This is a genomic window from Halobacillus sp. HZG1 (genome assembly GCF_035818575.1).
In the GTDB taxonomy this organism is placed as follows: domain Bacteria; phylum Bacillota; class Bacilli; order Bacillales; family Halobacillaceae; genus Halobacillus; species Halobacillus litoralis.
The window spans coordinates 287,410-330,572 of sequence record NZ_JAYLVQ010000061.1; the positions used below are offsets into that span (position 1 = coordinate 287,410).

Annotated in this window: 47 protein-coding genes (1 of these 47 running past the window's edge); 5 read left to right on the top strand and 42 right to left on the bottom strand. The window is 44.9% G+C overall.

Annotated elements, in window-relative coordinates; all coding sequences use genetic code 11:
• On the bottom strand, positions 1–87 hold the beginning of the coding sequence (locus tag VKA52_RS10515) for a helix-turn-helix domain-containing protein (protein WP_160910964.1). Its footprint begins 243 nt before the window's first position; the window shows 87 of its 330 coding nt (coding positions 1–87); its start codon is at positions 85–87; its stop codon lies off the left edge, out of view.
• Positions 88–1,059: 972 nt separating this feature from the next.
• Here VKA52_RS10515 and VKA52_RS10520 point away from each other — a divergent pair.
• The 3 genes from VKA52_RS10520 to VKA52_RS10530 all read left to right on the top strand — a co-directional run bounded on the left by VKA52_RS10520 (position 1,060) and on the right by VKA52_RS10530 (position 2,555).
• A complete protein-coding gene (locus tag VKA52_RS10520; protein ID WP_326315628.1) occupies positions 1,060–1,287 on the top strand; it encodes a hypothetical protein in 228 nt (75 codons plus the stop codon).
• Positions 1,288–1,368: 81 nt separating this feature from the next.
• A complete protein-coding gene (locus VKA52_RS10525; protein ID WP_326315629.1) occupies positions 1,369–2,091 on the top strand; it encodes a CBS domain-containing protein in 723 nt (240 codons plus the stop codon).
• Positions 2,092–2,183: 92 nt separating this feature from the next.
• The gene (locus VKA52_RS10530) at positions 2,184–2,555 is read left to right on the top strand and encodes a PilZ domain-containing protein (protein WP_326315630.1); all 372 of its coding nucleotides are present in this window, start codon (positions 2,184–2,186) and stop codon (positions 2,553–2,555) included.
• A 136-nt stretch (positions 2,556–2,691) separates the two neighbouring features.
• Here VKA52_RS10530 and VKA52_RS10535 read toward each other — a convergent pair whose 3' ends face one another.
• From VKA52_RS10535 to VKA52_RS10545, 3 genes are all read right to left on the bottom strand, one after another.
• Positions 2,692–5,769, bottom strand: a complete 3,078-nt coding sequence (locus tag VKA52_RS10535; protein WP_326315631.1) for an efflux RND transporter permease subunit — start codon at positions 5,767–5,769, stop codon at positions 2,692–2,694.
• Entirely contained in the window at positions 5,769–7,103 is a 1,335-nt protein-coding gene (locus tag VKA52_RS10540; protein WP_326315632.1) for an efflux RND transporter periplasmic adaptor subunit, read from the bottom strand. The genes VKA52_RS10535 and VKA52_RS10540 overlap by 1 nt, the downstream gene beginning before the upstream one ends.
• A 316-nt stretch (positions 7,104–7,419) precedes the next feature.
• The gene (locus VKA52_RS10545) at positions 7,420–8,040 is read right to left on the bottom strand and encodes a hypothetical protein (RefSeq protein ID WP_160910955.1); all 621 of its coding nucleotides are present in this window, start codon (positions 8,038–8,040) and stop codon (positions 7,420–7,422) included.
• Positions 8,041–8,249: 209 nt separating this feature from the next.
• Here VKA52_RS10545 and VKA52_RS10550 point away from each other — a divergent pair, with 209 nt between their 5' ends.
• Positions 8,250–8,429, top strand: coding sequence for a YjfB family protein (locus tag VKA52_RS10550; RefSeq protein ID WP_326315633.1), 180 nt, complete (start codon positions 8,250–8,252; stop codon positions 8,427–8,429).
• A 234-nt stretch (positions 8,430–8,663) separates the two neighbouring features.
• Here VKA52_RS10550 and VKA52_RS10555 read toward each other — a convergent pair whose 3' ends face one another.
• Together VKA52_RS10555 and fabZ are read right to left on the bottom strand one after the other, a co-directional pair.
• Complete coding sequence (locus tag VKA52_RS10555; RefSeq protein ID WP_326315634.1) at positions 8,664–8,984, bottom strand: hypothetical protein; 321 nt, start codon at positions 8,982–8,984, stop codon at positions 8,664–8,666.
• Between the two features lie 502 nt (positions 8,985–9,486).
• Positions 9,487–9,909: a 3-hydroxyacyl-ACP dehydratase FabZ gene (gene fabZ, locus VKA52_RS10560; RefSeq protein WP_160910949.1), complete on the bottom strand. Its 423-nt coding sequence runs from the start codon at positions 9,907–9,909 to the stop codon at positions 9,487–9,489.
• Positions 9,910–10,052: 143 nt separating this feature from the next.
• On the opposite strand from fabZ, the gene VKA52_RS10565 reads away from it, so the two are divergent.
• The gene (locus tag VKA52_RS10565) at positions 10,053–10,199 is read left to right on the top strand and encodes a lmo0937 family membrane protein (protein ID WP_115823967.1); all 147 of its coding nucleotides are present in this window, start codon (positions 10,053–10,055) and stop codon (positions 10,197–10,199) included.
• 44 nt (positions 10,200–10,243) lie between these two features.
• Here the strand turns inward: VKA52_RS10565 and VKA52_RS10570 are convergent, their stop codons facing one another.
• From VKA52_RS10570 to VKA52_RS10745, 36 genes are all read right to left on the bottom strand, one after another.
• Entirely contained in the window at positions 10,244–11,338 is a 1,095-nt protein-coding gene (locus VKA52_RS10570; protein WP_326315635.1) for a class I SAM-dependent methyltransferase, read from the bottom strand.
• Complete coding sequence (locus VKA52_RS10575) at positions 11,335–12,666, bottom strand: FAD-dependent oxidoreductase (RefSeq protein ID WP_326315636.1); 1,332 nt, start codon at positions 12,664–12,666, stop codon at positions 11,335–11,337. The genes VKA52_RS10570 and VKA52_RS10575 overlap by 4 nt, the downstream gene beginning before the upstream one ends.
• A gap of 284 nt (positions 12,667–12,950) precedes the next feature.
• On the bottom strand, positions 12,951–13,286 hold the full coding sequence (locus VKA52_RS10580; RefSeq protein WP_326315637.1) for a DNA-directed RNA polymerase subunit beta: 336 nt from the start codon (positions 13,284–13,286) through the stop codon (positions 12,951–12,953).
• Between the two features lie 21 nt (positions 13,287–13,307).
• Positions 13,308–14,141: a flagellar hook-basal body protein gene (locus tag VKA52_RS10585; RefSeq protein ID WP_326315638.1), complete on the bottom strand. Its 834-nt coding sequence runs from the start codon at positions 14,139–14,141 to the stop codon at positions 13,308–13,310.
• 5 nt (positions 14,142–14,146) lie between these two features.
• Entirely contained in the window at positions 14,147–14,971 is an 825-nt protein-coding gene (locus VKA52_RS10590) for a flagellar hook-basal body protein (RefSeq protein ID WP_326315639.1), read from the bottom strand.
• 30 nt (positions 14,972–15,001) lie between these two features.
• Positions 15,002–16,000, bottom strand: coding sequence for a rod shape-determining protein (locus tag VKA52_RS10595; RefSeq protein WP_089652050.1), 999 nt, complete (start codon positions 15,998–16,000; stop codon positions 15,002–15,004).
• Between the two features lie 255 nt (positions 16,001–16,255).
• Positions 16,256–16,537 (bottom strand): sporulation transcriptional regulator SpoIIID, encoded by a 282-nt coding sequence (spoIIID, locus tag VKA52_RS10600; protein WP_160910936.1) that lies wholly within the window; start codon positions 16,535–16,537, stop codon positions 16,256–16,258.
• A 350-nt stretch (positions 16,538–16,887) separates the two neighbouring features.
• Positions 16,888–17,784, bottom strand: a complete 897-nt coding sequence (locus VKA52_RS10605) for a peptidoglycan DD-metalloendopeptidase family protein (protein ID WP_326315640.1) — start codon at positions 17,782–17,784, stop codon at positions 16,888–16,890.
• 181 nt (positions 17,785–17,965) lie between these two features.
• A complete protein-coding gene (gene spoIID, locus VKA52_RS10610) occupies positions 17,966–18,991 on the bottom strand; it encodes a stage II sporulation protein D (RefSeq protein ID WP_326315641.1) in 1,026 nt (341 codons plus the stop codon).
• A gap of 127 nt (positions 18,992–19,118) precedes the next feature.
• Entirely contained in the window at positions 19,119–20,429 is a 1,311-nt protein-coding gene (gene murA / locus VKA52_RS10615; RefSeq protein ID WP_326315642.1) for a UDP-N-acetylglucosamine 1-carboxyvinyltransferase, read from the bottom strand.
• Positions 20,430–20,463: 34 nt separating this feature from the next.
• Complete coding sequence (locus tag VKA52_RS10620) at positions 20,464–21,171, bottom strand: YwmB family TATA-box binding protein (RefSeq protein WP_326315643.1); 708 nt, start codon at positions 21,169–21,171, stop codon at positions 20,464–20,466.
• Positions 21,172–21,273: 102 nt separating this feature from the next.
• Positions 21,274–21,507, bottom strand: coding sequence for a DUF1146 family protein (locus tag VKA52_RS10625; RefSeq protein ID WP_326315644.1), 234 nt, complete (start codon positions 21,505–21,507; stop codon positions 21,274–21,276).
• A gap of 205 nt (positions 21,508–21,712) precedes the next feature.
• Entirely contained in the window at positions 21,713–22,117 is a 405-nt protein-coding gene (locus VKA52_RS10630; RefSeq protein ID WP_089652057.1) for a F0F1 ATP synthase subunit epsilon, read from the bottom strand.
• Positions 22,118–22,189: 72 nt separating this feature from the next.
• Positions 22,190–23,599 carry a F0F1 ATP synthase subunit beta gene (gene atpD, locus VKA52_RS10635; protein WP_206947524.1) on the bottom strand — a complete coding sequence of 470 codons (1,410 nt, stop codon included), beginning with the start codon at positions 23,597–23,599 and terminating at the stop codon, positions 22,190–22,192.
• Between the two features lie 41 nt (positions 23,600–23,640).
• Positions 23,641–24,504, bottom strand: coding sequence for a F0F1 ATP synthase subunit gamma (locus VKA52_RS10640; protein ID WP_206947523.1), 864 nt, complete (start codon positions 24,502–24,504; stop codon positions 23,641–23,643).
• A gap of 33 nt (positions 24,505–24,537) precedes the next feature.
• Positions 24,538–26,046, bottom strand: coding sequence for a F0F1 ATP synthase subunit alpha (atpA, locus tag VKA52_RS10645; RefSeq protein ID WP_160910923.1), 1,509 nt, complete (start codon positions 26,044–26,046; stop codon positions 24,538–24,540).
• A 15-nt stretch (positions 26,047–26,061) separates the two neighbouring features.
• Positions 26,062–26,610 (bottom strand): F0F1 ATP synthase subunit delta, encoded by a 549-nt coding sequence (locus VKA52_RS10650; RefSeq protein WP_206947522.1) that lies wholly within the window; start codon positions 26,608–26,610, stop codon positions 26,062–26,064.
• Positions 26,607–27,128 carry a F0F1 ATP synthase subunit B gene (atpF, locus tag VKA52_RS10655; RefSeq protein WP_160910919.1) on the bottom strand — a complete coding sequence of 174 codons (522 nt, stop codon included), beginning with the start codon at positions 27,126–27,128 and terminating at the stop codon, positions 26,607–26,609. The genes VKA52_RS10650 and atpF overlap by 4 nt, the downstream gene beginning before the upstream one ends.
• Positions 27,129–27,361: 233 nt before the next feature.
• Positions 27,362–27,574: a F0F1 ATP synthase subunit C gene (gene atpE / locus VKA52_RS10660; protein WP_014644824.1), complete on the bottom strand. Its 213-nt coding sequence runs from the start codon at positions 27,572–27,574 to the stop codon at positions 27,362–27,364.
• A gap of 50 nt (positions 27,575–27,624) precedes the next feature.
• Complete coding sequence (gene atpB, locus VKA52_RS10665; RefSeq protein ID WP_160910918.1) at positions 27,625–28,347, bottom strand: F0F1 ATP synthase subunit A; 723 nt, start codon at positions 28,345–28,347, stop codon at positions 27,625–27,627.
• A 24-nt stretch (positions 28,348–28,371) separates the two neighbouring features.
• Positions 28,372–28,740, bottom strand: a complete 369-nt coding sequence (locus tag VKA52_RS10670; RefSeq protein ID WP_160910917.1) for an ATP synthase subunit I — start codon at positions 28,738–28,740, stop codon at positions 28,372–28,374.
• Position 28,741: 1 nt separating this feature from the next.
• Positions 28,742–28,960 carry an AtpZ/AtpI family protein gene (locus VKA52_RS10675; RefSeq protein WP_160910916.1) on the bottom strand — a complete coding sequence of 73 codons (219 nt, stop codon included), beginning with the start codon at positions 28,958–28,960 and terminating at the stop codon, positions 28,742–28,744.
• Positions 28,961–29,253: 293 nt separating this feature from the next.
• A complete protein-coding gene (locus tag VKA52_RS10680) occupies positions 29,254–31,413 on the bottom strand; it encodes a S8 family serine peptidase (protein ID WP_326315645.1) in 2,160 nt (719 codons plus the stop codon).
• Between the two features lie 368 nt (positions 31,414–31,781).
• On the bottom strand, positions 31,782–32,930 hold the full coding sequence (wecB, locus tag VKA52_RS10685; RefSeq protein WP_326315646.1) for a non-hydrolyzing UDP-N-acetylglucosamine 2-epimerase: 1,149 nt from the start codon (positions 32,928–32,930) through the stop codon (positions 31,782–31,784).
• A gap of 30 nt (positions 32,931–32,960) precedes the next feature.
• Entirely contained in the window at positions 32,961–33,593 is a 633-nt protein-coding gene (upp, locus tag VKA52_RS10690; RefSeq protein ID WP_160910913.1) for a uracil phosphoribosyltransferase, read from the bottom strand.
• A 340-nt stretch (positions 33,594–33,933) separates the two neighbouring features.
• The gene (glyA, locus tag VKA52_RS10695; RefSeq protein ID WP_160910912.1) at positions 33,934–35,190 is read right to left on the bottom strand and encodes a serine hydroxymethyltransferase; all 1,257 of its coding nucleotides are present in this window, start codon (positions 35,188–35,190) and stop codon (positions 33,934–33,936) included.
• A gap of 23 nt (positions 35,191–35,213) precedes the next feature.
• A complete protein-coding gene (locus VKA52_RS10700; RefSeq protein ID WP_326315657.1) occupies positions 35,214–35,777 on the bottom strand; it encodes a TIGR01440 family protein in 564 nt (187 codons plus the stop codon).
• Between the two features lie 157 nt (positions 35,778–35,934).
• Positions 35,935–36,375: a ribose 5-phosphate isomerase B gene (gene rpiB / locus VKA52_RS10705; RefSeq protein WP_206947519.1), complete on the bottom strand. Its 441-nt coding sequence runs from the start codon at positions 36,373–36,375 to the stop codon at positions 35,935–35,937.
• A 428-nt stretch (positions 36,376–36,803) separates the two neighbouring features.
• The gene (locus tag VKA52_RS10710; protein ID WP_160910909.1) at positions 36,804–37,412 is read right to left on the bottom strand and encodes a low molecular weight protein arginine phosphatase; all 609 of its coding nucleotides are present in this window, start codon (positions 37,410–37,412) and stop codon (positions 36,804–36,806) included.
• 71 nt (positions 37,413–37,483) lie between these two features.
• A complete protein-coding gene (locus tag VKA52_RS10715) occupies positions 37,484–38,011 on the bottom strand; it encodes a manganese efflux pump MntP (RefSeq protein ID WP_237417425.1) in 528 nt (175 codons plus the stop codon).
• A 69-nt stretch (positions 38,012–38,080) separates the two neighbouring features.
• Positions 38,081–39,115, bottom strand: a complete 1,035-nt coding sequence (locus VKA52_RS10720) for an L-threonylcarbamoyladenylate synthase (protein WP_442788842.1) — start codon at positions 39,113–39,115, stop codon at positions 38,081–38,083.
• A gap of 228 nt (positions 39,116–39,343) precedes the next feature.
• Positions 39,344–39,655, bottom strand: a complete 312-nt coding sequence (locus VKA52_RS10725; RefSeq protein WP_206947515.1) for a hypothetical protein — start codon at positions 39,653–39,655, stop codon at positions 39,344–39,346.
• A 54-nt stretch (positions 39,656–39,709) separates the two neighbouring features.
• Positions 39,710–40,306: a stage II sporulation protein R gene (spoIIR, locus tag VKA52_RS10730; RefSeq protein ID WP_160910901.1), complete on the bottom strand. Its 597-nt coding sequence runs from the start codon at positions 40,304–40,306 to the stop codon at positions 39,710–39,712.
• An 88-nt stretch (positions 40,307–40,394) separates the two neighbouring features.
• Complete coding sequence (prmC, locus tag VKA52_RS10735; protein ID WP_326315648.1) at positions 40,395–41,255, bottom strand: peptide chain release factor N(5)-glutamine methyltransferase; 861 nt, start codon at positions 41,253–41,255, stop codon at positions 40,395–40,397.
• A 1-nt stretch (position 41,256) separates the two neighbouring features.
• A complete protein-coding gene (prfA, locus tag VKA52_RS10740; RefSeq protein WP_160910899.1) occupies positions 41,257–42,327 on the bottom strand; it encodes a peptide chain release factor 1 in 1,071 nt (356 codons plus the stop codon).
• 217 nt (positions 42,328–42,544) lie between these two features.
• Positions 42,545–42,946 (bottom strand): hypothetical protein, encoded by a 402-nt coding sequence (locus tag VKA52_RS10745; RefSeq protein ID WP_160910898.1) that lies wholly within the window; start codon positions 42,944–42,946, stop codon positions 42,545–42,547.
• Positions 42,947–43,163: the final 217 nt, after the last annotated feature.

Here is a 43,163-nt window from a genome sequence, read left to right on the forward strand (position 1 = left end):
AGATTTTGCGACTCCTGCCCTTTCGGCCAATTCAGATAGCGACATATGTCGGTCTTTACGAATTTTTTGAATGCGCTCACCGATCATGATCTCACCTTCTTTCTTGTTGATATGAGTATAGCACAGATTGAACAACCGTTCTATTTAAAGCACGAAAAATCAGTACGGAGTCCTATGTATGCTTTCTTTTCTCTTCTGTGTATACTTCGTATTCCCCATCTTTTATATCGTACAATCATACAAATTATTTAGTGAAAAATATTACTTTAACGAACGTTTTTTAGCTATTGTTCAAGTATATGACAGGATTGTGGAAGACTCAGTTTCGAGACTTTTGTGTGTTTCTAGGATCTCCGGGAAAAAGGTTCGCTTTCCATGGGGCGGGCGGTGAGCCTCCTCAGGCTAAGCCTTCCGGGGTCTCACCTGTCCCACACGTCCCATAGGAGTCTCACCGTTTCCCTCCGCCCCTTTTCCATGGATAGATTCTCAAAACCAACACTAAAAGGGCAGCTCTTATGATTTTGATAGGTGGATTATAGAACCCCTGCACTTATAAGTAAGGTTCTAATCCTTCTCACATAGGCAGGCGTAATGGGCTTTGTATCAAGTATTTACGTTTTCCAAACGACCATTGGGTAGAGTTTAGGTCATCCACTTCCCCTAACCATACGAACTGATTTTTTAAGTAGTGGTTTCGAGATACTTATATGGCAAAGGGGCGTAGGGGAATGGCGAGACTCCTATTTTAAGTGTGGAGGCGCCTCGATCAGCGGCCTATGGACTGGACTGAGCTGGCGGAGATAAAGGAAACACGGAGAACGAAGTGATTCGATGTTGACTTATCGTACAGAAGCGAGGGAAGTCTCACTAGCCGCTAGGCGCCGGAACCGGATATCTAAGAGAAAAAAAGTGCTTGGTGAGACCCCACAGGACGCAGTCCGAGTTATCATGAACGAAACTAGCCCCTGACTCGTAAAATCGTAGGTTGACTTGGGTAGACTGTTTACTGTTAAAAACACTACCTAAATCAGAGCTACATTACGGAAGGAGCTAATTACTATGAAGGATACCATTAAATACGTAGGTTTAGACGTATCAAAAGAAAAAATTGCTGTTGCTATTGCGGAAGAAGGTCGAGAGAACCCAAGGAGGCTCACCGCGCTCCCGCGGAAAGCGAGTCATCCCCCGCAGCCCCAACCCACTGCACAAACGTCGAAACTGTGTCTTCAAGAAAAGGGAGCTATTCTTAAATATAAACCTTCTTCATTAAATTCCATATCGAATTGAGGTTAAGATGAATCACTTTTGTGCAGGATTCACACACTAACTGTAAAAACGAGTGAGAATGCTTAGGAAAAGGTGAATAAGATGAATGACATTGTGGAGCAGTTTGAAGTTACATTCAACCAGATCCATCAACATTTGAAAGAACTGAATGGTTTCCCGAAAAATGATAATTTTGTGGAGCTTCTTCAGCGTTCCAAACTGAAACATAGCGTCATCCGTATCCACTTCGAACAGCTGAAGCAGTATGCGAAACTCAGAAATGCCATCGTCCACGAAAGAATCAGTGGAGACTATTTCATCGCCACTCCTCATGAAGACGTTGTAATGGCCTTGAAACGAATTAAACGAACGCTTGACCAACCACCGGAAGCCCTGGAATTCGCCACTCGTCCCGTCCTCTATTTTAAAGAAGATACAGCGCTCAGCCATGTGATGGAGGCTTTCGACCAACACGGGATTTCACAATTCCCTATTTATACTAAGGACCGTGCTTTCTCCGGTTTACTTACGAATGACGGGATCGTCCGCTGGTTATCACAAAATCATCCAAATGGAAGAATCGTTCTCGAAAATATTTGCGCTTCTGACGTCCTCCCCGTTGAAAAGGATCGTAGTGTAGAATTTTTAAAAGCGGGTGCGACTGTATTTGACTTGGAAGAGCGGTTCGAGAGAAGTTTAAATGAAAATCGTAAACTGAAAGCCGTTGTTTTGACCGAAACGGGAAGCCCAGATGATATGCCGATGGGAATTGTAACAACATGGGATTTAATTAAAGTTGACAGACGTGAAACGGACGATGATTGAATTTTTTCGAAATGAAAAAGCTAATATTATTGAACGTTCCCCTTTGAGAGGATATGATTAAACTATCCTAGTTAAGGAAGAGGGATGTAAGCATGAATGAACGCAGACATGAACCCTTCCGATATCCATTCCAAACACCTCTCCCGGGTTTTTACAACAAGAAATTCACCAGCCATGTTTCAGGGCCTATGGAAGTGAAAGACATCAGTATGCACGGATTACGCTTTTCCTGTGATTCTCAACCTGGATTGTCTATGAAAGATGAGTTGATTCTCACCTTCATTTTTGAAAATAAGACCTTCACAGCTGAAGGCCGGCTCATTTGGATGAAAACGGAAGAGCAGCAAATGACGTGTGGTGTACACGTATTTGAATTTCCAGATCAACTAAAAGAGATCATTGAGAAGCTAGGGGATTCCCTTGAAGCTGTTCAAAATGATCCCATGGAAACAAAGTCTCCGTAAAGGAGGCTTTTTTATTTTGCCTCGAGTTGTACGTATTTTTCAATTTCACCGATGGATAAATTAAAGATTAGATGTAAAAAAATGGTGTACCAGGTCATCCAATATCTGGATGACCTGGTACACCAAAAAATGTAAGTTATTCTTTTTGGGCTCTTTTTTGGAAGAAGCCTGTGATTTTGTTTGATAGATCGTCAAAGTAGGTGTAGACGACAGGAATGAGTACAAGCGTGAAAAAGCTCGATACGGTCAGGCCGAAAATGATGGTGACCGCCAGCGGCTGTTGCGCTTCAGCACCTCTGCCTATTCCAATCGCTAATGGGACCATTCCGAGCACTGTCGTCAAGGTCGTCATCAGGATGGGACGAAGACGGTTAGGTCCTGCCTCTAAAATGGCTTCGTAACGATCATACGATTTCCGTCTCAGGATGTTGATGTAGTCGACCAGTACGATGGCGTTGTTTACAACAATCCCTGCGAGCATAATGATTCCTACAAAGGCCGGCAAGCTGAATGGCAAACCGGTCACAAATAGCCCCCCTGAAATTCCGATGATGGTTGCCGGTAAGGAGAACATGATGATAAATGGGAACAAAAAGTTCTCAAATTGTATCGCCATGACGGCGTAGACAAGGAAGATCGAGAAAATCAAAGCAAGAGACAAGTCGCCGAAAGCTTCCTGCATATCCTGCGCCTGTCCTCCAATGGTATAAGAGTAGCCATCAGGAAAGTTCAGACGCTCAAGCTCTGCCCGCACTTCTTCTGTTGCCGTACCCAGATCAATATTCGAAATTTCTGCTTCCACATTCACTTGCGGCTGTTGATTTTGACGGAGCAGAGATACAGGCCCCTGAACTTGGTTCAACTCTGCAATGGTGGCGAGTGGAATCAGTGTGCCATTCGGTGCCTGGACCGACATCCCCTCTAAATCTGCAATCGTCTGCCGCTCATCTTCGGGAAGGATAAAACGGACATCAATTTCATCTGTTCCATTTCGATACCGGGTCGCAACTTGACCACTGAAACCGATCTGCACCTGACTGATCACTTGTTGCTCTGTCAGGCCGTATTGAGACGCTTTGTCCTGGTCCACTTCAATCTGCATTTCAGGACGTCCTTCATCCGTCGATGACGTCGCATTCTGCACCCCGTCGATTTCATTCATCAAATAAGCGACTTGGCCAGCCAGTTCATCCAATACTTCATATTCTCCACCATTGATTTGCACTTGCAGTGGTGCTCCCGTTCCAAGACCTGCATCCAACTCACTTACTTCGATTTCAGCACCTGGAATGCCCGAGAGGGAATCACTTAATTCCTCCATGACGGTCTGGGTCGTTTTTTCCCGCTTCGAAGGTTCGACAAGCTGAATCGTATAGGAAGCAAAGTCAGACGAGCCGTTTCCGATGCTCCCCATCGAACCTCCGCCAATAGAAAGATAGCTGACATCTATAATTTCACTATAGTCTTCAATCTTGACATCAATCTCTTCAGTGAGGGCTTCCGTTTCTTCAAGTGATGTCCCTTCAGGCATGTTCACTCGAACTTCCACCTGTCCTTGATCGGAAGGGGGAATGAACTCTGTTCCAATCAAAGGAATGAGGGCTACACTTCCTGCGATGAGAGCGAATGTTATGGCGATGGTCGTTTTTCTGAATTTCAATACCCATCTCAATATTGAGCGGTAGCCATCATTCACTTTTTCTAAAAAGCGGTTAAACCAGTACCGGCGTCCCTCTTCTTTCAAGGATTTCGTTAACAGTTTCGAAGAAAGCATAGGAATTAAAGTCACAGACACTGCTAAGGAAGCAATGAGCGCGAACATGATCGTCAACGCAAGCGGCGTGAACAATTCAGATGCGATACCTTCTACGAATATGATTGGTAGAAAGACGACGAGTGTCGTTGTTGCAGAGGCTACAACAGCTGGCGCCAGCTCTGACGCCCCCTGTTTAGCCGCTTCGACCATCGAATATCCCCGTTGTCGGTAGCTGACGATGTTTTCCAGAATGACGATAGAGCTGTCCACCATCATTCCAATCCCGAGAGCAAGTCCTCCCATCGTCAGGACGTTCAATGTTTCACCGGTGAAGTACATGAGAGTAAATGTCGATATGATGGCAATCGGTATCGACAACCCGATCACGAGCGTCGCACGAATGCTTTTCAAAAACAGCAATAGGATCAAGACGGAAAAAATACCGCCGAGGATGATGTTCAAAACGACACTGTTTATCGAGATTTTGATAAATTCTGATGTATCCAGAACAATGCTTGTGCCGACACCTTCCGGGAGGTCGGCGTCCAGCTCATCCATCGCTTCCCGTACGTTATCGGCGGTTTCAACGGTATTCGCATCCGTCTTCTTCAAGATGGAAAGTACCACGGAAGATGAACCGTTCACCTTGCTGATGGTATTGGAATTGGCAAGCGTTTCGTTCACCTCAGCAATTTGACCAAGCGTCACCTGGGCACCTGTAGGAGATTGAATTCTTGTCTCTCTCACATCTTCCACAGAATTGAATTCTCCATCAATCCGGATTTGAAGATCCTTCTGTCCTTTCTCGATGGTTCCTGCTGAGGCTGACTGATTGGCTGCATTCAGCGCCTGAATCAACGTTTGAGAATCCAAGCCGTATGTAGCCATCTGTGCCCGATCCACCAGGACTTGAACTTCTTTTGTCTGACCGCCTTCTATGCTGACAGAGGCGACTCCTTCCTGCCGTTCAAGAAAAGGAACCAGCCGGTTTTCTGCTACTTTTTGGAGTTCATCCGGTGTATCTCCTGACAAGCCTACCGTCATGATAGGCAGCTGCTGCGGATCAAAACGGAGAACACTAGGATCAGAGGCGCCTTCTGGTAAAAGTCCGGTCACCTGATCGACATTTTCCCTGACCTGTAAAAGCGTACTGTCAAGGTTTACCCCTGTATTGAACTGCATAAGAACGAGCGAGGCCCCAGCCTGTGATTGAGACTGGAGCACTTCGAGCCCTTCAATACTGCTGACGGAAGACTCCACGGGCCGGCTGACGAGTTTTTCGACCTCCTGCGGGGCTGCTCCTTCATAGGACGTCGAGACCACCGCGATCGGCAGGTCAATTTCCGGATACAAATCAATGGTCAAACTGCGGAGGGATACAAACCCGAGACCAAGAATGGCAGCAACAATCATAATGACTCCCACAGGTCGTTTGACGGAAAGATTAACAAGCTTCATCAGGAATCCTCCTCCATGATGGTCACTTGACCCCCGTCTTCCAAGGTGAGCTGCCCTGTCGTAATGACCGTCGCATCTTCAGGAAGGTTTCCAGACACTGCTGTGAAATCCGACTGAGACTCTAAAACGGAAACGAGAACCTGGACGGCTTTTTCGTCCACTACTTGATAAACGAATGTTTCATCATTTTGTTCGATGAGGCTGTCTGTCGGGACAATGAGCGTATCTTCTACAACGTTTTCAGGAAGTAAGAACGTCGCCATCATCCCTGGTTTAATCTTTTCATCCCCATTACTAACGGTCGCTTCAACGGGATAGAGTCCTGTATCATCCGGAACGGAAGAAACGTAACTTACGGTTGAGTCGACCTGTTCTTCCAGATAAGGAAGATCGACGGTCAGCTCCGCTCCTTTTTCAAAAAGGGAAAGTTGATCGGCCGTGACGGAAGCGGTAATCGTCATGGGATCAAGACTGACGATCGTGGCAAGTGGTTGTTGATTACTGACCATGTCCCCTTCACTTGCATTCACTGTCGACACTTCGCCGGATGTAGGTGCAGTAATTGCTTCATTTTCGGCTTGTTCCTGAGCCTGGTTCAATTGAACATTGGCTTGTTCTACCTGAAGCTCTGCCTGCTCCACCGCTACACGGGCCTGCTCCAATTGTTGTTCTGCCTGATCGACTTGCGCTTCTGCTTGTGCTACTGCAGATGAAGACTGAGGCTGCTGCCCATTTAACTGCTGGTATTGCGCATACGCTTGATCTGCACGATTCTTCGCTTGCTGATAGAGCGCATCGGGAATCGTGCCTTCATCGGCTAATTTTTTCGTTTCATCCGCCAGTTGCTTGGCTTGTTCATACTGTTGCTTCGCTGCTTCCGCTGCCTGAGCCGTTTGACTTGCCTGCGATTGTGAGGCTTGTTTAGCCAGGTCAACCTGCTCCTTCGCATTTTCAACACCTTCAGACGCCTGCTCTTTGGATACTTGCGCATTTTCAAGCTGCGTTTGAGCTTGGCGAACGGCGATTTGCTGCAATTCCACCTGATTATCTACATTGCCTCCCGGTCGAACGACGGCTACGGTTTCACCTTTTTCTACTCTGTCCCCTTTAGCAACATTCAAGGTCGCCAATTCTCCAGGGGTTTCAGGTAAAACAGGTGAAGTATCAGCAGCCGTTGCACGGGCCACCAGTTTACGTTCCACGACAAAATCCTCTTTTTTCACAGACTCCACTTTGACCGGTGTGATCCGCTCCTCTATTTCTTCATTGGCTTCTTCCTGATTACAAGCGGTTACAAAGAAGAGCACCATGAACATGAAAATCAAACGTTTCATCTAAGACTTCCTCTCCATATCAGACTCTCGTAAATCTCCCGGACTTTTATCTACTTCTATTATTTTTCCCCTTAGCGATCAAGAGGATACCTATAAAAAACGCACTGACCATGTAGTCATAATTACGATTAATGTTACTAAATCGCGATTTGTAATGCAACTTGTAGTATTCCTACGAAATTGACAAAATTGTGACTAATTTTGGTAATGAAATCATTTCATACTTGCCCCGTCCTTGCTTTATCACAATAAACGAATGCATAAAAAAGTTCACAAAAAAAGCTGAACCTATGCAAGAGGTTCAGCTTTCTATTTTTCACTGCAGGTTATTACCAAGCTGGGCAACAATCAAATCCAGCTTTTTGACTTTCGGAAGCTCATAGCCTGGAAAACGTTCATCAAAGTGAGCAAAAACAGGCTCCAGTGCTTCATCTTCAAGCAGTTCTTCATAAGTCCGGAATGTATGTTGATACTGTCCGATATAACGCTTCATCTTTTTATCGAAGCCTGATAAATGGTATGTGGATGAGTAATCAAAGGCTTTCACGATATCACTATCATAGGTTGGGAAACTTGGATTAATGGTATGCAGCATAGAAGCAGCTAATGGAAACTGCATCGTTGGGTTCCCCTTGTGATTCTTCACCTCGTAAAGGCTTTTCGTAATGTGGACGATGTTCGGGCGTTCATATCCACGTTGTTCTTCCATCAGTTTGAAATAGTACGTCTCAAACTCCTTCGTCAGACTTGGGTTGTCCAGCCGGAAGAAATGCCGGAAGATGAATTGATATAGCGTGTCGTCAGGTACATAAGTATCCTGAAAGACGGAGTGCAGGTAAAGATACACATCCAGTTTTTCCAGTGGAATCCGGTTCACCACTTTTTCATAGTCTTCCAAGATCAAATCTTTCAGGTCGCTTGCCGTTCTGTATTTCATCAATAATCACCTCTATTCGCTTATTCCACACATGAGAAACCTGAAAACTCCTGATTGTAAAGTTTTTATGAATATTTCTACTTCTATTCTACATAAGATTTTAACGTTTTCCAAAGGTTTTCAAAGATCCGGACTAAGATCCAGTTCGTCCGTAATCTTGCTTGAGTTTATGAAGAACCGACCGATGGTATAAGAAAAGGAGGGATAAGATGGACATCGCCGCAATATCCATGTCTATGAGTACAGCAAGCCTTAAGCAACAATCCAGTCTGGCTTTGATGGATAAAGTAAAAGGGGATACCGAAGAGAAAGGGAACCAAATGGTCGAAATGCTTAAACAATCCGTTCCCCACCCTGACCTAGGCAGACAGATTGATTTGAAAGGATAAAAAGTGGAGAGAGTAAGGGAATTCTACTATCTTCACTTTAAGGAGTGGTTTACATCGAGCAACGCCTGGCTTTAAGCGGATTCACCTTATTTATGATTGGAGTAGGTCTCTACCTTCTCCAACCCATAGCCATTTTAAGGTTTCTCATCCCTACTTTTACCATTGGAGGAGTATGTATTATAGCCATTTCCACCTTTCTTTCCATGAAAAAAAGCCGCTGAATGCGGCTTTCTTTTATTCGTTATTATTTTCTTCGTCTGTTGTTGCTCCATCATCAGTCATGCCGTCTTCCCCATTTTCACCATCTGTCATATCATCTTGTTCTTTTTCTTTTTCTTCTTCATTCATGTCGCCTTCTTCATCCATACCGTCATCCATGTTGTCTTCTTCATCCATGTCGCCCTCTTCATCCATACCGTCATCCATATTGTCCTCTTCGTTGTTGTTTTCTTCTTCCATGTTGTTGTCTTCTTGAGGCTCTTCTTCAGAAGCACAAGCTCCTAATAGGGATACAGCAAAAAACGCGACCAAAAGTTTCATAAGTAATGCTTTCATCGGTGTTTCCTCCTTTTAATGATTTCCCAAACTAGTATGTCCATATTCTGTAAGTTCATCCATATAACTAATTTTTTTCTATCTTCTTATTCCAGTAAAGCTCCATTTAGTTGAAAACTCAGTTTCGAGACTTTTGTTGGGTGGATGGGGGCTGCGGGGAATAGCTCGAAACTACCTTCCAGCAAGAGGAGCTTTTATGGTTGAGAATCCTATATCAATGCGGTTTAAACAGGATTTATAACATTTTAGGCAAGGTAATATAAGAGGGGCTTCGAGAACCTCGTATGGCAAAGGGGCGGAGGGAAACGGTGAGACTCCTGTGGGAAGTGCGTGGTAGATGAGACCCCGCAGAGCGTTAGCTCGAGGAGGCTCATCACTCGCCCACGGAAAGCGAGCTATTCCCGGAGCCCCTAAACTCCAACGAAAGTCTCGAAATCAAGTCTTCCACAATCCTGCCATATACTAAAAAAGAACGCAGCCGGCGCTGCGTTCTTTTTTATGATTATTTTAAAGCAAACATGATTTCCGCTTCACATGCAATTTCTCCATCGACAGAAGCTGTTGCTTTTCCTTTTCCTACAGGACCTTTCAAACGGACGATTTCTACTTCCAATTTCAAACGGTCACCAGGCTTGACTTGACGTTTGAAGCGGCATTTATCAATTCCTGTGAAAAATGCGAGTTTCCCCTGGTTTTCTTCTTTTTTCAGCATGGCCACAGCCCCCATTTGGGCCATCGCTTCTGTGATCAACACACCCGGCATGACAGGGTAGTCGGGGAAGTGCCCCTGGAAGAAGGGTTCGTTCATTGTGACATTCTTGTATCCGACCGCACGCTCACCTTCTACAATCTCTTCTACTTGGTCAATTAGTAGAAAGGGATAACGGTGTGGGATGATTTCTTTGATTTGTTGTATGTCTAGCATAATCAGGCTCCTTTCCTATCCATGCTTTTATTATAAAAGAAGCACAAGCCAGGAACAAAGTTTTTCTGAGTGCTCGTTTTAAATCAACCATTTAGGGAAAATATACAACTAAGTTCACCTATTACAAAGAGGAGGCCGATACAATGCTTTGGACGATATTAATTATCATCCTCGTTCTATGGCTATTGGGCTTACTCGGGGGTATCGCTGGAAATTTGATTCATATTTTACTTGTGGTCGCCCTCGTTGTACTCATCGTCCGTCTTGTGCAAGGCCGTGGGCGATTATAGCCAAATGAAAGAAACCGCTATGGACGTATCCATAGCGGTTTTATTTATGAGCTCCGTGTCAGTTCATTTGTTGAGGAAGAGTTGGTAGAAAGAGTTTGTTCGCTGCTTCCCGCCATTTGCGTATGTTTCATTTCCCTTACTGGGCTCGTCGGGCTCAACCAAAAGGTGTACCACGAACCTTCTTTAATTATCGGATCAAGATCGAACAGTTCATATTCACAGCTTTGAGTAATCTCTTTCAATTCTCCTTTGTTAGGCAAGGCAAAAAGGTTGGAGTGAGCGACAAAGAAGCTGTTAAAGGCTGAAGAAAATGCTTCTCCATGCTCCGTTTCATTGATTGGTGTAATAACTGAGATCAGCCCTTGATTACTCACGTAAGTGTGGAGGTGATTCAATAGACGCCTGCGATCTTCCGGATGAATATAGTGGAAGATGTTATGCAGGAGGACGACATCCACATTTTCCTCCTCACGAGGTTTCCACTCATTAATATCACCTACTTCAAAGGTGATGTTCGGATAACCTTCAGATAAGGTACGCGCTTTTTCAATGACCTTCTGATTGATGTCTACTCCGATCATTTCCAAATGTGGATATTCCATAGCCAGTTTTCTTAGATATCCTCCATGTCCACAGCCTAAATCTACGACAGAAGTTACTTTTTTATCTTTGATCATCCGCTTAATCTTCTTAATAGCGAAATGCTCAAGCAGAGCAGACGTTTCTGCGACTACTTCTCCATGTCGCTCATGGTTGAATTCTGCCCTTTCGTGGGATTTCATGATGTCTGGGTACTTTAATAGTGTCGGCAGGTGCAATTCCATCATTTCTTTCAGTAAGGCTTTAACTCCAGGTGACTGGTCATCTCCCATCAAGCTGGCACATTTTCTTTTTGATGTTCGAAAGCGGTTGTTTGGGCGTTTTTTCATATGCTTAACCGCTACTCCCACATTCACCCAGGAAGCGAGCAGGTCATAGGGATAACCCGTTTTCTCACTGATTGCTTCAACTGTCCTCGCTGTCCTGAATTCATCAAAAAGACCGAGTTCTGATCCCACATAAGCGTGCCAGCTAGGCAGGAACGATTCGTTCTTTTTCATCCATTTCCTTGCCTGCATCGCCGTTACCCATTCATTCATGATATCCTTCCTTTCTCGTTTCTTTTCCAAGGATAATCTTCTTCTTCAGAAAAGAGATACTGACGCTGTTTTTGATCTGATACCCTTTTTTGTCTTGATGGAAGCATACTGCCTTGGACGGCTCTGTCCACCAAACTGAAATCCCATTTTCCAAGTCCTGATATATTCAGCATTTGTTTGACGTGAAGCTGATCATCATCATAGATTCTCTGGACGGCTTTCAAACGGAATTTCCTCCACCATTCGTATTGGAACGAATAAACAAGAGCCGACAAATGACTTAAGTTGAGTAAGAATTCTACACGAGGTCTGCGCACATCCTCATAATAATGAAGATAGTCCGTGTAGGTTTTCCCCTCTTCCTTACACCAGGCCAGAAGCTCACCTAATACATCAGCATCCTGGATGGCGAGATTCATCCCCTCCCCGGCCATGGGGTGAACGGTGTGCGCGGCGTCCCCCAGGATTGCTATATTTCCGGAATAATAACGGTCGACATGATACGTAAATGGAATCATCAATTGAACCGTTTTCCAATCCTCGATGGTCCGAACCCCCTCCGCAAGCTCTGGTTCCAGTTCACTGTAAGCTTGATAGAGGGACTCCAGCCCTTTTTCCTGAATGCGTTTATACTCTCCGGCTTTGATTAAAAACACAGTCCGTACTTCGTTATCCGGAAGGGGGAATAATCCTAGAAAACAGCTGGATGTCGTAATGATTTTTCCTTTTGTAAATGATGCCGGGCGGGGAATGGTCACCGTCAGAAAATGATGATTGTAGTCTTTCCTTTTCACATGGACGTTCATGGCATCACGCGTAGGTGAGCTTCGTCCTTCTGCTCCTATGTACACTTGAGCCTGGACGTAGAATATCTCCTTCTTGTGCTTCACCTTTGCCATCCCTTTTTCAAAACCCATGAATCTTGCCCCTGGAAGGTAATGAAAAAATTCATCATATTCCTTCCCCTTATTCCTTAGGATTTCTTTTGTTTTTTCATGCGGAACCATTAAAGCATGATCGTAAATGCTGGCGACTCGACTGTAACTCAACTCTGTCAGATTGATCTCTTCTGGAGTACTGCCACGGTTACGTTGAACTTCCTGAAAACGCAGTTGGTCGATAACATGACCGTTCTCTTCCACTTCATCCAATACGCCCAGCCTTTCGAGAATAGCCAGTGTCTTGGGTTGCAGAAGTTCACCTTTATATACAGGAGATTCTCTTTTGAGCTGCTCCGCTATGACCACATGAACACCACGGCTGGCAAGTTTCGCCGCAAGAGCAAGTCCTCCTACACCGCCGCCGGCAATAAATACATCTGTCTTCAAGATTATGATCCCTCCCCGCTTCTTTGTCCTCTGTACGGTTGTAATTCCCTATTCCATAGCTTGAAAACATCTGATGCGCCGCTTCATTGGTACGGAAAAGGAAGAGAGCCCTATCAGCCGTGAGCGGTGCCTCATGAGCAGTGCCAGGCACCCTCAGCCATATACGTGGTGCCAGGCTTTGTGTTCAAAAAATCACAAATGGAACAAAAAGAACACGAGTCGTACCGACTCGTGTTCTGCATATTGAATAAGCTTACCTCATAGAATGAAGTACAAGCTAACGATTATTCTGTTTTTGTCACGATATCCCAAATATGACGCCATGTATCCATTTCAAGTGCGTCTGTCGGGTTACCATCACCAATAACTCCATATCCGACCATTAATCCAATCAGTAAGGCCGCCGCACTGAAAAGAAGGACAAGGATGATCCGCAGCCATATCGGCAGGACTCGCCGCCGCCCTTTTTTCGGAGCTTTCTCTTCGGCTTCCGACTTCTGTTTGTTGGACGATGCTTTCGCCGGCTTCTGCTTCGTGGCTTCATCTAAAGCTTGACGCTTTTTTTCTTTTTCCTGATCTTTATTTAGCTTTTTGCCTGTTGATTTAGGATCTGTTGCCATGGTCCGTCAAACTCCTTACGTTTATGATCTCAGTTGACTCACAAGCCCCATCATTTGATCACCTGTGGATATGGATTTGGCGTTGAATTGATAGGCACGTTGAGCCATCAGCATTTCTGTCATCTGCCTGGCTACATCCACATTCGATGTTTCAAGCGTCTGGGACTGCATTTTTACATCTCCAGAAAGCACATCTCCCATAATTCCATCCTCTTCTACATTGTCTGGAATACGGAAACGATTCGCCCCAACCGATTCTAACATACGTGGCCGGACAGCTTCACTAACATCCAACGTGCCTTCCACCACTTGGTTTTGATTTCTTGTGACTAGAATTCTTCCATTCGGATCGATATTGATGGCTTGAAAATTGTCTTCAAGGATAATATTTTCACCGTCCGCACCGATGACTGGGTGGCCATCCGCATCTGTCAGAAGCAATTGACCATCATCGATCGGATTCAAATAGAAGTTCCCTGCGCGGGTATAGTGAATTTCCTGGCCTTGTTCCGTCGTAACTCGGAGGCCGAACATATGGTGGTCTTCCAATAAAGCCACATCCAGTTCTCTGCCCGTATTTTTCAGGCTTCCCTGAGTCAGATCAAGGTTCGTGTGACCAAGCTTTGCACCTGAACCAACACGGATGCCTTCCGGTGTCAGCCGGCCGACCTCTGCTTCAGAGTGAGACTGGTTGTCGATCTGTTGATACAGTAATGAAGAAAAATCGGCGTTGCGGCTTTTGTACCCTGTCGTTTCACTGTTAGACAAGTTGTTTCCGACAAGATCCAGCTTTTTCTGCAGCTGCCCCATCGTTACAGCCGATTGGATCATAGAACGATTCATGAACGTTGCCACACTCCTTAACTAATTCTTCCGATTTCTGTCACTGCTTTCTGCATGCTCTGATCATAAGCTTTTAAGACACGCTGGTTCATTTCGAATGAACGGTATGTATTCATCATTTCTGTCATAGTCCTGTTCGGATCGACATTTGATTGCTCTAGGTGGTGTTGACGAATGGAGAAACCGACTCCTTCTTCCGCTCCGGGGTTCAACAAAATGGTCCCCTCCTCAGAAAGACGATAGAGATCGTTTCCTTCTTTAACCATTTGAGAAGCATCCGGTGTATAAGACACTCCGAGTGTGAGGGCCTGTCCATTTACGGTAAGCTCTCCATTTTGTGAAACATCAAATTCCATGCCGCCCGTATTGATTGGCTCTCCGTTTTCATCCAAAACATAATACCCGAGATTTGTCGTCAAGAAACCTTTCCCATCCACAGTGAAGTTCCCATTACGTGTGTACCGCTCTTCCCCATCTTCATTTTGAACACGAAAGAAAAGAGAACCGGACTCCTCCGGCACCTCATTTTGTATAAGGGCAAGGTCTGTCCCTACCCCTGTTTCTTTCAGGTCTCCTTGAGCAAAAGAAGGAATCGCTTCCTGCATATAAACACCTGTGTTAAGGGATCCTACATGTCTGCCATCAGGTATTTTGAATCCATTCTTCGTCGGGATCGTTTTGCTTCCCATCCGCTCGATTAATAGCTCTGGAAAAGCACGCATCGTTCCCTGATCTGCTTTGTACCCGGGTGTGTACGCGTTCGCCATGTTATTCGACAACGTTTCCTGCATCCTCTGGTTGGCCATCATACCTGCTGCTGCTGTGTAAAATCCCCTTAACAAGGTGTCCTCACTCCTTCCGTCCCAACTAAACTATAGTTTCGTGGAAATACGCTTATCGATATTTTCAAGCATAATGCCTGTACCTGTAGCGACACAATCCATCGGAGATTCAGCTACAAGAACAGGAACCTTCAGCTCTTCGGCGAGCAGTTGGTCAATGCCATGCAGAAGTGCTCCGCCGCCTGTCATGATCACTCCACGATCAATGATATCAGCAGATAATTCAGGTGGTGTACGTTCCAGCACTTGTTTCGCCGCTTGAACGATGACCTGGACCGACTCACGCAAAGATCTTTCAATTTCTTCTGAATTGACGGAGATCGTTCGTGGTAATCCGGACACCATGTCTCGCCCGCGAATTTCGATTTCCTCGTTTCTTGAACCTGGGAACACCGTAGCCACACTGATCTTAATATCTTCAGCTGTGCGTTCACCAATCAACAGTTTATATTCTTTTTTAATGTATTGTAGAATCTCATGGTCAAACTTGTCACCGGCCATTTTAATGGAAGAAGCCGTGACAATATCACCCATGGATAAAACAGCGACATCCGTTGTGCCGCCTCCGATATCGACCACCATGTTTCCGCTTGGCTGGAAGATATCCATACCGGCACCAATCGCTGCTACCTTAGGCTCTTCTTCTAAATAAACTTTTTTACCACCGGATTTCTCAGCCGCTTCTTTGATCGCTTTCTGCTCCACTTTCGTAATGTTCGTCGGGCAACAGATCAACATGCGCGGTTTTGATAAGAATCCTCTCACGTTTGTTTTTTGGATAAAGTGCTTCAGCATCGCCTCAGTAACGTCAAAATCTGCAATGACACCGTCCTTAAGCGGCCGGATAGCTTCAATGTTGCCTGGCGTACGTCCGACCATCCGGCGGGCCTCTTCACCTACCTCAAGCACTTTCCCAGTGTTACGGTCCATGGCAACCACAGACGGTTCGTTCAATACAATTCCTTTACCTTTTACGTGGATGAGTACGTTCGCTGTACCCAGGTCAATTCCTATATCTCTCGCAAACATGTTCTGTAGATCCTCCCTATTGTAAAAAACATAATCCAAGTAACGTGCAGGACCCTCGTAATCCGTTACGTTACACCGGCAATGGAGATCAATCTCCTTCAACTTATATTTCCCTATTGTTTCAAGTTCTATTTTCGATTTAAATCATGCACATCTAGTTCTTTATTCTATCACAAAATTACGACATCCGTCTCTTGAGAGATGAAAAAAGTTACCAAATATCGAGGAAATATGACAAAGGGAGGAGAACAGCGTTCAGGCGAGAGGTTGAACAGGTTGATCATCCACGAATTGAGACTTGTATTTTCTGCGGGTCGCTTCTCCACCTCTGAGATGGCGGATTTCTTTATGGTGATCAAGTATCTTCTTCACTTCCTTGGCAAGTTCAGGATTCACTTCCGGAAGCCTTTCGGTCAAGTCTTTGTGGACCGTACTTTTAGAAACTCCAAACTCTTTGGCAATCACTCTTACCGTTTTTTTCGTTTCAATAATGTGCTCACCGATCTTGATAGTCCTCTCTTTGATGTAATCATGCACTCCACTCGCCTCCTGTGATTGACTATCCAAGGGGGTGGGATTCTTAGGAAAGCGGTTCAATTGTTTTGTTAAGGGTGTTTACTCTGGAAGTTAAATCATGCTGGATCACCCTGGATGTTACCGAGTGCTCGGTTATCCTCATTGTATTAATAAAAGTTCTAAGATATGCCAGATGATGCATGGGGTGATGTGATTTCTTGTAATTTCATGCTTAATCTCAACCATTGAACATCCGTGTCTTCATCTTATGTAACACAAAAGGCTTCATACTTGCTTAAACGCACTGCAGAAACAAATAGATATCAGCTTAGAGATAAACACAAAAAAAATGAGGGCAGAACCCTCATTTTTTAAGCTTGTGTGGCGGAGATGGAAGAGGCACTATCTTCATCTGGTGTTTGCTCTTCATCTTCAGAACCAGCTGGATCTTCATCCGTATTCAATTCTTCATCCGTAGACTGCTCGGCATCATCAGAAGATTGCTCTGTACCTTCAGAAGGCTCTTCGCCGTCTCCTTGTGGCTCTTCAGCAGGAGCTTCATCTTCTTTTTGAGCTTCTTCTCCTGCATTTTCAATGATTTTACTCATTGGCTGACCGAAAAACTCTTCAGGATTAACAGGCTGCCCATCACTGCGCACTTCAAAGTGTACATGGACACCACTTGCTTGACCGAAGGAGTTCTTACCTGCAGAACCAAGAACATCACCTTGTGCTACATCTGATCCTGCTAAAACATCGACATCTTCTAAACTAGCATACACAGTAGAAATGTTTTCATCATGTGTGATTTCAATTACATTGCCGTATAGCGGATCCTCTTTAACTTCTGTGACTGTTCCTGACAAAGCTGCTGTAACTTCGAAAGCTTCTCCATCTTCTCTAGTAATGTCTACGCCTTCGCTTTGGTAATACTTATTGTTGTATAGGACCAGTGCACTTTCTTGATCTTGCTCGGAAGCGTCGTAATCATAGAATTTAGTGACAATGGATGCTGCCTTTTCATCTGCTACAGGCATTTCCAAGTTTTCCTGGTGTTCCATGACTGGCACAGTATCTTTCTCATTATCTGCTGTCAAAAATTCGTCCTGGACTTTGGAATCCGGCTGCTCCGCGATTTGGTCTTCCAAATCACTAGCCCCCTGCTGATACCAAAACACTCCGACAAGTACTAATGCAGCCACTGACAAATACAATGCTGGATACAACCACTTCTTGCGCATCAAGCGTTTGAACTTTAATTTAGTCACGCTTTTTTTACCTTCCTCTTTCATGTTCATCACCTCAAAAACCATTCTGAACACTTATTTGAGATTATATACATTTACCAGAAAAAATTTATATTTCATAGAGTACTTATACAAGATTGGCGCCCCATTCTTAAAGACAATAAGTCTGAACAACGAAAAAAGAGCTGCACAGGGCAGCTCTTTAGTTTACTGTATCTTCTTTTTCAATGGTCAAAGAAGCCGTTTGGGTACTGAGAGGAGCAATTTCTGTATCCTGGTAATAGTGGTGAATGATTTCTTTATAATCCTTGCCTGATTTGGCCATGCCATTGGCCCCGTACTGACTCATTCCTACGCCGTGGCCATAGCCTTTCGTTGTGAAGATGACATGATCCCCTTTTTGTTTGATCGTAAAGTCACTGGATGGCAGGCCGATTTTTTCACGGATTTCTCTTCCAGAAAACGATTGATCCCCGAAATGAACTTCGTCTACCCTGTTTCCTTCTGTCTTTGTCATCGTAGTCTGCTGGATTCCAGTCCCTATGCTAACTCCTAAGGCTTGCTCAAGCTCTGCAACGGTAATGATTTTTTGGTCCACGAATTTCGGTGATTCCTGATCCCATGGACTTTCTACACTTTGAAGGTATGGAATGTCATGCTCCCAATAATCTCCTGCGTTTTCTGTGTAGCCGTTACTCGTTGAGAAGAAAGCGGCCGTAATGGGCTGTTGGTCATACGTAATAATTTCACCCTTCGTAGCGTGGACAGCCTCTGTGATTTTCTTCATGTTCGCTTCATAATTATCTTTCCATTGACTCCGTAGTTGGTCTTCATCCTTATACACTTGGTGACTGACTGTATCGGTAACATCTGCTTCTGAAGAAACTTTCTCCCCTTGGACCAGGTGGCGCGTAATATAAGTCCTGGCTGCTAGGGCCTGCGCTTTCAAAGCTTCCATTTCGAAATTCACGGGCATTTCAGAAGCGACGACTCGAGCAACATAACTTTCTAACGGAACCTCTTCCACCTCTTTTGTCGTGCTGCGTAATACTTTGACTGCAAAAGGGGAGTCCTCTACGCTCGCTACTTCTTCTGTTTGCGGAGTTTCCTTCACTTCTTCCGTCCCCCCGGAATTCGTAAATGGAACGACAATCATCGTTGGTAAGATGAGTATTATTGTGAATAAACCACATACAGCAAGTATTCCAATTCCGTTGTTTTTTTTCATCCGCATCCTCCTGGTTACATAGTAAATCCCTCTACTAAAAATGTATCCAGAAATAGAAGATGATAGAACTAAAAAAGCTTACCTATTTCAAAAATATTGAAACAGGCAAGCTATAAAGATGTATATATTATAATGTCGATACTGATTCGCTTGGTTCGTGATCTTCTGAATAAACTTCTTCTTCTCTGACACGCTCAATATCAGCGCCGAGTGTAGCTAATTTCTCAGCAAAATCCACATATCCGCGATCCAAGTGCTTAAGCTCCGTTACCCGTGTATATCCATCGGCAACTAAGCCTGCCAGGATCAACGCCGCTCCCGCTCTAAGATCGGTTGCTGCAACTTCTGCCCCTTGTAAGGATGATGGTCCTTCTACAATGACACTGCGACCCTCAATTTTCAAATTCGCATTCATACGACGGAATTCTTCGACGTGCATGAAACGATTTTCAAAAACGGTTTCTGTAATGACGCTTGTGCCTGCTGCATTCAGCATCAGAGCCATCATTTGAGATTGCATATCTGTCGGGAAACCAGGGTGTGGCATCGTTTTAATGTCGGTGGCTTGAAGAATATCCGGTCCAATTACACGTAGACCACTTTCTTCTTCTTTAATGGTGACGCCCATCTCCTCCATCTTGGAAACAAGAGGACGCAAATGTTCGTGCATGGCACCTTGTACGAGAACATTCCCTCCAGTAATTGCTGCAGCTACCATAAATGTACCTGCCTCAATACGGTCGGGGATGATGGTATGAGTCGTACCAACAAGCTTCTCTACACCTTCGATGCGAATGGTTTCTGTTCCTGCACCGACGATGTGAGCGCCCATTTTATTCAAATAGTTTGCCAGGTCGACAATTTCTGGTTCTTTTGCACAATTTTCAAGAACCGTCTTTCCTTCTGCAAGAGCTGCAGCCATCATGACGTTTTCTGTCGCACCAACACTTGGTACATCGAAGTAAATTTTCGCACCTTTCAGGCGGCCGTTAACTTCAGCTTCTACATAGCCATTACCAACGGTTACTTCAGCTCCCATTGCTTCAAAGCCTTTTAAGTGCTGATCAATCGGGCGTGAACCAATAGCACATCCTCCGGGCATAGCAACCTTAGCATGGCCATACCGGGCCAAAAGTGGTCCCAATACAAGAACAGAGGCGCGCATTTTTCTTACATATTCAATTGGTGCTTCCGTTTCCAGTTCACTAGAAGCATCTACCGTGACTGTGTTACCCACCATATTTACATCTGCATTCATATGTCGAATCACTTCATTGATCGTATATACATCAGCTAGTGCGGGTACTTCATGCAGTACGCTTTTTCCTTCACTTGCAATAATACTTGCTGCGATGACAGGCAGTACGGCATTCTTGGCACCTTCTGCTTTAACGGTACCATTCAGCTGCCTCCCACCACGGACGATGATTTTTTCCAAGGTTCATTCTCCTCCGCGTCCATATTCATTATTATTAATATTCAGCAGTTATTATGGGTGTGCCAATCGTGATGTTTGTCTCCCCGCCCAAAGTTCGGGTCGCGAATTGAACGTTCATCATTCGATCCCCAGCATCAATGGCCTGATCCCACTTTTGGGTGTATCCGGTCCTGCTCGTCCAACCGTTTTCGTCGATTTCATCTATTGTTGTTATGTCGAAAGCTTGTTTGAATTTTTTATACACTAAAACATCATCAATAATACCACTAAATTTGGTCTTAATACAAGAGAAATTAGTGACATTTTTTGAGAAAAATCGACGAGATATTTCATTCATGCTTGTTTGATTAATGTTTGTTAATGAAGGTGTTCCCTGTCCTTCTGTGGTATAAACCACTTCCACGTCGCTCCACGCATTTTTTGGAACAATCATGCTAAAACTTTCGATGATTTCTTCGTTTTTATGACTGTTTTTGACGTTATACTTCACGGCGTTCATCGTAATCTCTTCTGTTACGACAGAATCAGACCAGAACTCCAGGAGATCCACTTTCAAACGATCTGCCTTTTTTCTAGATACTTTTTCTTTCATCGTGATCGTCCAGCCATTCACTTCAAGCTGCTTATCCGCAGCAAATGACGAAAACTCCATGAGGGTTTCTTGAGCTCCTGTCACTTCCTGTGGATAAGCACCTGTTCCTATAATAAATAGAGCAATGATTCCAGCCAAAACACTTTTCATTTTGAATGCCTCCCCAAGCATTTTCTTACTATAAGTTTGACCTGAGAAGAGGACATTCATACGAAACATTTCCTAACAACTTTAGACATTTGTCCAACATCTTTAAAATAAATAAATCAGGCTGTTTGACCACTTAATAAAATCAAGAAAGAAGTTGCTGACCGTTGTTCCTAGGGCGATGGTTACTAAAATAAGCAAAGCCCTTGCTTCAAAGACTTTGTTTTTCCTGAAGAATGCATCAAAATTGATCGACTGCAAGACCCTCCAGGCAATGATGATGAAAATCAAGTGCGAAGTCATGCTGAGAATCGCTTCTTCTGCAAAGTATTGTTCCATAGGTGCTGCTCCTTCCCTGAGGAATGTCGAGATCCCTCATCTCTCCATCAATGGTTCAAGATAAACTGACAAAAGAGGGAATATTCCACTCCATTTCCCGGGCAATAATAGACATTTTACATCTTTTTGACGGGACTATCCAAAATTCGCTGACGAAAAAAAGCTGTATAACTCACAAAAAAACTGCTCTCGTAAAGAAAGCAGTTTAGAAGTTGTTCTCATAAACATTCAAGCGATTCAAGGCACGCTTGAGTGCCATTTCAGCCCGTTGGAAATCAATGTCGGCTTGTTTGTCCTGAAGGCGACGTTCGGCACGTTCTTTGGCCATACGGGCACGATCGATATCAATATCTGCTGGTTTTTCAGCAGATTGAGCAAGAATCGTGACTTTATCTGGACGAACTTCCAAGAAACCGCCACTTACCGCGATACGATCTGATTTGCCTTCCCCTTTAAGACGAACAGCGCTGATCGTCAAAGGCGCGACCATCGGAATGTGACCTGGAAGGATTCCAAGTTCACCGCTTTCCGCCTTACAGCTGACCATTTCAAATGCATCTTCCAACACCGGGCCATCAGGAGTGACTACACTCACCGTCAGTGTGCTCATTCGTATTCCTCCTTGGCTGATCATGAAGAGGAAGAGGAACTTTACTCAAGCCCCTCTATCCACCAGACCTGTTTATTGCATTTGTTTTGATTTTTCAACGACTTCTTCGATTCGTCCAACGAGACGGAACGCATCTTCCGGAATATCGTCGTATTTGCCGTCAAGGATTTCCTTGAAGCCTTTAACTGTTTCTGAAACAGGCACATAAGAACCAGGCTGGCCCGTGAACTGTTCTGCCACGTGGAAGTTCTGAGAAAGGAAGAACTGTACGCGACGTGCACGGGATACTGTCAATTTGTCCTCATCAGAAAGTTCATCCATACCCAGGATCGCAATGATATCCTGAAGCTCTTTATAGCGCTGAAGTGTACGCTGAACTTCGCGGGCGATTTCGTAGTGCTCTTCGCCGACAATTTCAGGGTCTAGAGCACGAGAAGTGGAAGCAAGCGGGTCTACGGCTGGGTAGATTCCCTGCTCAGACAGCTTACGCTCAAGGTTTGTCGTTGCATCCAAGTGGGCGAAAGTTGTGGCAGGCGCAGGGTCTGTATAGTCATCGGCAGGGACATAAATCGCCTGGATGGAAGTAACGGATCCTTTGTCTGTCGAAGTGATTCGCTCCTGAAGCTGACCCATCTCTGTAGCAAGCGTCGGCTGATAACCAACAGCTGATGGCATACGTCCAAGCAGGGCAGAAACTTCAAGACCACCTTGGGTGAAACGGAAAATGTTATCGATAAAGAAGAGAACATCCTGTCCTTCTTCATCACGGAAGTATTCGGCCATCGTTAGTCCAGACAGGGCCACACGCATACGTGCACCAGGCGGCTCGTTCATCTGTCCGAATACCATGGCTGTCTTCTTGATAACCCCGGAGTCAGTCATTTCATAGTATAGGTCGTTTCCTTCACGTGTACGTTCACCAACACCAGCGAATACGGAAATACCACCGTGCTCTTGTGCGATGTTGTTGATCAATTCCTGGATCAGTACGGTTTTACCTACACCGGCACCACCGAACAAACCGATCTTACCACCTTTTACATAAGGGGCAAGAAGGTCTACTACTTTAATTCCTGTTTCAAGAATTTCAGTTTCTGTAGCCAGGTTTTCAAATTTAGGAGCTTCGCGGTGAATTGGGTCACGGCGGACATCACCAAGTGGCTCATCAAGGTCGATCGTGTCGCCTTCTACGTTAAATACACGCCCAAGAGTTACTTCCCCTACAGGTACAGAAATCGGATTACCTGTGTCCGTAACTGTTGTACCACGCATGACACCATCCGTAGATGACATGGCAACGGTACGAACGGTATTGTCACCCAGGTGAAGGGCAACTTCCAATGTAAGATCGACGCTCTTTTCGTTTTCGTTTTTCGCTTCGTAACTTACGTGCAATGCGTTATTAAGATCAGGGAGATGTCCATCATCGAACGTTACGTCAACAACGGGTCCCATGATTTGGGTCACGCGTCCATTACTCATCGATTTCCCTCCTAACTTACTGTTCAAAAATCCGAGAGATCCTATTCGAGGGCAGCTGCACCGCCGACAATTTCGGTGATCTCCTGGGTAATAGCAGCCTGACGGGCACGGTTGTAAGAAAGAGTAAGATCTCCGATCAAATCATCAGCATTATCTGTCGCACTCTTCATAGCCGTCATACGTGCTGCATGCTCACTGGCCTTACTGTCGAGTAAAGCACCATAAATCAAGCTCTCAGCGTATTGAGGAAGCAAGACTTCCAAAATCTCTTCTTGGTTCGGCTCATACTCATACGAACTTTGGTTCGCTTTACCCTCTTTATTCAAGTCTGTCAGTGGAAGAATTTTCTTCTCTGTCACTTCTTGAGTGATGGCACTGACATAATGGTTGTAATAGATAAACAGCTGATCGATTCTTTCATCTGTGTACAGCTGTACGGTATCTGAAGCAATATCTTTGATATCAGTGAAATCTGGTTGATCAGATATTCCGGTGATATCCATATCGACAGGCATGTTCCGCTTACGGAAAAAGTCACGCCCGATCCGTCCGATGGTAATCAGGGTATATTCGTCCGCTGACGTATGCTTGCTTCGGATTTGCTGGTACACCTTACGAAGAACACTGCTGTTGAATGCTCCTGCAAGTCCACGATCGGAAGTGATGACGAGATACCCAGTCTTTTTGACATCACGGGCCTCAAGCATCGGGTGACTTGCATCTCCGCCACCTTGGGCGATGCTTGCCACAACTTCCTGGATCTTCTCACTATAAGGCACAAACCTCTTGGCATTCTGCTCGGCACGGTTTAGCTTGGAGGCAGATACCATCTCCATCGCTTTCGTGATTTGCTTCGTCTTTTTCGTTGACGTAATCCGACCTTTAATATCTCTAAGGGATGCCACGCTGTTTCACCACCCTTTCTAGCTATGATTCATTTATTCAGAAACGACAAACGTTTTCTTGAATTCTTTCACAGCACCACTCATATCTTCATCTTCTGCAAGCTTGCCTGTCTCACGGATTTGAGTCAGAAGCTCTTTACGGTTGTTATCCAACCAGTTATGGAACTCAGATTCGAAGCGAGTGATATCTTCGACTGGAATTTCATCTAAGAATCCTTTTGTCAGTGCGTAAATGATCATGACTTGCTTTTCGACGGCTAGTGGTTGGTGAAGACCTTGTTTCAAGACTTCAACCGTACGGGCACCACGGTTCAACTTGGCCTGAGTGGATTTATCCAGATCAGAACCGAACTGAGCGAATGCTTCCAATTCACGATAAGAAGCCAAGTCAAGTCTCAGTGTACCGGCAACCTTCTTCATTGCTTTGATTTGTGCGGAGCCACCAACACGAGATACAGAAAGACCCGCGTTAATCGCTGGACGTACACCAGAGAAGAATAAATCAGACTGCAGGAATATCTGACCATCGGTAATGGAAATTACGTTTGTCGGAATATAGGCAGAGATATCTCCTGCTTGTGTTTCTACGAAAGGAAGAGCAGTCAATGAACCGCCGCCTTTAGCATCACTAAGCTTCGCTGCACGCTCTAGCAAACGAGAGTGTAGGTAGAATACGTCTCCCGGGAAGGCTTCACGGCCTGGAGGACGACGTAGAAGTAGAGAAAGTTCACGGTAGGCAGCTGCCTGTTTGGAAAGATCATCATACACGACCAATACGTGCTTGCCGTTGTACATGAAATCTTCACCCATGGATACACCTGCATATGGTGCAAGGTATAATAATGGAGCAGGCTGAGAAGCACTTGCGGTTACAACAATTGTGTAATCCAGTGCACCATGACGACGTAGAGTTTCTACTGTGCCACGAACGGTTGACTCTTTTTGACCAATCGCTACATAAATACAAACCATATCCTGATCGTGCTGGTTTATAATCGCATCAATGGCGACAGATGTTTTACCTGTCTGACGGTCACCGATGATCAATTCACGTTGTCCACGTCCGATTGGTACAAGAGCATCGATGGCTTTGATACCTGTTTGAAGTGGCTCATCAACGGATTTACGATCCATAACCCCTGGTGCCGGTGATTCGATTGGGCGTGTTTTTGTCGTTTCAATCGGACCGCGTCCATCGACTGGTTGTCCGAGTGGGTTTACGACACGACCAAGCATTTCTTCCCCGACGGGTACTTGCATGATTCGTCCTGTACGACGTACTTCGTCGCCTTCTTTAATATCTGTATATGGCCCTAGAATGACAAGACCAACGTTACTTTCTTCCAAGTTTTGTGCCAATCCCATGACACCATTAGAGAATTCAACGAGCTCACCAGCCATGACATTATCAAGACCATGAGCACGGGCAATACCGTCACCAACTTCGATTACGGTTCCCACATCATTGACTTCTATATCTGATTCATAGTTTTCAATTTGCTGCTTAATCAGCGCACTGATTTCTTCAGCTTTGATGCTCATGCCATTTCACCCCTATCATCTATTGTTCGCAGAAACTAACTTCCGCTCTATGCGGCGAAGTTTTCCACTGACAGAACCATCAAATATGCGATTACCGACTCTCAGGCGAAGCCCGCCAAGGATAGAAGGATCGACGATATTCGTAAGGTTCAAGGACCGTTTACCTACTTTCGGTGCAAATGTTTCTGAAATGCGCTGTTTTTCAGCTTCAGAAAGTTCCCTCACAGAGTAAACATCCGCATCTGCAATGCCTTTAGCATCGTTCATCATTTCAATGTAAAAACCGATCATATCCACAATGATTTCCTCACGATGCCTTTCCACCAACAGCTTTAAAGTATTAACGATTTCGTCAGAAAAAGACTGAAAAGAATCGCCAACAAACTTTTTCTTCTGCTCCATGGAGAACCGTGGATGGTTCAGGAATGAGATGATTTCCTTATTGCCGCGAAAAACATCACGTAAAGTTACCAGTTCGGATTCAAATTGTTCTAGTTTCGACTTTTCTTTTCCAAGTTGGAAAAGGGCATCAGCATAACGTTTAGCAATGATAGATTGACTCATCGCTCTTCGCCTGCCTCATCGATATATTGGTTGATAAGCGCCTCTTGATCCTTTTGTGAAAGTTCTTTTTCAATGACTTTCGAAGCAATCATGACAGACATGGTAGCCACTTGATCTTTGAGGGCTTGGACAGCTTTTTCTTTCTCTTGCTCGATTTCTTGACGAGCAGATTCCTTGATGCGTTCAGCCTCAGCGCGTGCCGACTCAAGAATATCTCTTTCTTGCTGGCCTGCTGTTTTACGAGCATCCTCAATAATACTCTGTGCATCCTGGCGTGTCGCTTTCAACTCTTCAGAAGCTTCACGCTGCATGCGCTGCGCTTCTTCACGGCTTTTCTCGGCCGTGTTTATTTCATTTGCTACATAATCTTCACGTTCTTTCATCATGTTCATCAATGGTCCCCATGCGAACTTACCTAAAAGAGCAAGTAAACCAAGGAAGAAAACAAGTTGAATGATCATGTCACCTATATTAAGCCCTCCAGCTCCGAGGACCAGACTCTCTGTGAATCCTTGCACAGTTTTCACTCCTCTCCACACCATCTCGTAACAGGTTTACACTTCAATAATTTCCGCAAGCCCTTTCATGATGCTAGGGCTAGACAAGCGAAAAACCCGGCTTCCGCTGTACATACAGCTTCCGTCGAAGTTTTCTTACCGTGACTTTCGGGTATAAAGTTTTCGTAAGGTATAAAGGAAAGGCGAAGATCGATGGAGTTGAACTTCGCCATAAGCGTATATGCTCGTCCTAATTATTGTCCCATTACGATGAATGCAATAACAACGCCGATGATAGGAATCGCCTCTACTAGGGCAACACCGATGAACATTGTTGTTTGAAGTGCACTGCGCAATTCTGGCTGACGCGCAATCCCTTCTACTGTACGACTAACAATCAAACCGTTACCAATACCAGCACCTAGTGCCGCTAAACCTACTGCAATTGCAGCTGCTAAAAGACCCATAATGAAAATCCTCCTCAATATTTTTAAAAAAGTTAATATAATGCTTTATATTAATGGTCTTCGCTCACCTTGTGAGACAAGTAAACCATCGTTAACATAACGAAAATAAACGCTTGGATAAAACCAATAAAAGTACTAAAGCCCATCCATGCAATCATCGGAACGGTCGCTCCGATAAACCCTCCAACGCCTGTCGCTGCTAATCCAACGAGCAAGCTTAGCAGAATTTCACCTGCGTAAATGTTCCCGTAAAGACGTAGACCAAGAGTCAACGTATTTGAGAACTCTTCAATAATTTTGAATGGTAGCAAGAATGGCAATGGACGTACAAATCCTTTTGCATATTCTCTACCGCCCCGCAGTTTCACTCCATAATAATGGGACAAGACGACAACTAAAGTCGCAAGTGTCAAAGTGATTCCCGGATCAGCTGTCGGTGATTTCCACCATAGTGTGTGTCCAACCACACCGTTGGTGACTACCCCGAGCATGTTCGCTACGAAAATGTAGGCGAATAATGTCAGTCCCAGCGGTAAAAAGAGCCTACCTGTTCTCCAATCCATGTTGGAACCGATAATTCCTTTAATGAAATCAATCAGCCATTCCATGAAATTTTGAAAACCTGTCGGATATCGCTGCATGTTTCTTGTCGCCGCTACGCCGAGGATGAATACGATCAATGACGCGACAAACATCATCAATACGTTTGACAAATTGAAATCCAACCAAGAGAGTCCAAACGCATCCTCCCACATCGGTGCTTCGTGATTCAAACTGTTCACCTACCTTCCATCATGCTAAACTGTTGATTTATTGAACAGATAATCTATTAAAATGACAATATAGGCTGCCATTAAGCCCAATACTACTGCAATCAAATGGAAATATTCTTCAAACTGAAGGGCTATGACTACGGCTAAAGCGCCGGAAGCCAATCGCGTAAACGTACCTATTCCTCTAACGGAGCGGTTATCTGCGGAAGCTTCGCCAAGCTTGCGGATCTTTCTTTGCATGAGCCAGAGGTTGTAGAAGCTCAATGCACTTCCTAACAGAAGTCCGAGGAAAATCGGTTGCCAAGGGGTGATGCCCCAACCAAGTACAAATAATGCCAGAAGGTAGAACATCCATTTTCGCTGACGGGTCATCATCTGTTGATATCCTTGCATGTCAATCGTCTCCCGTGTACGTGCGTACTAAATGAATGGTCCCATATGTACCTGCCCCTAACCCTAGGAGCAATCCTATGATTAAGAAAATGGGTTCTGTGGAATAGTGACTATCGATCCATTTCCCGAGGAAAACGCCGGCTAAAGGTCCGCCTGCGAGTTGGGATGTGATCATGCTGGTTAAAGCCATTGCTTTGAAGGGTGGTTCGGTCTGTTTCATCCGCTCTTCCTCCACAATTTTCTAGTGGCTGAAAACCTTGTATGTCACCTATGAAAACCTTATCATTCCACACTATGTAAGAATACAATAGGGGTGGTTTGATGTCAATGAGTTTGTGAGTAAAAGTACAAATGACAGACAAAATTCGATCACATTTTCGTCACATTTACGTCGTATTTACACAGCATTCAAATATATGGAACACAATACAAAAATTATCTATTTCAACTCCCATTTACATAGCCCCTCATCATCATTACAAAAGACGCTGCGCTTCAGTGCGCAGCGTCTTTTTACCGATTTCCTTCTATATAAATAGGAAACGGATAGATCGACTCTTTTTTATCTGTTACAACGGTTACTATGGCAAGATAACTACCATCCAAGTTCAAGTCATCTATATCCACTTCACCTTCAATCAGTCCGGATTTTAAATCTTTTATCTCCAATAGAGTACCTGCTGTTAACATCGTACCTGCGCGATATAAATCCACTCTCAATTCATCCACATCTTCCGCTATGTGGAAACGATAATCACCCACTCGATCGTTTTGCCAGGACGTCTCCAGTTCAAAACCTGACACAATTTCATAACCTGAGGTCTCTTTCACAAACACATATGGGAGGGTATAAACTTTTTCTTTCTCTTTAACTTTAAGAAATCCTTCATGAACCCCATCTTCTAAAAATGCGGCAGACACACGCAATTCAACAGACAATTCCTTCGTTTGTCCGGGTTCTATTTTTTGTGACATGGGCACCGTCCATGAAACCCCACGTTGCGTACCCGGCTTTTCAATGGAAATAGTAACCGTTTCATCTTTTAAATTCTTTATCTTTAAAGGTAATTGTTTTCGATAGATCTGGTCATCGATTTTTCCAAAAGACAATGAACTTTGCCCAATGAGCAGATCAGGTTCAAGAGCTTCGTTAAGATCTACATAACCTGCTCCTTGTTCAGTAGGTGGGAAAGGCTGTTTTCCTGTACCAATTAAATCTGCTGTAGTTGTCAGCGCCTGTTTGACTTCTGCGGGGCTCCAATCCGGATGCGCCTCTTTCATCAATGCTGCCATCCCGGCCACATGAGGGGCTGCCATACTTGTTCCTTGCAACGATTGATAACCTCCTGGAACAGTACTGAATATATCCACCCCAGGGGCGAGTATATCCGGTTTAATCTCCCAATTCGTTGTGACTGGTCCACGCGAGCTGAAGGGGGCAACCTGGTCACCTAAAGGAACATTTACCGTTTCCACCCATTGATTTTGCCGGATGACCTTTTCCTTCAGCCATTCCCCAGCTTCGTTTGATAGAGACGCTACGGGAATGGGCAGTTTCACTCCATCCAATCCTCCTTGAAAGTTCCCTTCTTCGTTGTTGTAGATGAGTACAGCGACCGCGCCTTTTTGGTAGGCCTTGAGAGCTTTGTGACTAAAAGGAATGCCGCCTCTTTCAAACAAAACGATTTTTCCACGTACATTCCCATACTCAGCTTCACCTGTCCCCGCAAAAACGAGGGGATATTTTTTTGCTAATTCCCAAGGTACAGATCCAGACATTGTCTGAACCAGTACCGTTTCCCTTTCACCCGGGACTTTCAGCACAGGGGCCTTCATAGATAAAGCAGAAGCCCCTACCGTGATGGCATCAGAGGAAGTAGCTGGAGAACCGATCGTCCAGCCGTCCGGGCCAGAATTACCGGCCGCTACGACAACCACTGTACCTAACTCTACGGCTTTATTGACAGCATGGGTCGTTGGCCAGTCCGGACCATTCACATCATTCCCTAAAGAAAGATTGATGACATCCATACCGTCATTCACAGCTTCTTCAATCGCTGCAATGACTTGCACAGACGAACCTACTCCTCCAGGTCCCAAAGCCCGGTACGCATAGAGGTCAGCATCTGGGGCAATGCCTTTCATTTCCCCATTCGCCCCTACAACACCAGCGACATGCGTGCCATGAATTGTTGCGCCCTCCTCCTCTGTTTCCATAGGATCGTCGTCAAAGTCAACGGTGTCATAGCCACCTTTGAAATTGTCTTTTAAATCCGGGTGGTTGTAGTCCATGCCTGTATCTATAATTCCAACTTTAACGCCTTTCCCTGTCTGCGGGTTACTCAGTTGATTACGAATAAATTCCGTTGAAAAATCAGGAACTTCCTTTACCTCTAATGCTTCATAAGTACGTACGGGATGTTGATTTTTCACAGCTTCCATTCTTGCCACTTTTTCCAACTCTGCCGCCGTCCCTTTAATCGCTACTCCATAAAAAATCGTATCGTAACTCGTCACCACTTCAAGCCTCGGTAGTCTTCGTTCTAGTTCTTTTAAGAAACTCTCAGGTGGTTCATCTAATTCGACAATGATGGTTACTTCATCGTTCGGTTCAGGAGCACTGAATCCGGTCAATATAAATAGGCAAGTGAAAAAGACAATCCCATATCGCATAAGCTTGTGCTCCTTTTTCCATAGCATTTGTTTTAGCTGAACGTTTATGCGGAAGCATTTAAGGATCTTAAACAAAATGAACGCCTATTGTGTTTTCAAATACCTCTCTATTTACATAAGAGAACGCAATATGATCCGTTACGAAATTTATCAGTGGATTCTAAGCTTTTATCGGTAGGTTCCTGGGGTTTATCGGTGACTTTTGCTCTTTTATCGGTGTCTTTCACATTTTTATCAGTGACTTTAATGATTTTATTAATCCCGGTCTTCTAGGCGCTGACAAACAATAAGAAGATATTAGGGGAGTATGTTCGTGGAGAATAAACAAAAGGGCGAGGTCTTGGTGACCTCGCCCTTTTATGTTCATCTTATTCGATTTCGAATGGTGCAGGTTTATCTTCACGATGTTTGAAGAAATAACGAATCGCCTCTGCGATACGGGCAGAAGCTTGTCCGTCTCCATACGGGTTGGAGGCTTTGGACATCGCTTCATGTTTTTTGTCATCCGATAACAATTCATGAGCGAGATGGAAGATGTGATCCTCTTCCGTTCCTGCAAGCTTCAATGTGCCTGCATCAATCCCCTCCGGACGTTCTGTCGTGTCACGAAGGACAAGGACAGGAACACCCAGTGAAGGTGCTTCTTCCTGTACGCCGCCTGAATCAGTCAAAATGAGGTGTGCTCTTGAAGCGAAATTGTGAAAGTCGATGACATCAAGCGGTTCGATCAGCTTGATTCGATCGTCATTCCCTAAGATTTCGTCCGCTGTTTCTTTAACCACCGGATTCAGGTGAACCGGATAGACGACTTGAATATCGTCGTGCTCCTGAACAAGACGCTTGATCGCGCGGAACATTTGCTTCATGTTGTTTCCGAGGTTTTCACGACGGTGTGCTGTCATCAGAACAAGGCGTTTATCCCCTACTTCATCAAGCACTGCAGAGGCATAGTCTTCCGCTACCGTCGTCTGTAAAGCATCAATAGCTGTATTCCCGGTAACAAAGATATTGTCTTCCGACTTATTTTCAGCAAGAAGATTGTCTCTTGATTTATTCGTCGGTGCAAAATGAAGGTCCGCCATAACACCGGTCAACTGGCGATTCATTTCTTCAGGAAACGGTGAGTACTTGTTCCAGGTACGGAGTCCAGCTTCCACGTGCCCGACAGGAATTTGGTTATAGTAAGCAGCCAAGGAAGCGGCAAATGTTGTTGTTGTATCCCCATGGACAAGCACAACATCAGGTTTCGTTTCCTTCATCACTTCATCTAAACCTTCCAAAGCACGTGTCGTCACTTGAGCAAGTGACTGGCGGGCTTTCATGATATCAAGATCAAAATCCGGTTCAATATCAAAAATACTCAACACCTGGTCCAGCATCTCTCTATGCTGAGCGGTTACTGCAACGATTGGTTCAAACTGTTCTGAACGTTTTTTCAACTCAAGGACGAGCGGTGCCATTTTTATAGCTTCCGGTCTTGTCCCAAATATCGTCATTACTTTAATGCGTTCTGTCATGAGTGCTCCTCCTTTAATGAGGAAGTGGTTTTATTTGGTTCCGTACAAACGGTCTCCCGCATCTCCTAAACCAGGTACAATGTATCCTTTTTCGTTCAATTTCTCGTCAAGAGCCGCAAGGTAAATATCCACGTCCGGGTGTTCTTCCTGCACAGCTTCTACACCTTCAGGCGCAGCTACGAGACACATTAAACGAATCTGTTTTGCTCCACGTTTCTTCAAGGAGTGGATTGCTTCGTTGGCTGATCCGCCTGTCGCAAGCATCGGATCGATGACAATCAGTTCACGTTCTTCAATATCACTTGGAAGCTTCACATAATATTCGACGGGCTGCAGTGTTTCTGGATCGCGGTAAAGTCCGACGTGCCCAATTTTCGCAGCCGGAATCAATTGGATAATTCCATCTACCATACCAAGCCCAGCTCTTAGAATAGGAACAAGGCCGATCTTTTTACCTGTCAGTACTTTTGCCTTCGCATCCTGTACGACTGGTGTATCGATAGACACTTCTTCCAATGGAAGATCGCGGGTGATTTCAAAGGCCATAAGTGCTGCTACTTCATCTACTAATTCACGGAAGTCTTTCGTCCCTGTCTCTTTTTTACGTATGTACGTCAACTTATGTTGAATCAATGGGTGATCCAGTACATAAACGTTTGCCATTGCCATTCACTCCTTCTGAAAATTTACATCCTTTAAATTGTACAGAAAAAGAAACCTCTCTGCAACCTATGATTAGATTACGAATTATTACAGAAATGCTCCTTACTCTGGAAGATTCAGTTTCAAGATGTTTGTTGGATTTTAGGGGCTCCGGGAAACAGTTCGCTTTCCATGGGGCGGGCGGTGAGCCTCCTCAGGCTACGCCTTCCGGGTCTCACCTGTCCCGCACATCTCAAGAAAAGAACCGCGAAACATCCCGCTATCGAGTTTTCCATAATGCTGCCAGATTCTTAAATAAGAGCCACTAGATCAATCTAGTGGCTCTTGGTAGTTTCGTTCATTAAATGGAAGAAAAGTTGAGTGTCTGGTATAACGGGAAGCGGGATGTTAATTCACGTACACGTTTTTCCGCTTCTTTCATTTTCGCCTCATCCTCGTGATTGTCCAGAGTGAAGGCGATCAGATCTGCAATTTCTTCCATTTCCGCTTCCTTGAAGCCACGGCTCGTAACAGCTGCTGTACCGATACGGATACCACTTGTCACAAACGGGCTTTCAGGATCGAACGGAATCGTATTTTTATTTGTCGTAATACCGATTTCATCTAAAGCTTTTTCGACTACTTTGCCGGTCAAGCCTTTGCTGCGTAAGTCAAGTAAAAGCAGGTGATTGTCTGTCCCATCAGAAACTAGATCTACCCCTTTTTCAATAAGGGATGCGCCTAGTTGCTTTGCGTTGGCGATAATTTGCCGGGAATATTCTTTGAACTCTGGCTGCAAAGCTTCCTTGAAGGATACAGCTTTAGCTGCAATGATGTGCATTAAGGGACCGCCCTGCATTCCCGGGAACACTGTTTTATCGATCTTTTTAGCAAAAGATTCTTCACAAAGAATCATTCCACCACGAGGGCCACGCAATGTTTTATGGGTTGTGGTCGTAACGAAGTGAGCGTGTGGTACAGGGTTCGGATGTAGACCTGTAGCAACCAGCCCTGCGATATGGGCCATATCGACCATGAGGTAAGCTCCTACCTCATCAGCTATTTCACGGAATTTAGCAAAATCAATTTCTCGTGGATAGGCGCTGGCACCTGCAACGATCAGTTTAGGTTGCACTTCTTTGGCTTTCTGAAGCACAGCCTCATAATCAATCGTTTCATCGTTTTCGTCTACACCGTACTCCTCAAAATTATACAACTTCCCACTAAAGTTGACGGGGCTGCCATGGGTCAAGTGACCACCGTGATTCAAATTCATACCGAGGACTGTGTCTCCATGCTCAAGCACAGTGAAATACACGGCCATGTTCGCTTGCGCACCAGAGTGCGGCTGAACATTAGCGTGATCGGCTCCAAACAGTTCTTTCGCGCGGTCGCGGGCTAAGTTTTCCACAACGTCTACGTGTTCACAACCACCATAGTAACGACGGCCCGGATAGCCTTCCGCATATTTATTCGTAAGCACAGAACCCATCGTTTCCATAACGGCTTCTGAAACGAAGTTTTCTGAAGCAATCAATTCAATATTATCCTGCTGGCGTTGTCTTTCATCCTGGACGGCTGCAAAAATTTCTGCATCTGCTGATTTTACATGATTCATGGTCTAGCTTCCCCTTTCCATTCCTAATGATCACAAGAACCTGCTTCTTCTTGACTTACATAAACCGCACGTGCCCCACCGATGAGAGGAGGTCGGGTTTTCGCTGCCGTAATGTGGGCGTGACCGATGCTTTTTTGAGCGATACGAAGCGGTACGGCTACACGTTTTAAATGCATCCCGATGAGGGTGGCACCGATATCAAGCCCACCCTTAGCTTCAATCCTCTCCACAAGCACAGGATCTTTCATATGCTTATAAGCGAAGGATGCCATCGATCCGCCTGCTGTGGGCACAGGAATAGCCGATACTTCTGTTAAACGCTGATCTTCCATTACTGCACGGTCGACAACTAATGAACGATTCAAATGTTCACAGCACTGGAACGCAAGTGAAACGCCGGAGCGCTCTGAAAGATTTTGCAGCTCACTGAAAACTACTTCAGCAATAGCTTCACTTCCTGAAGTGCCGATTCTTTCCCCTGCAATCTCGCTTGTTGAACAGCCAATGACAAAAACACCTGGTTGTAGGCTGTCTGTTTCCATAAGCTGATCGACCACAGCGCGAACATCCGCTTGAATGCTTTTCACATCCGTCACTTTCCTACCTCCTCTATGTGTCAGCACAAATAGGGGAATAACTCCCTATAAGCGGTTTATTTACAAAAAAAGGAGAAGCATCAGGCTCCTCCTTCAATTGTCAGCATCAGCTATTAAAAAAGCTTCAGCTTTTCTATATCCCATTGTATTACTTATTTTCATATTCGGCAATCTTACTTACACGTCTTTTGTGACGACCTGCTTCGAAGTCAGTAGACACCCATGTTCTAGCAATTTCACGCGCTAAACCTGGGCCGATGACGCGTTCACCCATACATAACACATTCGAATCGTTATGTTCGCGAGTGACTTTGGCTGTGAAAAGGTCATGCACCAATGCGGCACGAATTCCCTTTACTTTATTAGCGGAGATCGACATCCCGATTCCTGTTCCACAGATGAGGATCGCTTTATCAAATTCTCCATTCGCTACACGTTCTGCTGCAGGGATTGCGTAGTCAGGATAGTCGACGGAATCTTCACAATCACAACCGATGTCTTCGAATTCTACTTCAAGTTCATTCAAAACGTCTGCTACTTCTTTTCGTAAGTTCACTCCGCCATGGTCGGAGGCAAGGATCACTTTCATCTATAGACACTCCCGTCTTCTAATATCAACCTTATCGTGACAGTTTCCCTCTCCCCTGTCAATCCTCTCCATCCGACTCTTTTCATCTACCAGCCCTTCTGTTTTTATTAAAGAATTTGGCAGGATTGTGGAAGACTCGATTTCGAGATGTTTGTGTGGATTTAGGGGCTCCGGGAAAAAAGTGCATGGTGAGACCCCACAGGACGTAGTCCGAGGAGGCTCACCGCGCTCCCGCGGAAAGCGAGTCATTCCCCGCAGCCCGGTCCACTCAACAAAAGTCTCGAAACTGAGTCTTCAAGAAAAGGGAGCTTTTCTGGAATAGGAGAAATAAAAAATCCCAGAGGGGGGGCGCTGGGATTTTCAGATATGTATAAATGATGGAATAAAACAGCGAGACGACGAGGATGGTACGTCTGATAGAAACCGGTTTATTCCTCGTCGCGAAGTTTTTCTACGAGACGTTCAATATAGTGATTGAGCTCATCACGGGTATTCCGGTAGATGGTGATGTTCCCGCCAAAGGGATCTATGATATTCAAATCAGGCAATTCTTTCTCCCGCTGATCGATTTCTTTGATTTCATCCTCAAGTTCATCGAACAATTTTTGCTCAAGATCCTGGTCATCGATCTTGCCTTTATATTCATTCAGGATAGACAAACGCTTCTCTTCAAAGGCTGCATAAAGGCTCTTTAAATGTCGCCATTGATTTTCATCAATGAGTACATATTCCTTCAGCGTATAGTATTTTCCTTGAGCGTCCGGGTACTGAAGGGCGAGGGTTTGTTTATGGCGGTCTGTCATGGTGAGCACAAGATCCGCCCATTCCAGAAGGTCCCGATCGATAGGTTTGGTCTGGTGGTCCAGGTCCAAATCGATCTCCTTAAGAACAAGTTCTGAATTCTCTGCCAGAGGTTCCCCTTTCCCTGCGAAAATTCCTGCGGATTGAACATTTCCTTCTTCATACTTCGATTTTAGCAATGCTTCTGCCATCGGACTTCGGCATGTATTTCCTGTACAGACAAATAATATATTCATAGCCACTCTTCCCCTCATCAATAGTCCGTTTTCTCTATAGTACCATAGGTACAGATCGGGTGAAAAACATGTCAAAAAATAGCATTTAACCCTAAGGCACACAATATGCTTCCTCCAAGAAGTTCACTATATATACCCAGTAAACCTCCTGCCCGGCGACCTATGATGAAGCCTGTCCATGTCAAAGCCATACTGAATACTCCGAAAGATAGGACGGATATGAACATTTCCGCTTCTCTTAAGCCTAAGCTGAAACCCACGGGGAAACTGTCAATGCTGACGCTTAGTGCGAATAACCACAAGCCGATGCCCGTCATTCGATATGAAATCGAGTGCTTTTCCGTGAACGACGCAAAGACCGCATAAGCACCTAAGCCGAACAACATTACTCCTCCAGCCAATTCAGCCCATTCAGCTGCACTATCAGACAGCCATTTACCAAGCAGGATGCCCAACCCCGGCATGACCATATGAAAAACCCCGATGACAATCCCGGCAAAAAAAGCGTGCTTTAACCTAATTGCCTGTAATCCCATTCCTAATGAAACAGAGAATGCATCAAGACCTAAAGCAATCGATAACAAAATTAGTGAAGTCATATGCTCCAACTGAATCTTCCCCTCCCCGGACATGCTATATCATCGTATGCATGAGTGGAGGGGCGTATGTCAGAAGGTCTGGATTCTTTTTATAGCGGCTTTATTCAATCGGTTCATAATGGCCGCTCCTACACCTTCTTCAGAAAAAGTTTCACATAAAATAAGATCTACATCCGACTCTTTAAATTCTCTTAAGGCACCGTAAAGTTTTTCTGCTACTTGATGAAGCTGAGATCTTGAACCACAACGTATAAGAGGATAGTGATCAAGTTTTTCTGCTAGTTCATCACTTGCAATGACCCCGACTCTGTTTCCACCCTTCTTCAATTCATGAAGTTGCCTGGAAAAGAAGTCATCATTACCCTCCACCAGCCAAAGCGGTGATTCCGGTGCATAGTGGGTGTATTTCATCCCGGGTGATTTAGGCTTCTGCTTTTCATCAGCGAGAGCAGGATCCATCATGACTTGCTTTAGAACCCGTTCTAAATCTTCTTTCGTTACCCCGCCCGGTCTTAAAATAACAGGCATTTCCGTCGTGCAGTCCACTACAGTAGACTCCACACCAACACCTGTGGGGCCTCCGTCAAGTATGCCAGCAATTTTACCGTCCAGGTCCTGATAGACGTGCTCAGCCGTTGTAGGGCTGGGTCGACCTGAACGATTGGCACTTGGAGCTGCTAATGGTTTTCCTGTCTCCCGAAGCAAGGTTAGAGCAAGTGGATGATCAGGCATTCGAATGCCAATCGTGGATAATCCCGCCGTCACATTAACAGCAGCTGTTCCATTGCTCTTCAGAACAAGCGTCAACGGACCGGGCCAGAATTCGTCCATCAGTTTCCGCGCAACAGGGGGAATCTCTGCAACTAATTGACCCACCTGCTCCTCATCTGCCACATGAACAATTAAAGGATTGTCTGCTGGCCGGCCTTTGGCTTCAAAAATCCGCTGTACCGCTTCTTCTTCGGTTGCATCCGCACCTAAACCGTAGACCGTTTCGGTAGGAAAAGCGACAACCTGTTTATCTTTCAGAAGAGTCGAGGCTTCCTGGACTTGAGCATCCAAATCCCTTGTGTTTTCCGTTTGTTTCCACCATTTCGTTTCCATACTCATCGTACGAACCCCTTTATTCCGTATCTGCTGTCATTTTTATTATGATTAATTCTACAAAATATCGCAAATTTAGACATTATTCACAAGATGTCCTCAAGTTATCCACAATTTTACCCACATATCCAAAGAATCCGTTAGTAAATATGCGAATGAAATTTTCCTATTCACAACTTATTAACAATTAATACCCGTTTTGTGGATAATTAAGCGACTTATACACAATTAACTGTGATTAACTTCATAAATCCACAACCTTTTTTCGACATCCTTTTTCTTGAACTGTTGATGCTGCAAAAGAAAGTCGAGTGTATCGGAATGACTTTCCACATGAAGCTCTCTTAAACCTACTTTCTCCACATAGGTCTGAATCACTTCAAACACCTCTAAAATTCTACCGGGAGAAATATGGTCTTTCACTTGGAGTTGTTCAAGCTTCCCCGCCCCCTTTGATAATTGGATCAGACGGAAGGATCCGATCGGCTGGTCGGCTTTTTTCAACTGATACAACTCATCTTCTATTTGTTCGATATACATAATAGAATCCACACCCCTTTGTTCTACTCTATGAAAAGGGGGGTGGATTCTATGCTAGGAAAAGATGCTTTCCCATATTTTCACGACAAAGAACTGTACTTCCTCTTCCTCTTCTTTCTCTACTTCTTCTTCTGTTACTTCTTCCGCTTCTGCTACACTCGTCCCATTAGAGAAATCAAGGAAACATAGTGGCGGGAACAGGACGCACCACCAGTTATCCCCCTCACCTTCTCCCAGTGTGATGAGAATGGCTTCATATTCCCCGGCTGGATAGATAAAGGAACCATACAACTTCGTCGGAAATTGAACATTGGAGTCGTAGTCGACCGTGTAATCCTGTTGGATCCCTTCCTTTTCAAGGGTTTGCCCTACAATCTCCTGAAGCTCGGGAAGACGCCCCTGTATCAATTCCCTCGCCGCTTCAATCGAAGTCAATTCAGCTACCCATTCAGTAATTTCAGCATTGACCTCGTCTCTTACCATACGTTTAACTTTCTGATCCGCTTGATCATTACTATCTGCTAATATGCGAAGACGAATGGCTTCATCCGGAATGACTTGAAATTCAGGTTGTGCTTGCGATTGTTGTCCCCATGGGAGGACCGCAATAATAATAGATAAGGATAAAAATAAGAGCCAACTGTTTTTCATTTTCATTTCCTCCCTGTCACTCTACTAGTCGCTAGTATGGACAGGGTGCCTACACTTTAAACCATAAATCTATCAATCTTCTATTTGGTTACTTAACAATGGCAAAGACCATGCGGTCCTTCCCGTTTATATCTGGACGTATCTCCGTATGACATTCAGGCAGCATCTCTTGAATGAGCGCCGAAACCGAGCGTCCTTGTTCATGACCAATTTCGAATGCGATGCATTTTGGTTTTTGTTTCATATGTGAGATTTGAGTAAGGATGGTTTTGTATGCAGCCAACCCTTCCTCCTCAGCAAATAGAGCAAGCGCCGGATCGAAATCCACCACAGTATCGTCCATTTTATCTTTTTCTGAAAAAGCAATATAAGGGGGATTGGAAACAATGATGTCGAACGGCTCTTCAAGCAGTGATTCCAGAAAGTTCCCTCGATAAAAGCGAACATCGGCCCCATGCTGAGCAGCATTTTTTTCAGCTATTTCAAGAGCTTCCTCTGAGAGGTCTACACCACTAACCTCACTCCCCGGAAGTTCGGTAGCAAGGGTAATCGCAATGACACCACTTCCTGTGCCAAGGTCAATAATTCTTGGCGTCTGCAAATTTTCATCACGGACATAATCCACAACACCAAGGACCAGCTCTTCCGTCTCAGGCCTTGGAATCAGCACGTTTTCATTGACTTGAAATTCCCGTCCATAAAAGTGACCGACTCCTGTAAGGTGCTGGACAGGAATCCCTGTCTCCGCATGCTGTCTGACTGCTTGGACGAAATCCTTCTCTGCTTCATCAGATAACCGTTGATCGTCAAAAGCAAGAAGTTGGGAGGGTGTCCATTTCAAAAAATGTTCGAGTAATAAATCAGCCACCCTCGGTTCCCGTTGATGTTGTTGTAAAAAAAGAGAAGCCCAGCGGCGGGCTTCCCGAATCGACGTAAAAGTAGGCTGCATACTATTCACCAATCTGCTCCATTTTTTTCGTTTGCTCTTCAATCAATAGAGCATCAATGATTTCATCCATATTTCCCTGGAGAATCTGATCAAGCTTTTGTAACGTTAGACCGATTCGGTGATCCGTCACACGTGTTTGCGGGAAGTTGTACGTACGGATCCGCTCGGAACGGTCCCCTGTACCTACAGCAGACTTACGATTTTCATCGTATTCTGCCTGGGCTTCCTGTTGGAACTTATCATAAACACGAGCCCGAAGAACTTTCATCGCCTTTTCTTTGTTCTTAATTTGTGATTTTTCGTCCTGACACGATACAACGGTACCCGTCGGTTCGTGGGTCAGGCGTACAGCGGACATGGTCGTGTTGACACTCTGCCCTCCTGGTCCACTTGAAGCAAAGGTATCGACTCGAATATCCTTATCATGCAATTCCACCTCAACTTCTTCAGCTTCAGGCATGACAACGACAGTCGCAGTAGACGTATGAATACGTCCCCCCGATTCTGTTTCCGGTACACGTTGGACACGGTGAGCGCCATTTTCAAACTTCAGCTTGGAATAAGCCATATTCCCAGACACCATAAAGATGATTTCTTTATAACCACCGACGTCACTGGCATTCGCTTCAATGACTTCTGTTTTCCAACCTTGCGCCTCAGCATACCGTGCGTACATCCGATATAGGTCACCAGCGAATAAAGCAGCTTCATCTCCGCCCGCTGCTCCGCGCACTTCCATGATGACGTTCTTATCATCATTCGGGTCTTTCGGAAGCATAAGAACCTTCAACCGTTCTTCAAGGTCTTGTTTGCGTGTGGAAAGTTCATGAATCTCTTCTTTGACCATTTCCACCATATCCGCATCCATTTTGTCGTCAAGCATCGCCTTCGCATCATCCAGCTGCTCTGCCACTTCTTTATACTCACGATAAGCTGTCACTGTTTCCTGCAGGCCGGATTGTTCTTTGGAATACTCACGCAGTTTATTCGTATCAGAAATAATTTCAGGATCACTAAGTAATTCGTTCAATTTTTCATAACGATCTTCTAATGTTTGTAAACGTTCAATCAATGGTATGCACCTCTTTCTCCATAACATTCTAATTATATTATAGAGAGGTCATGGATACAACCGCCCAACCCATTCCTCAAAAAAGATGTCTTCACGTGCTTTACTTTGGTAACCGTATCTCCATAGAGGAAGAAAAAGGGAAACAACTTTGTTCCACGGAATTTCACGCAGACACTTAGTCATTCCCCTACCTAAAGAACGGAGGCCATCCAAAAAGTTACTTGATTCTTACATGAATGTCATAGCGAGGGACAGCCTGATAAACAGCTTCTTGAACTTGAGCTTTCCATTCGGCTTTTTCTTCTTTGGAGAGATCTTCATCCCCTTCGATGTGTACCGTCACCCACGCTTGGTTTGCTTCAAGCGTAACCCTTTTCACTTCGACCCCGGGTAGTTGTTGGGCTGCTGCTTTCATATTCTCCCTGTCCTGTTTCAGCCCCCATGTATATCCGACTTTGTTCATGGAACGCGGGCTCTCTTCTCCTCGAGTCACTTCATTATTGTAGCCCATGTTCTCTACATCATCACGACTGGTCATCCCTTGGTATTTATCTCCCTGCAACCCACATGCACTCAACAAAACGGCAGCCATTGCGGCCATTAGTAAGAAACTTCTCATCTCTAGCACCTCTTCTCTTTTTACCGTTATTGTCTCCGAAACCACCCCACTTATGCCCCATTCGTTATTCAACATAATGGCAGGTTTCTTGAAGACTCAGTTTCGAGACGTTTGTTGAGTGGATGGGGGCTGCGGGGAATGACTCGCTTTCCGCGGGAGCGCGGTGAGCCTCCTCGGACTGCGTCCTGTGGGGTCTCACCAAGCACTTTTTTCCCGC

Bases quoted from the DNA above. Each gene is read 5' to 3' on its own strand.
- VKA52_RS10520 (WP_326315628.1), top strand. From the start codon at position 1,060: ATGAAGGATACCATTAAATACGTAGGTTTAGACGTATCAAAAGAAAAA.
- VKA52_RS10525 (WP_326315629.1), top strand. From the start codon at position 1,369: ATGAATGACATTGTGGAGCAGTTTGAAGTTACATTCAACCAGATCCAT.
- VKA52_RS10530 (WP_326315630.1), top strand. From the start codon at position 2,184: ATGAATGAACGCAGACATGAACCCTTCCGATATCCATTCCAAACACCT.
- VKA52_RS10535 (WP_326315631.1), bottom strand. From the start codon at position 5,769: ATGAAGCTTGTTAATCTTTCCGTCAAACGACCTGTGGGAGTCATTATG.
- VKA52_RS10540 (WP_326315632.1), bottom strand. From the start codon at position 7,103: ATGAAACGTTTGATTTTCATGTTCATGGTGCTCTTCTTTGTAACCGCT.
- VKA52_RS10545 (WP_160910955.1), bottom strand. From the start codon at position 8,040: ATGAAATACAGAACGGCAAGCGACCTGAAAGATTTGATCTTGGAAGAC.
- VKA52_RS10550 (WP_326315633.1), top strand. From the start codon at position 8,250: ATGGACATCGCCGCAATATCCATGTCTATGAGTACAGCAAGCCTTAAG.
- VKA52_RS10555 (WP_326315634.1), bottom strand. From the start codon at position 8,984: ATGAAAGCATTACTTATGAAACTTTTGGTCGCGTTTTTTGCTGTATCC.
- fabZ (WP_160910949.1), bottom strand. From the start codon at position 9,909: ATGCTAGACATACAACAAATCAAAGAAATCATCCCACACCGTTATCCC.
- VKA52_RS10565 (WP_115823967.1), top strand. From the start codon at position 10,053: ATGCTTTGGACGATATTAATTATCATCCTCGTTCTATGGCTATTGGGC.
- VKA52_RS10570 (WP_326315635.1), bottom strand. From the start codon at position 11,338: ATGAATGAATGGGTAACGGCGATGCAGGCAAGGAAATGGATGAAAAAG.
- VKA52_RS10580 (WP_326315637.1), bottom strand. From the start codon at position 13,286: ATGGCAACAGATCCTAAATCAACAGGCAAAAAGCTAAATAAAGATCAG.
- VKA52_RS10595 (WP_089652050.1), bottom strand. From the start codon at position 16,000: ATGTTTGCGAGAGATATAGGAATTGACCTGGGTACAGCGAACGTACTC.
- spoIID (WP_326315641.1), bottom strand. From the start codon at position 18,991: ATGAAAAAAAACAACGGAATTGGAATACTTGCTGTATGTGGTTTATTC.
- VKA52_RS10620 (WP_326315643.1), bottom strand. From the start codon at position 21,171: ATGAAAAGTGTTTTGGCTGGAATCATTGCTCTATTTATTATAGGAACA.
- VKA52_RS10625 (WP_326315644.1), bottom strand. From the start codon at position 21,507: ATGGAACAATACTTTGCAGAAGAAGCGATTCTCAGCATGACTTCGCAC.
- VKA52_RS10630 (WP_089652057.1), bottom strand. From the start codon at position 22,117: ATGAGCACACTGACGGTGAGTGTAGTCACTCCTGATGGCCCGGTGTTG.
- atpD (WP_206947524.1), bottom strand. From the start codon at position 23,599: ATGAGTAATGGACGCGTGACCCAAATCATGGGACCCGTTGTTGACGTA.
- atpA (WP_160910923.1), bottom strand. From the start codon at position 26,046: ATGAGCATCAAAGCTGAAGAAATCAGTGCGCTGATTAAGCAGCAAATT.
- VKA52_RS10650 (WP_206947522.1), bottom strand. From the start codon at position 26,610: ATGAGTCAATCTATCATTGCTAAACGTTATGCTGATGCCCTTTTCCAA.
- atpE (WP_014644824.1), bottom strand. From the start codon at position 27,574: ATGGGTCTTTTAGCAGCTGCAATTGCAGTAGGTTTAGCGGCACTAGGT.
- VKA52_RS10670 (WP_160910917.1), bottom strand. From the start codon at position 28,740: ATGCAAGGATATCAACAGATGATGACCCGTCAGCGAAAATGGATGTTC.
- VKA52_RS10675 (WP_160910916.1), bottom strand. From the start codon at position 28,960: ATGAAACAGACCGAACCACCCTTCAAAGCAATGGCTTTAACCAGCATG.
- VKA52_RS10680 (WP_326315645.1), bottom strand. From the start codon at position 31,413: ATGCGATATGGGATTGTCTTTTTCACTTGCCTATTTATATTGACCGGA.
- wecB (WP_326315646.1), bottom strand. From the start codon at position 32,930: ATGACAGAACGCATTAAAGTAATGACGATATTTGGGACAAGACCGGAA.
- upp (WP_160910913.1), bottom strand. From the start codon at position 33,593: ATGGCAAACGTTTATGTACTGGATCACCCATTGATTCAACATAAGTTG.
- glyA (WP_160910912.1), bottom strand. From the start codon at position 35,190: ATGAATCATGTAAAATCAGCAGATGCAGAAATTTTTGCAGCCGTCCAG.
- rpiB (WP_206947519.1), bottom strand. From the start codon at position 36,375: ATGAAAGTGATCCTTGCCTCCGACCATGGCGGAGTGAACTTACGAAAA.
- VKA52_RS10710 (WP_160910909.1), bottom strand. From the start codon at position 37,412: ATGAATATATTATTTGTCTGTACAGGAAATACATGCCGAAGTCCGATG.
- VKA52_RS10715 (WP_237417425.1), bottom strand. From the start codon at position 38,011: ATGACTTCACTAATTTTGTTATCGATTGCTTTAGGTCTTGATGCATTC.
- VKA52_RS10720 (WP_442788842.1), bottom strand. From the start codon at position 39,115: ATGGAAACGAAATGGTGGAAACAAACGGAAAACACAAGGGATTTGGAT.
- VKA52_RS10725 (WP_206947515.1), bottom strand. From the start codon at position 39,655: ATGTATATCGAACAAATAGAAGATGAGTTGTATCAGTTGAAAAAAGCC.
- spoIIR (WP_160910901.1), bottom strand. From the start codon at position 40,306: ATGAAAAACAGTTGGCTCTTATTTTTATCCTTATCTATTATTATTGCG.
- prmC (WP_326315648.1), bottom strand. From the start codon at position 41,255: ATGCAGCCTACTTTTACGTCGATTCGGGAAGCCCGCCGCTGGGCTTCT.
- VKA52_RS10745 (WP_160910898.1), bottom strand. From the start codon at position 42,946: ATGAGAAGTTTCTTACTAATGGCCGCAATGGCTGCCGTTTTGTTGAGT.